Source organism: Rhizobium sp. J15, assembly GCF_002531825.1.
Taxonomy (GTDB): Bacteria; Pseudomonadota; Alphaproteobacteria; order Rhizobiales; family Rhizobiaceae; genus Rhizobium.
Window position 1 is genome coordinate 51,499 of record NZ_NWSX01000015.1, and the last position, 54,788, is coordinate 106,286.

At 59.7% G+C, this 54,788-nt stretch carries 62 protein-coding genes and 1 tRNA gene (2 of these 63 only partly in view); 42 read left to right on the forward strand and 21 right to left on the reverse strand.

Going from position 1 to position 54,788, the window contains the following annotated elements; translation table 11 throughout:
• The 7 genes from CO670_RS15425 to CO670_RS32550 all read left to right on the forward strand — a co-directional run.
• A protein-coding gene (locus CO670_RS15425) for an MT-A70 family methyltransferase (RefSeq protein WP_097591034.1) crosses the window boundary here: on the forward strand, positions 1-281 show its end. Its footprint begins 286 nt before the window's first position; 281 of the gene's 567 nt are visible here — the last part of the coding sequence; its start codon lies beyond the left edge, outside the window; its stop codon occupies positions 279-281.
• Complete coding sequence (locus CO670_RS32545; protein ID WP_141502299.1) at positions 278-613, forward strand: hypothetical protein; 336 nt, start codon at positions 278-280, stop codon at positions 611-613. The genes CO670_RS15425 and CO670_RS32545 overlap by 4 nt, the downstream gene beginning before the upstream one ends.
• Positions 614-626: 13 nt before the next feature.
• Positions 627-986 carry a hypothetical protein gene (locus CO670_RS15430; RefSeq protein ID WP_245425839.1) on the forward strand — a complete coding sequence of 120 codons (360 nt, stop codon included), beginning with the start codon at positions 627-629 and terminating at the stop codon, positions 984-986.
• A 200-nt stretch (positions 987-1,186) separates the two neighbouring features.
• Complete coding sequence (locus tag CO670_RS15440) at positions 1,187-1,411, forward strand: response regulator transcription factor (RefSeq protein WP_097591036.1); 225 nt, start codon at positions 1,187-1,189, stop codon at positions 1,409-1,411.
• Positions 1,408-1,620, forward strand: a complete 213-nt coding sequence (locus tag CO670_RS15445) for a LuxR C-terminal-related transcriptional regulator (protein WP_097591037.1) — start codon at positions 1,408-1,410, stop codon at positions 1,618-1,620. The genes CO670_RS15440 and CO670_RS15445 overlap by 4 nt, the downstream gene beginning before the upstream one ends.
• Positions 1,621-1,635: 15 nt before the next feature.
• On the forward strand, positions 1,636-2,193 hold the full coding sequence (locus CO670_RS15450; RefSeq protein WP_097591038.1) for a transcription termination/antitermination NusG family protein: 558 nt from the start codon (positions 1,636-1,638) through the stop codon (positions 2,191-2,193).
• A 10-nt stretch (positions 2,194-2,203) separates the two neighbouring features.
• The gene (locus CO670_RS32550; protein ID WP_141502301.1) at positions 2,204-2,386 is read left to right on the forward strand and encodes a hypothetical protein; all 183 of its coding nucleotides are present in this window, start codon (positions 2,204-2,206) and stop codon (positions 2,384-2,386) included.
• A gap of 237 nt (positions 2,387-2,623) precedes the next feature.
• Here CO670_RS32550 and CO670_RS15455 read toward each other — a convergent pair whose 3' ends face one another.
• A complete protein-coding gene (locus tag CO670_RS15455; RefSeq protein ID WP_097591039.1) occupies positions 2,624-2,881 on the reverse strand; it encodes a BrnA antitoxin family protein in 258 nt (85 codons plus the stop codon).
• 64 nt (positions 2,882-2,945) lie between these two features.
• Between CO670_RS15455 and CO670_RS15460 the strand changes: the two genes are divergently transcribed.
• The 19 genes from CO670_RS15460 to CO670_RS15550 all read left to right on the forward strand — a co-directional run bounded on the left by CO670_RS15460 (position 2,946) and on the right by CO670_RS15550 (position 21,161).
• On the forward strand, positions 2,946-3,086 hold the full coding sequence (locus CO670_RS15460) for a DUF3309 domain-containing protein (RefSeq protein ID WP_097591040.1): 141 nt from the start codon (positions 2,946-2,948) through the stop codon (positions 3,084-3,086).
• Positions 3,087-3,331: 245 nt separating this feature from the next.
• Positions 3,332-3,619 (forward strand): hypothetical protein, encoded by a 288-nt coding sequence (locus CO670_RS15465; protein ID WP_097591041.1) that lies wholly within the window; start codon positions 3,332-3,334, stop codon positions 3,617-3,619.
• Positions 3,600-4,958 (forward strand): hypothetical protein, encoded by a 1,359-nt coding sequence (locus CO670_RS15470; protein WP_141502303.1) that lies wholly within the window; start codon positions 3,600-3,602, stop codon positions 4,956-4,958. Before CO670_RS15465 ends, CO670_RS15470 begins: the two co-directional genes overlap by 20 nt.
• A 372-nt stretch (positions 4,959-5,330) precedes the next feature.
• Positions 5,331-7,058, forward strand: coding sequence for a hypothetical protein (locus tag CO670_RS15475; RefSeq protein WP_141502305.1), 1,728 nt, complete (start codon positions 5,331-5,333; stop codon positions 7,056-7,058).
• Positions 7,055-7,288 (forward strand): hypothetical protein, encoded by a 234-nt coding sequence (locus CO670_RS15480; RefSeq protein ID WP_097591044.1) that lies wholly within the window; start codon positions 7,055-7,057, stop codon positions 7,286-7,288. The genes CO670_RS15475 and CO670_RS15480 overlap by 4 nt, the downstream gene beginning before the upstream one ends.
• Positions 7,289-7,298: 10 nt before the next feature.
• Entirely contained in the window at positions 7,299-7,538 is a 240-nt protein-coding gene (locus CO670_RS15485) for a hypothetical protein (protein WP_097591045.1), read from the forward strand.
• A gap of 202 nt (positions 7,539-7,740) precedes the next feature.
• The gene (locus tag CO670_RS15490; RefSeq protein ID WP_097591046.1) at positions 7,741-8,097 is read left to right on the forward strand and encodes a hypothetical protein; all 357 of its coding nucleotides are present in this window, start codon (positions 7,741-7,743) and stop codon (positions 8,095-8,097) included.
• 24 nt (positions 8,098-8,121) lie between these two features.
• Complete coding sequence (locus CO670_RS15495) at positions 8,122-9,228, forward strand: hypothetical protein (protein ID WP_097591047.1); 1,107 nt, start codon at positions 8,122-8,124, stop codon at positions 9,226-9,228.
• Positions 9,229-9,257: 29 nt separating this feature from the next.
• Positions 9,258-10,265, forward strand: a complete 1,008-nt coding sequence (locus CO670_RS15500; RefSeq protein WP_097591048.1) for a phage major capsid protein — start codon at positions 9,258-9,260, stop codon at positions 10,263-10,265.
• 12 nt (positions 10,266-10,277) lie between these two features.
• The gene (locus tag CO670_RS15505; protein WP_097591049.1) at positions 10,278-10,769 is read left to right on the forward strand and encodes a hypothetical protein; all 492 of its coding nucleotides are present in this window, start codon (positions 10,278-10,280) and stop codon (positions 10,767-10,769) included.
• A gap of 67 nt (positions 10,770-10,836) precedes the next feature.
• On the forward strand, positions 10,837-11,592 hold the full coding sequence (locus tag CO670_RS15510) for a hypothetical protein (RefSeq protein WP_097591050.1): 756 nt from the start codon (positions 10,837-10,839) through the stop codon (positions 11,590-11,592).
• Positions 11,593-12,288, forward strand: coding sequence for a hypothetical protein (locus tag CO670_RS15515; RefSeq protein WP_097591051.1), 696 nt, complete (start codon positions 11,593-11,595; stop codon positions 12,286-12,288).
• Positions 12,285-13,862 (forward strand): hypothetical protein, encoded by a 1,578-nt coding sequence (locus CO670_RS15520; protein WP_097591052.1) that lies wholly within the window; start codon positions 12,285-12,287, stop codon positions 13,860-13,862. The genes CO670_RS15515 and CO670_RS15520 overlap by 4 nt, the downstream gene beginning before the upstream one ends.
• Positions 13,859-14,335 (forward strand): N-acetyltransferase, encoded by a 477-nt coding sequence (locus CO670_RS15525; RefSeq protein WP_245425840.1) that lies wholly within the window; start codon positions 13,859-13,861, stop codon positions 14,333-14,335. Before CO670_RS15520 ends, CO670_RS15525 begins: the two co-directional genes overlap by 4 nt.
• 370 nt (positions 14,336-14,705) lie before the next feature.
• Complete coding sequence (locus tag CO670_RS33245; RefSeq protein ID WP_210202686.1) at positions 14,706-15,356, forward strand: tail fiber domain-containing protein; 651 nt, start codon at positions 14,706-14,708, stop codon at positions 15,354-15,356.
• A 69-nt stretch (positions 15,357-15,425) separates the two neighbouring features.
• Positions 15,426-16,025 carry an HNH endonuclease gene (locus CO670_RS15535; RefSeq protein WP_097591054.1) on the forward strand — a complete coding sequence of 200 codons (600 nt, stop codon included), beginning with the start codon at positions 15,426-15,428 and terminating at the stop codon, positions 16,023-16,025.
• A 7-nt stretch (positions 16,026-16,032) separates the two neighbouring features.
• Complete coding sequence (locus CO670_RS32965; RefSeq protein WP_176538945.1) at positions 16,033-17,880, forward strand: hypothetical protein; 1,848 nt, start codon at positions 16,033-16,035, stop codon at positions 17,878-17,880.
• A complete protein-coding gene (locus CO670_RS15545; protein ID WP_141502307.1) occupies positions 17,868-19,766 on the forward strand; it encodes a hypothetical protein in 1,899 nt (632 codons plus the stop codon). Before CO670_RS32965 ends, CO670_RS15545 begins: the two co-directional genes overlap by 13 nt.
• A 162-nt stretch (positions 19,767-19,928) precedes the next feature.
• Positions 19,929-21,161, forward strand: a complete 1,233-nt coding sequence (locus CO670_RS15550; protein ID WP_141502309.1) for a hypothetical protein — start codon at positions 19,929-19,931, stop codon at positions 21,159-21,161.
• Positions 21,162-21,163: 2 nt separating this feature from the next.
• Here the strand turns inward: CO670_RS15550 and CO670_RS15555 are convergent, their stop codons facing one another.
• Entirely contained in the window at positions 21,164-21,364 is a 201-nt protein-coding gene (locus tag CO670_RS15555; RefSeq protein WP_097591057.1) for a hypothetical protein, read from the reverse strand.
• 49 nt (positions 21,365-21,413) lie between these two features.
• On the opposite strand from CO670_RS15555, the gene CO670_RS15560 reads away from it, so the two are divergent.
• The 4 genes from CO670_RS15560 (at position 21,414) to CO670_RS15575 (ending at position 25,969) form a co-directional block, all read left to right on the forward strand.
• A complete protein-coding gene (locus CO670_RS15560; protein WP_097591058.1) occupies positions 21,414-22,337 on the forward strand; it encodes a hypothetical protein in 924 nt (307 codons plus the stop codon).
• Positions 22,338-22,363: 26 nt separating this feature from the next.
• Entirely contained in the window at positions 22,364-23,056 is a 693-nt protein-coding gene (locus CO670_RS15565) for a lysozyme (protein WP_097591059.1), read from the forward strand.
• Entirely contained in the window at positions 23,056-23,346 is a 291-nt protein-coding gene (locus CO670_RS32970; RefSeq protein WP_176538946.1) for a hypothetical protein, read from the forward strand. The genes CO670_RS15565 and CO670_RS32970 overlap by 1 nt, the downstream gene beginning before the upstream one ends.
• 100 nt (positions 23,347-23,446) lie before the next feature.
• Entirely contained in the window at positions 23,447-25,969 is a 2,523-nt protein-coding gene (locus tag CO670_RS15575; RefSeq protein WP_097591061.1) for an FAD-dependent oxidoreductase, read from the forward strand.
• Here the strand turns inward: CO670_RS15575 and CO670_RS15580 are convergent.
• Complete coding sequence (locus CO670_RS15580) at positions 25,957-26,547, reverse strand: hypothetical protein (protein WP_141502311.1); 591 nt, start codon at positions 26,545-26,547, stop codon at positions 25,957-25,959. The genes CO670_RS15575 and CO670_RS15580 overlap by 13 nt on opposite strands.
• 235 nt (positions 26,548-26,782) lie before the next feature.
• Here CO670_RS15580 and CO670_RS15585 point away from each other — a divergent pair, with 235 nt between their 5' ends.
• Positions 26,783-27,415, forward strand: a complete 633-nt coding sequence (locus CO670_RS15585; protein ID WP_245425841.1) for a hypothetical protein — start codon at positions 26,783-26,785, stop codon at positions 27,413-27,415.
• A gap of 845 nt (positions 27,416-28,260) precedes the next feature.
• Here CO670_RS15585 and CO670_RS15590 read toward each other — a convergent pair.
• Entirely contained in the window at positions 28,261-28,641 is a 381-nt protein-coding gene (locus tag CO670_RS15590; protein WP_097591063.1) for a hypothetical protein, read from the reverse strand.
• Positions 28,638-28,940 carry a hypothetical protein gene (locus CO670_RS15595; protein ID WP_097591064.1) on the reverse strand — a complete coding sequence of 101 codons (303 nt, stop codon included), beginning with the start codon at positions 28,938-28,940 and terminating at the stop codon, positions 28,638-28,640. The genes CO670_RS15590 and CO670_RS15595 overlap by 4 nt, the downstream gene beginning before the upstream one ends.
• Before the next feature lie 119 nt (positions 28,941-29,059).
• On the opposite strand from CO670_RS15595, the gene CO670_RS15600 reads away from it, so the two are divergent.
• A tRNA-Leu gene (locus tag CO670_RS15600) sits at positions 29,060-29,144 on the forward strand.
• A 387-nt stretch (positions 29,145-29,531) separates the two neighbouring features.
• Here CO670_RS15600 and CO670_RS15605 read toward each other — a convergent pair.
• Positions 29,532-29,906, reverse strand: coding sequence for a VanZ family protein (locus tag CO670_RS15605; RefSeq protein WP_097591065.1), 375 nt, complete (start codon positions 29,904-29,906; stop codon positions 29,532-29,534).
• Between the two features lie 206 nt (positions 29,907-30,112).
• On the opposite strand from CO670_RS15605, the gene ilvA reads away from it, so the two are divergent.
• The 4 genes from ilvA to CO670_RS15625 all read left to right on the forward strand — a co-directional run bounded on the left by ilvA (position 30,113) and on the right by CO670_RS15625 (position 34,615).
• Complete coding sequence (ilvA, locus tag CO670_RS15610; protein WP_097591066.1) at positions 30,113-31,363, forward strand: threonine ammonia-lyase; 1,251 nt, start codon at positions 30,113-30,115, stop codon at positions 31,361-31,363.
• 37 nt (positions 31,364-31,400) lie between these two features.
• Complete coding sequence (locus CO670_RS15615) at positions 31,401-31,727, forward strand: HlyU family transcriptional regulator (RefSeq protein WP_097591067.1); 327 nt, start codon at positions 31,401-31,403, stop codon at positions 31,725-31,727.
• A 252-nt stretch (positions 31,728-31,979) separates the two neighbouring features.
• Positions 31,980-33,251, forward strand: coding sequence for a GGDEF domain-containing protein (locus CO670_RS15620; RefSeq protein ID WP_176538947.1), 1,272 nt, complete (start codon positions 31,980-31,982; stop codon positions 33,249-33,251).
• 173 nt (positions 33,252-33,424) lie between these two features.
• On the forward strand, positions 33,425-34,615 hold the full coding sequence (locus CO670_RS15625) for an MFS transporter (RefSeq protein WP_097591069.1): 1,191 nt from the start codon (positions 33,425-33,427) through the stop codon (positions 34,613-34,615).
• A 41-nt stretch (positions 34,616-34,656) separates the two neighbouring features.
• On the opposite strand, the gene CO670_RS15630 is transcribed toward CO670_RS15625, so the two are convergent.
• Positions 34,657-35,433, reverse strand: coding sequence for a glucose 1-dehydrogenase (locus CO670_RS15630; RefSeq protein ID WP_097591070.1), 777 nt, complete (start codon positions 35,431-35,433; stop codon positions 34,657-34,659).
• 106 nt (positions 35,434-35,539) lie between these two features.
• On the opposite strand from CO670_RS15630, the gene CO670_RS15635 reads away from it, so the two are divergent.
• A complete protein-coding gene (locus CO670_RS15635; protein ID WP_097591071.1) occupies positions 35,540-36,115 on the forward strand; it encodes a TetR/AcrR family transcriptional regulator in 576 nt (191 codons plus the stop codon).
• A gap of 47 nt (positions 36,116-36,162) precedes the next feature.
• Here the strand turns inward: CO670_RS15635 and CO670_RS15640 are convergent, their stop codons facing one another.
• A complete protein-coding gene (locus tag CO670_RS15640) occupies positions 36,163-36,777 on the reverse strand; it encodes an FMN-dependent NADH-azoreductase (protein WP_097591072.1) in 615 nt (204 codons plus the stop codon).
• A gap of 140 nt (positions 36,778-36,917) precedes the next feature.
• On the opposite strand from CO670_RS15640, the gene CO670_RS15645 reads away from it, so the two are divergent.
• Positions 36,918-37,886: a LysR family transcriptional regulator gene (locus tag CO670_RS15645; protein WP_097591073.1), complete on the forward strand. Its 969-nt coding sequence runs from the start codon at positions 36,918-36,920 to the stop codon at positions 37,884-37,886.
• A gap of 39 nt (positions 37,887-37,925) precedes the next feature.
• On the opposite strand, the gene CO670_RS15650 is transcribed toward CO670_RS15645, so the two are convergent.
• The gene (locus tag CO670_RS15650) at positions 37,926-39,914 is read right to left on the reverse strand and encodes a bifunctional 2',3'-cyclic-nucleotide 2'-phosphodiesterase/3'-nucleotidase (RefSeq protein WP_097591074.1); all 1,989 of its coding nucleotides are present in this window, start codon (positions 39,912-39,914) and stop codon (positions 37,926-37,928) included.
• Positions 39,915-40,091: 177 nt separating this feature from the next.
• Here CO670_RS15650 and CO670_RS15655 point away from each other — a divergent pair, with 177 nt between their 5' ends.
• Positions 40,092-40,829 (forward strand): hypothetical protein, encoded by a 738-nt coding sequence (locus CO670_RS15655; protein ID WP_097591075.1) that lies wholly within the window; start codon positions 40,092-40,094, stop codon positions 40,827-40,829.
• Here the strand turns inward: CO670_RS15655 and CO670_RS15660 are convergent.
• The 3 genes from CO670_RS15660 to CO670_RS15670 all read right to left on the reverse strand — a co-directional run bounded on the left by CO670_RS15660 (position 40,799) and on the right by CO670_RS15670 (position 42,708).
• Positions 40,799-41,203, reverse strand: coding sequence for a PilZ domain-containing protein (locus tag CO670_RS15660; RefSeq protein WP_097591076.1), 405 nt, complete (start codon positions 41,201-41,203; stop codon positions 40,799-40,801). The genes CO670_RS15655 and CO670_RS15660 overlap by 31 nt on opposite strands.
• An 86-nt stretch (positions 41,204-41,289) precedes the next feature.
• The gene (locus tag CO670_RS15665) at positions 41,290-42,174 is read right to left on the reverse strand and encodes a DMT family transporter (RefSeq protein WP_097591077.1); all 885 of its coding nucleotides are present in this window, start codon (positions 42,172-42,174) and stop codon (positions 41,290-41,292) included.
• 72 nt (positions 42,175-42,246) lie between these two features.
• A complete protein-coding gene (locus CO670_RS15670; protein ID WP_097591078.1) occupies positions 42,247-42,708 on the reverse strand; it encodes an Lrp/AsnC family transcriptional regulator in 462 nt (153 codons plus the stop codon).
• Between the two features lie 156 nt (positions 42,709-42,864).
• Between CO670_RS15670 and ald the strand changes: the two genes are divergently transcribed.
• The gene (gene ald / locus CO670_RS15675; RefSeq protein WP_097591079.1) at positions 42,865-43,983 is read left to right on the forward strand and encodes an alanine dehydrogenase; all 1,119 of its coding nucleotides are present in this window, start codon (positions 42,865-42,867) and stop codon (positions 43,981-43,983) included.
• Positions 43,984-43,999: 16 nt separating this feature from the next.
• Here the strand turns inward: ald and CO670_RS15680 are convergent, their stop codons facing one another.
• From CO670_RS15680 to CO670_RS15700, 5 genes are all read right to left on the reverse strand, one after another.
• Positions 44,000-44,503 carry a DUF1203 domain-containing protein gene (locus CO670_RS15680; RefSeq protein WP_097591080.1) on the reverse strand — a complete coding sequence of 168 codons (504 nt, stop codon included), beginning with the start codon at positions 44,501-44,503 and terminating at the stop codon, positions 44,000-44,002.
• A 227-nt stretch (positions 44,504-44,730) separates the two neighbouring features.
• Positions 44,731-45,291 (reverse strand): GNAT family N-acetyltransferase, encoded by a 561-nt coding sequence (locus CO670_RS15685; RefSeq protein ID WP_088675247.1) that lies wholly within the window; start codon positions 45,289-45,291, stop codon positions 44,731-44,733.
• A gap of 5 nt (positions 45,292-45,296) precedes the next feature.
• Positions 45,297-46,166, reverse strand: coding sequence for a 3-mercaptopyruvate sulfurtransferase (gene sseA, locus CO670_RS15690; protein WP_097591081.1), 870 nt, complete (start codon positions 46,164-46,166; stop codon positions 45,297-45,299).
• Positions 46,167-46,184: 18 nt separating this feature from the next.
• Positions 46,185-46,922 carry an alanyl-tRNA editing protein gene (locus CO670_RS15695; protein WP_097591082.1) on the reverse strand — a complete coding sequence of 246 codons (738 nt, stop codon included), beginning with the start codon at positions 46,920-46,922 and terminating at the stop codon, positions 46,185-46,187.
• 5 nt (positions 46,923-46,927) lie between these two features.
• Complete coding sequence (locus tag CO670_RS15700; RefSeq protein WP_097591083.1) at positions 46,928-47,965, reverse strand: cysteine synthase A; 1,038 nt, start codon at positions 47,963-47,965, stop codon at positions 46,928-46,930.
• Positions 47,966-48,188: 223 nt separating this feature from the next.
• Here CO670_RS15700 and CO670_RS15705 point away from each other — a divergent pair, with 223 nt between their 5' ends.
• Positions 48,189-48,848, forward strand: a complete 660-nt coding sequence (locus CO670_RS15705) for a ChrR family anti-sigma-E factor (RefSeq protein WP_176538948.1) — start codon at positions 48,189-48,191, stop codon at positions 48,846-48,848.
• Between the two features lie 99 nt (positions 48,849-48,947).
• Positions 48,948-49,781 carry an SDR family NAD(P)-dependent oxidoreductase gene (locus tag CO670_RS15710; RefSeq protein ID WP_097591084.1) on the forward strand — a complete coding sequence of 278 codons (834 nt, stop codon included), beginning with the start codon at positions 48,948-48,950 and terminating at the stop codon, positions 49,779-49,781.
• A 104-nt stretch (positions 49,782-49,885) separates the two neighbouring features.
• Here the strand turns inward: CO670_RS15710 and CO670_RS15715 are convergent, their stop codons facing one another.
• From CO670_RS15715 to CO670_RS15730, 4 genes are all read right to left on the reverse strand, one after another.
• Positions 49,886-51,145 carry a cyclopropane-fatty-acyl-phospholipid synthase family protein gene (locus CO670_RS15715; protein WP_097591085.1) on the reverse strand — a complete coding sequence of 420 codons (1,260 nt, stop codon included), beginning with the start codon at positions 51,143-51,145 and terminating at the stop codon, positions 49,886-49,888.
• Positions 51,146-51,240: 95 nt separating this feature from the next.
• A complete protein-coding gene (locus CO670_RS15720; protein ID WP_097591086.1) occupies positions 51,241-52,092 on the reverse strand; it encodes a DUF1365 domain-containing protein in 852 nt (283 codons plus the stop codon).
• Positions 52,089-53,426, reverse strand: a complete 1,338-nt coding sequence (locus tag CO670_RS15725; RefSeq protein ID WP_097591087.1) for an FAD-dependent oxidoreductase — start codon at positions 53,424-53,426, stop codon at positions 52,089-52,091. The genes CO670_RS15720 and CO670_RS15725 overlap by 4 nt, the downstream gene beginning before the upstream one ends.
• Positions 53,423-54,788, reverse strand: the 3' portion of a protein-coding gene (locus tag CO670_RS15730) for a deoxyribodipyrimidine photo-lyase (RefSeq protein WP_097591088.1). It continues 86 nt past the right edge of the window; 1,366 of the gene's 1,452 nt are visible here — the last part of the coding sequence; the start codon falls outside the window, past its right edge; the stop codon is at positions 53,423-53,425. The genes CO670_RS15725 and CO670_RS15730 overlap by 4 nt, the downstream gene beginning before the upstream one ends.

The window sequence follows — 54,788 nt, forward strand, 5'->3', positions numbered from 1 at the left end:
CGCCGGCCGGCAAAGTTCGCATGGGGACCGGCTACCGAGTCCGCACGACTGGCGAGGCGGTTGTCGTCGCCACCCTCGGCAATCCTAAGCAGGCGGCGATTCCTCAAACCATCTTCGACGGAGTGGCCCGCGAGCATAGCCGCAAGCCGGATGAATTCTACGACATGTGCAATCGGATCATGCCGCACGCCCGCCGCGCTGACGTATTCGCGCGCCAGAGCCGGGAAGGCTGGCATTCGTTCGGGAATGAATCGACCAAATTTGATGAGGTGGCAGCATGACGACTTTCGCAGAGTTTTACAAACTTTATCCCCGGAAAAAAAAGCCCCTCGATGCTGAGAAAGCATGGGGTCAGATGCTCAAGAAGGGCTTTACGCCAGATGAGATCATGCAGGGGCTTCGTCGAAACCTCCCCGATCTTCAGAGGCGAGAAGCTCAGTTCATCCCGTATCCTGCTTCATGGCTGAGAGCAGGGGAATGGGCGAACGAGCCGGACCCAATCACGCAACGCAACCCTGCCAGAAGGACGACATGGGATGCCGCAAGAGACATTAACGCCCGCCTCGATCATCTCAATGCTTCTTTCGGGCTTCCCCAGCTCGCAAAGCACTGACGTGGACGGCCAGATGCTCGCCTATCTAATTGCCGTCGAGAGCTATTCAATGCAGGCCGTCATGGCCGCGGCGAAGGCGTTCTTGGCCGGCAGGGTGAAGCGAGAGAACAAGACGTTCGCACCATCGGCGCCAGAATTCGCCGACGAGTGCAGGGTGCAGCAGGCACACATAGAGGCCGCGCTTCGTCCACGCATCGAGCCACCGGCCCAGAAGGAAGACGACTCCCCAAGGGTCGATCCTCGCAAGCTTCAACTGCTCAGGAAGGCCCTCAACGGCAGCCTGAGCGCCAAGCGTAAACTGGCGCGCATGTTCCCGGATAACCCGATCATCGTGAGCGCGGCGCAAGACAGCAACAAGGAGGCGGCCGAATGAGCAAGTTCCCACTGACGAGGTTCGCCCTCGCAAGGGTCTTCGCCAATCTCGCGATATGCGCGCTCCCGGCGTCGGAGAGATATTGCCTCGATGTTGGCTTTGGCTTTGCCGATCTCCTCAAAATCAGAGCGAACACTATCAAGATCAAGGGTCAGAATTGGCGTCACGCAGATGCGCCATTCAGTGAGGGCGAGTAAACCATGAACATGCAAACCACCATCCGGCAGTGCCCTCTCGACACGACAGACAAGGAAATCATCAAGATGCTAGCAGAGGGGCGAAGCCGCAAGGACATCGCCTTTCAGCGCCATGTGAGCGAATCCGCGATCTGTCAGCGCATCCAGTCGGCAAGCAAGATGCTCCGCATCCCCCGAAAGGATGCGGCTCTTGTCGCCGTCGCTTTTCGTAACGGGTGGTTATCATGAGCTTCGTCCCAGGAGACCATATCACGCCGCGCGAGAAGGAAATCATCCACTGGATGGCTGAAGGCAAGACGGCCTCAGAGATCGGCATCATTCTCAGCATTTCGGAGCACACGGTTAGCCGACACGTATGGAGTGCCCGTCTCAAGCTCAATGCAGTGAACAGCATACAGCTCGCGGCCAAGGCGGTCCGCGAAGGCATCATTCAGTAAGAAGCGAGGAACAGCATGAAGGCGGCAAACGATTGGTATGCAATTCGCACGGTTCCAGGAGCGCAAAAGCCAAAGCGCGAATACACCGTGGAGAAGACGGATAGCAAGCGAGGGAAGGGGTATCGCATTATCCCGAGTCTGGACCCGAACATGTCGGCGATAGAGCGCGCGCTCAAGGATAACAAGTTCTCGTTCTATATGCCGGCGGAGAAGAGGCTCGTCCGTGATCGTCGTCACACCGACCTGTGGAAGGTCCGCCGGTTCGCGCTCATCGTCGGCTATGTCTTCATCCACCGGCCGCACGACATTGACCTGCTGAAGCAGACCGCCGGCGTTCAGGACATCGTCAAGACATCTGATGGCGAGCCCATGCCGATCGACCTTCTCGACATTCTGGCGTTGCGGGCAGCTGAGGCAGAGGCAGAGGTGGAATTTGACCGCCAATCCCGCAACGCCCGCCAGAAGGTGCGACGGAGGGCAAAGCAGGACCCCCGGCTTCAGAAGCTAGTCGCCAAGCTGGACATCACCGGTAACTTCACGGTGCCTCATGACTTCGATTTCGAAGCTGCGTAATGGGGGCAGTATGCGCGAAGACAAGGAAGGCCCGACCTATCTAGATTTTATCACGCCCGATGAGGTGTTTGACCGCGGCCCGGATGCAGTTAAAGCATGGCAGGAAAAATACATGAACAGAATTGTGGGTAATTTTGTGCGCCCATCAAACCCCTTGAAAGTCAAGGCGATTATGGTATCTTCTGCAAAGTGATTTGGTGCGGCGGGGATGCGTCCCGGCACTCGGCGGGGCTCTTCACATTCCGCACCAATGGCGAAATGCGCTTTAAGTTTTCGGGTTGCCGTCGATCTCTGGGCCTCAGTCTGGATGACGGCTTTTACTCTCTGAGGTGACGCGGTCAAATGGCCGGAATCTAAGGGCGGTGCACTGAAAAGCCTTTAGCTGGTTCACGCTCCAGTCAAGCCGCCAGGACAGGAATTGTGGAGGTCGCTATAGGCCGGCGGCCTTCCGAAGCGCTTCGTTCATTCTCGTCTGCCAGCCTTCGCCGGTAGATCGAAAATACTCAATCACCTGAGGATCAAGGCGAAGCGTCAGTAATTGTTTTGCATTCGGGTCAGGTTTCCGGCCCCGCTTCCCGAGCAAAGCTTCAGCGCCAGACTTCCTTATGTGGTCGGAAATCCTCTGCTGCTGGCGGAGCAGGTCGTCCTCTGGATTTGCAACCCGCTTGATTTGGTGGAACAGGGCCATTTGATCGCCTTTCTAATTTGTGTAACTACGGCAATATAAACCCGTAACTACAGGAATTCAAGCGATGCTCGGGACGGTTCTGCTCATCCTCCTGATTTTTGCCTTCGCCGCCGCCTTCCACTTCTCCGCAGGCCCTCGCATATCAGGCGGCATTGGGGTGCTGCTCGTCGTCGTGCTGATACTCGCAGTGCTCAGGAAAATTTGACCACCGAACTTTACAGCCTCTCAGACAGGCGGCAAGCCCATGGTAATAAACGCGAAGGCCCAGAAGGGCGAATACACAACGGCATATTTCAATTCATGCCCTCTGTGCGAGAGCCGCGGAAGTCGAAAGCTCCTGACGGTTAAGTTGGGGGGCCGCTTCCCAACAGAATGTAATGAATGTGGTGCCAAGTTTGGTGCGTACCTCATGCCGTCATTGCCGCTTGAAACAAATTCAAGGTTTCAAGGATGAGCAATGGGCACGGCGGAAAGCGTGAAGGCGCAGGGCGTAAAGCTGGCGCTGCAACACGCATGAACGAAGAGGCGAGAGCAAAGGCCGCAGAGGGCGGACTGATGCCGCTCGACTATATGCTGTCTGTGCTTCGAGACGAAGAGCAACCGGCTGCAGCGCGCATGGACGCAGCCAAGGCCGCCGCTCCGTATGTCCACGCGAAGCTGGCCAGTGTCGAGCACAGCGGCAAGGACGGCGGTCCGATGGTTCTGGAGATTGTCCGCTTTGCGGATTCGTCTACCTAATGGCTGGCAGCCTCGACAATACCAGCGCCCGCTATGGGATTATCTGGAGCGAGGTGGCGACAGGGCAATCGAGATAGCGCACCGACGCTGGGGCAAGGACGATCTCGTTCTTCACAGGACGGCGATCGCGGCTCATGAGCGCGTTGCCAGTTATTGGCATTGTCTGCCGGAATACGAACAAGCCCGAAAGGCGATTTGGGCAGCGGTCAATCCCCACACTGGCAAGCGCCGTATCGATGAGGCGTTCCCAGAGGAATTGAGGGCAAGCAAGGATGAGCAGCAGATGTTCATCCGCTTCAAGAACGGTTCCACATGGCAGGTTATCGGCTCCGATCGCTATAACAGCCTCGTCGGCGCCGGCATCGCTGGTGTGACCTTCTCGGAATGGGCGCTCTGCAATCCTTCATCATGGGGCTACATCCGACCGATGATCGAGGAAAACGGCGGGTGGGCGACCTTCATCACCACGCCGCGCGGTCGCAACCATGCGAAAGCCATGTATGACATGGCCAAGGGCAATCCGAGGTGGTTTGCCGAACTCTCCAGCATCGCCACGACGGGCGCGCTGACACAAGAGCAACTGGATGAAAGCCTTGCTGAATATTGTGCCCTATATGGCGAAGACATCGGTACGGCTCAATTCGAGCAGGAATATCTCTGCTCATTCAATGCCGCTATTCTCGGCGCTTTCTATGCGAGAGAAATGGCGGCCGTTCGAAGCCAAGGGCGTATCAAGGACATTCTGCCCGTTCCCGGCGTGCCGGTACATACGGCATGGGATATCGGAGTAAGGGACGACACCTCAATCTGGTGGTTCCAGGTCTACAACGGGAAAGTCTGGATCCTTGATTGCTACACGGCATCCGGTGTTGGCGTCGACCATTACGCCGAGGTCTGCCATTCAAAGCCATATGTGCGCGGGATCGACTTCGTTCCTCACGACGCGAAGGTCAAGGAATGGGGAACAGGCAAGACCCGCATCGAGACGATGAAACAATACGGGCTCAAGCCGCAATTGGTGCCGATGGCGACGAAGATGGACGGCATCAACGCCGCTCGCAAGACGCTGCCCATCTGTGTGTTCCATACCCGCTGTGAAGACGTAGGGATTTCCGCTCTTGAGCAATACCGCCGCGAGTGGGACGACGACAAGAAGACATTCAAGCCGACCGAGGTTCACGACTGGACGAGCCATTTGGCAGACGCCTTCCGCTATCTCGCCATGGCCTGGCGGAATGTCCCCGTGAAGGAACCGGAAAAGAAGCCGCCACAGCCGCAAGGCTCTGTCGTCCTCGCAGGACCGCCGCCGCCGCGCAGCACAACGAGAATCAGGGTTTAACGCATGGACGCAGCAAACGACCTTGCAACGGACAACCAGCCGGTTGATCCGTATGCAGACATGCGCAATGCCCGACCTTGGCTCGACGAGATCCAGGACGCCGAGAAGTGCTTCCAGGAATACCAGGACAAGTGCGACAACATCGATAAGGCATATGCCGACCTGAAGTCTCTTTCCGGCGCCAACGCCGAGCGGCAGATGCAGATCTTCTGGGCCAACCTGGAAGTGCTCAAGCCGTCGATCTATGCGCGTGCTCCTGTTCCTGTCGTCGGCTCCCGCTTCAAGGACCGCAAGGCGCTCAATCGTCACGCCAGCGAGATCCTAGAGCGCTCGCTGCTTACGTCCTTCGATACGCAGGACATCGACGAGACGATGAAGGCGATCCGCGACGACTTGGCGACAAACGCCCGCGGCGTCATGTGGCTCCGCTTCGAAGAAGGTGAGAATGGCGAGCGTCAAGCGTCAGCCTACGATCACGTTGATCGTAAGGATTTCGTACACGACCCAGCCCGCAAATGGAAAGAAGTCGGTTGGGTTGCCCGCCGCTCATGGCTGACCATGGAGCGAATGCGTATGCGCTTCGAGCAGACCAGCGGCGATGCCTACATGAAGGCGTCCTATTCCGAGCGCAAGGGCAAGGACGAGAACTACGCAGGCGAGAAGAAGGCTTGCGTCTGGGAGTTGTGGCACAAGGAAAAGAACGTCGTCGTCTGGGCCACACCTGGTGTTGATGTGGTTCTCGATATCCGCGAGCCATATCTGCAGCTTGATAGGTTCTTCCCATGCCCGCGACCGGCATATGGCACGGTCGAGCGCGGCACGCTGAAGCCCGTTCCTGATTTCGTCTACTACAAGGACCAGATCGAGGAAATCAACGAGCTCACGGCCCGTATCTCGGCATTGTCAGAGTCGCTGCGCATGAAGGGCTTCTATTCTGCCGGCGGCGAAGATGTAGCCGACGCGATCGAGACGGCGATCAAGCAGAACGACAACCAGGCAATTCTTATCCCGGTCCCGAACGTCGCAGCCTTCGGTGGTGGCGGGTCGTTCAAGGACTCCATCATCTGGATGCCGGTCGATCAGGTGGCCGCGGTCATTGCCCAGCTTATCCAGCTTCGCAAGCAGTTGATCGATGATGTGTATCAGATCACCGGCCTCTCGGACATTATGCGTGGCGCTACCGATCCGAACGAAACGCTTGGCGCTCAGGAGCTCAAGAGCCAGTACGGCAATGTCCGAATTCGCGACCGCCAGGAGGAGATGATCCGCATTGCACGGGATGCAGCGCGCATTTCAGGCGAGATCATGGCCGAAAACTTCTCGATGCAGACGCTGATGGAGATGTCGCAGTACGAGGATATCCCGACGCAGGCCGCCGTTCAGCAGCAGATCATGGGGATTCGCCAGCAGATCGCGCAGGCCGCGTCCAATCCTCAGATGGTGGCGCAGGCCCAGCAGAACCCAGATATGGCCCAGAAGATGCTGCAGCAAAGCCAGCAGAAGACGCAGGAGTTGCAGCAGTCCATCACGTGGGAACAGGTCATGGCCTTCCTTCGTGATCAGCGCATGCGCCCGTTCGCGCTCGATATCGAGACGGATTCCACCATCCAGCCAGACGAGAATGCCGCCAAGCAGCGCGTTACGGAGTTCCTGACCGCAATGGCGCCGCTCATCCAGCAGTTGGGCGCCATGGTCGCGGCAGACCCGGCATCTGCCAACTTCGCAGGCGAGGTTCTGAAGTTCGCCGCATCCCCGTTCAGGGCAGGGCGCGCGCTCGAAGCGGCGATTGACGAGCTCGTCGACCAGATGAAGCAGAAGGCATCGCAGCCGAAGTCAGACCCGGCGGCAGAGCAGATGCAGGCCGAGACGCAGATGAAGATGCAGGAGTTGCAGCTCAAGAATAATGAGATGCAGCTTAAGGCGCAGGAAAGCCAGGCATCCATGCAGATCGAGCTCCAGCAGGCGCGCGCCGAACTGGAGAAGACGAATGCCGAGATCAAGAAGGTTTACGCCGAGATAGAGCGTATCAACAAGCAGGCCGAGGCAGCCGTTGTGACGGCGCAGGCGAAGGCAAGCCAGCCGGAAAGGGCGATGCAATGAACATTCTTCCTCCCCTCGCGCAAATGGTGCCATTCAAGCGACTGATCCCGATTACGGCTAGTGCGAATGCCTTTGCAGCAACACGCGGCATATTCATTGAGACAGCGGGCAGCTTCACAATCCTCATGGAAGAGGACGACACGCCGCGCACGATGACTCTGGCTGTCGGCGAGCACCCGTTCTGCATCACCAAATGCACGGCCGGAACTGGCCTTTGGGCCGGGTACTGAGGAGATCCCAATGACAAAGAAGACCGTCAAGGCAGCAAAGAAGACCGTCAAGGCAGCAAAGAAGCCGTACAACGCCGCTGGCTATAACAGGGCTGGCATTGAATCGATCGTGAAGGACGAGGAATACAAGCGTCTCGGCACCGCAGGATATCCGTGGGGCGACAAGCTCAAGGCCAAGATGGTCGAAGACTGCAATGGCCTGAAGACCGGCGCCGATATCGTCGCCAAGATTGCGGAGATGGCCCCGTGAATACAGCTCTCAATGGCTGGGGCAGAGCGAGAGGCCAGTATCGTGGCAGCAGGCACATGCCTGCGGATGCCAATAGCAGTGCATGGGTAATAACTGAATTCCTATGCGACGAGCGTGACCTGTGGAAACAGAACGAAGTCGCAGCCCTGTATCGAGAGGTAGAGGAATTTATCGCCTCCATCGATCGTAGGGAGCGCCAGCAATGAAGGTGACTGGCGGCCTCCGCTTCAAGTTCTGCCCCGACTGCGGCGAGATGCATGATGTGCATGACTGGCCAGGCAACCACCGCCGGCCGTTCGAAGCGCTTTCGGCGCCCAGCGTCATGACCGATGAGATGGCGCCGACCCAGAGCATGGTGGACGGCCAATACTACACCAGCAAGCGGAAGATCCGCGACACCTATCTGCCCTCCGGGAACAAAGAGGGCAAACGCTATGCTGAAGTCGGCAACGATTCCAGCGTGCTTGATCCAAAGCCCTTCAAGAAGCCAAAACCAGACCGTCAGGCTATCAAGGCAGCAGTTGGTAAGGCGTTCAGCCGAGCCGGCCTCGGCGCATAACACGAGCTCTCAGAAAGCAAAACCATGACCGATGAAGCAACAATGACCGTTGCGGCAGACGCCGCGCCGATGCCCGCAGACACCCAGACGCAGGTTGAGACCTCCCAGCCGTCCGGCAGCGAAAGCCGCACTGATCCGACGCCGCGCTCGGCGATCGACAAGGCATTTGCAGCCATTGAGGCCCGCGACCGGGGCGACAAGCCGACCGCAGACGCCGAGGTTGACCAAGCAGGCACGCGCGAGCGCAACCCGGATGGCACGTTCAAGGCGAAGGTGGATGACGCAACGGCCAAGCCGGTCGTCGACACCAAGCAGCCGGTCAAGACTGACACCCCCGCAGACCCGACGAAGACCACCACCAATTTCAACGATGCGCCGTCCCGGTTCTCCGCAGACGCGAAAGCGCAATGGGCAACGGCACCTGAAGCCGTCCGCGCTGAAGCCACCAGGGCAATCAAGGAGCTCGAAGGCGGCATCGAGCAATACCGCCAGTCCTTTGAACCCTATCGCGAATTCGACAAGAATTTGAAGGCGAATGGGCAGACGTTCAAGGAGGTCTTCGACCATTACACCGGCATCGAGGCGATGCTTGCCAAAGATCCGCTCGGCGGCCTTGAACGCATCTGCCAGAACATGGGACTCTCGCTGCGCCAAGTAGCCTCCCATGTCATGGGCCAGCCCGCCGACCAACAGGCCACGCAGCAGGAAGGCGTTATTCGCGAGCTGCGCACGCAGATTTCCAATCTCGAAAAGCAGATCGGCGGCGTATCCACGACCATCCAGTCGGAACGCGAACAGAAGACGCTCGACCAGATCGCAGCATTTGCGGCTGATCCCGCGCATGCTCGCTTTGACGAGCTCGCCAACGATATCGCCTTTTTCATCCAGAACGGAAGGGCGAAGAATTTGCAGGAAGCTTACAGTTTGGCGGAACGGCTCAACCCCGCGCCGCAGGCTGAGATTCCCGCACCCGCCGCTTCGGCGGCACAAACTGCTGACCCGGCTCAAACCCGGAAGGGTCAGCTTTCTACGACAGGTGCTCCAAGTTCAGGCTCAAACCCTGCCAACCGCAAGCCGCCTGCATCAGCCCGTGATGCCATCGATCGCGCATTTGCGAATGTCGGCATCTGATTTAACGAACCTCACAGGAGCAAAGAGCAATGGCTCTCACTTCCAACGAACGCTTGCAGGAAGCGTTTTCGCTGGCGCTTGAGGATCGATCCCAGGGTTACGCAGACCTTGTGTCGAACTCCAACGCCATCCTGTACCTGATGCGCAAGCGTGGTCAGTTCAAGACCTTCTCTGGTCCGACCATCCGCGAGCGCCTGCTGTACAACGAGTCTGGTACCTACACCCGTTATTCGGGCTATCAGTACCTCAACCCGTCCCCGGCTGAGCTCTTCAACGATGCGGAATTCACGGCGAAGCTCGCCGCAGTTTCCGTCACGCTGTCGGGCGAAGATATCCTGAAGAACTCGGGCACCAACCAGCTCAAGGATATCATGGAAGAGCATATCTCGGCGGCCGAGGTCGAACTGACCGACCGCTTCGTCGAAGACGTGCATTCCGATGGTACTGCATCGAACCAGATCGGCGGCATGCAGCTCATGATCCCGACCACTGTCAACTCGGGCACCTATGGCGGCATCGACCGCAGCGCGAATGCGATCTGGCGCACATCGTCCTATGACGCCAACTCGGCATTCACTGGCATCACCCAGGTCACATCGACCACGGTCAAGACGATCTTCGATAACATCATGATCGCCCGCAGCCGCGGCACGAAGGGGCCGAACGTGATCCTGTCCTCGGCGGAACATTACATCGCGTATACCGCCGCCACGGTCAACATCCAGCGCATCAACGACGAAAACGAGCTCGGCAAGCTCGGCTTCACCAACCTCAAGTACTACGGCGCCGGCAAGTCCATCGACGTTGTTCTTGAAGGCGGTATCGGCTCGGCAATGCCGTCCAATGTGTCGTACTTCATCGACACGGCGGCGATGCGCTTCCGCTATCACCCGGATCGTAACTTCGTGAAGTTCGGCGGCAAGCAAACGCCGATCAACCAGGATGCGATTGTTCAGCACATCGGTTTCTACGGGAACCTGACGATGAACAACCCGCTCCACATGGCGAAGCTCTACGACTCCAACACGGCAGCCTAAGGAGCAACGATCATGGCTTTCACCATCGCAGAGAATACCCTGATTGGGCAGGCGTTCGCCGATACCTCTACCACTCAGAAGCATGCGAACGGTCTTATCGTCCAGGCGAAAGACCCGACCTATGGCGTGGGCGAGTTCATCTACCTCAAGGGCGCCGCCAACACGGCGATCGGCTCTTGGGTCACCTACAACGCAGACGACTACTCCACGACGCTCTTGGCGGCCAACGCCATCGGCCCCGTGGCGGTTTCCATGTCCGCCAACGTTGCCAGCCAGTGGGGTTGGTATCAGATCAGCGGCAAGGCAATCGGTCTCTGCCTCGCAGGCTTCGTCGATGACGCCAACGTCTACGCCACGGCCACGGCCGGCTCGGTTGATGACGCGGTCGTTGCCGGCGACCGCGTGAAGAATGCCAAGGGTGCGTCGGCCATCGGCACGCCTTCCGGCAGCTTCGCAGAGTTCGAGATCCATCGTCCTTGGATGGACGACGGCCTCGCAGCCTAATGAAACAGAGGGGCGGCCCAAAGCCGCCCCTTTCATTCTCCCACAGCCTCTCAGACAGGAAAACCAAATGCCCGATCATGATTTCAGCCACTTGCACGTGGAATTCTTTTCCGAAGCCATTCACAACGTCAGGAAAAGCGCCGAAGAAAACCGCCCGGTCTATGAAGACGTGGAAATGGTCCGCATCCGCGCTGCCGGCGACAAGCTGACGGCCTACGTGGCGCGCGCCAATGACCCGTCAAGCGTTCGCGAGGCGGAAACTGGCCGTGCGATCCCCTACAAGGAACTGCATGCCGGCCCCTACGAAGCCTTCCAGCGCGGCCAGACCTATGCCGGCGCCGGAACTCCGCTTTCCGAAGTCCCGTTCCTCACCAAGGCCAAGGTTCGCGAGCTCCAGCTTGCCAACGTCCACACGGCGGAAGCCTTTGCCGCTCTCGACGGCACCAATCTGCAGAAGCTTGGCATGGGCGCCCGCGAGTTGCGCGACCAGGTGCGCGCTTGGGTCGAGAAGATCAGCAAGAATTCCGACGTGGCGAAGCTTGCCGGCGAAAACGAAGCCCTCAAGGCGAAGATGGACGAGATGCAGGCACAGATCGCCATGCTGATGAGCGGCGGCAACCAGTCGCCCGGTGCATCGCAGCCTCCGAAGTCGGACGACCCCGACGTAAACGCTTCGCCGTTCTTCGACTGGGACGACGAGACGATCCGTCTCTGGATCGTCGAACAGGGCGGAGATGCGCCGCACCACAGAAGCGGCCACGAAACGCTCGTCCGCAAGGCGGATGAACTGAACGCAGCTCTCTCCAAGGGGAAGGCCGCCTAAATGTCGCTACTCACAGTTTGCCAGGGCGTCTGCAAGGTTGTTGGGCTCGATGAGCCTGACGCGATTGCCTCGTCGACAGATCGCGAATATGTCGAGATGTTCGCCCTCGCAAACGAGATGGCAACCCGGATTGCGCGCGGCTACAACTGGCAACTGCTGGCGCGCATTCACACGTTAACCGGTGATGGGTCTACTGAAGATTTCGATCACCCCGACGATTACGACCGGATGCTGGTCAAATCGCAGGTATGGTCCTCGTCTCTAGAGACGGCGCTTTCGCCGATCGGCAGCCTCGACCGCTGGCTTGAGCTCGATATTCAGGCCTTCGACTTCGTGGTCAATGCCTGGATCATCTATGGCGGGCAGATGCACATCAAGCCCGCCATAGCATCGGCCGTTACGGCGAAATTCTTCTACCAATCGAACCTGATCGTTGCGCCGTCCGCCGGCAGCAACAAGGTAGAATTTACCGCTGACACCGATAATTTCCGGCTTGACGAGCAATTGCTGAAATTAGGCATGATCTGGCAGTTCAAGGCCAATAAGGGTCTTTCCTATGCCGAGGACATGGTGAACTACGAAAACCTTCTGGCGCGTCTCTGCGCTCGAGACCGCGGCTCGCGCATGCTTCGTATCGGCCCTGGTCGCCTGCCGCGCGATGTCAAAGTCGCCTATCCGCAGAGCATCGATCCATGAGGGTGGCCGTTCCTGCCCAATCGAGGGCGAAATCCGACAATTACACCATGTCGCCGCCGATCCGTGGATGGGTGGCGACTGAGCTCATCAACGCTAAGCCCGGCGGGGCGCTCGTTCTCGAGAACTGGGTTCCGACGCAGACCGGCATCAGGACACGCGGCGGCTCCCTGAAGTACGCCACGATCAGCACCGACCCAGTTCGGCGCCTATGGTCGTTCAAGAGCGGTCAGGTTGAGGAATTTTTCGCTTCCGATGATGAAAATATCTTCAATATCACGACCATTGCGGACGCATCGGTCATCCCCACGCCTGATGTGACCGGGCAGACGAGTGGCTACTACTCCACAGCGCAGATTGGCACGGCCGGAGGCAACTTTCTCTACGCCGTCAACGGGACGGACAGCGCGCGTCTTTACGACGGGTCTACGTGGACTGCAGTGACCGGCGTGTCCACTCCGGCCATAACAGGGGTCACGACCGCAGATCTTTCTTTCGTGTGGCTCTATGCCAGCCGTCTGTATTTCGTCGAGAAAAACACCATGTCGGCATGGTACCTTCCCACTGATAGCGTCGGTGGCGCGGCAACGGAATTTTCGTTGGCGGGCGTCTTCCAAGAAGGCGGGGCGCTTCTGTTTGGCGGCAAATGGTCGCTGGATTCTGGGGATGGCCTTGACGACAAAATCGTCTTCGTATCGACTGAAGGCGAGGTTGCCGTCTATCAGGGCCTTTATCCTGGCGATGCCAGTTGGGAGAAGGTCGGGGTCTACAAAATCACCCCTCCGATGGGTGCGAATGCCACCATGTCGGCTGGCGGTGACCTTCTGATCGGCGTTGAAGACGGCATCGTTCCTATTTCAGAAGCCGTAAACAAGGACGCCGCCGCCCTTTCTCTTGCCGCCGTCACGCGCAATATCGAGCCGGAATGGAAGGCAGAGGTAGACCGCCGCCGCACCCTGCCTTGGGAAATCGTCAAATGGCCCACGAACGGGCTTATGGTCGTCTCTCTGCCGACCGATGACGATGCGATTTCGCCCTTATGCTATGTCTCGAATATTCAAACCGGGGCTTGGTGCTACTTTACCGGATGGGATGCGCGCTGCATCGGCCTTTACGCTGACAACGGCTATTTCGGTACGAGTGACGGCAAGGTCATGCGCATGGAAGATGGGGGCTCTGATGACGGAAACCCATATACCTGCGTCTATGTCGGCCTTCCTGACCACATGAAGAGCATTGGGCAGCGGAAGGTTGTCCATTCCGCCCGCGCGACATTCCAATCTAACGTTCCATTTAGGCCGAAGATCTCCGTTTCGTCGAACTATCGCGTTCAACTGCCTTCGGCGCCATCATCCGTCGATGATCTCACATCCGACCTATGGGATGTTGGGTTGTGGGATATTGCGAAATGGGATGCCGGCATAGCAACGGATGTAACGACGAAATGGGTGTCTGTTGGGAAATCCGGCTTCTCGATCATGCCTCAGGTCCAGATTACGTGCGGGATATCGATTCGGCCTGTGACCGAGCTCATTGCCTTTGATCTGGTCTTCGAGCGTGGCGGGTTTCAGGTTTGAACCGCGTCACCTGGGGGATCGCCAAGGATGGCCACGAGACGGATCTTCTTTCTCGTTGGGTTGCGGACAAGATATGGCCTGGCAAGGGGCGCGACTTCGGCAATTGCCGAGGGATGGCTGTGATAGACGGCGAAACTCTGATCGGCGGCCTGATCTGGCATAATTTCGATGAAGATGCAGGCGTTGTCGAACTGTCTGCCGCATCGATATCGAAACGATGGCTCACCCGCGAAACGCTTGATGTCATGTTCGGCGTGCCATTCAGGGAATGGGGCTGTCAGGCGGTCGTTTTCAGGGTCTCGCCCGACGATAGGCCAATGCACCGTATGCTGACAGCTTATGGCGGGGAATTGTTCGTTCTTCCGCGGCTGCGAGGCCGGGACATAGATGAGCATGTCTTCATCGTGACGGACGATGCATGGACTTCAAACAAGTTTAACGTGAAGGCCGGGATGCCGGCGGGGAAGGTGTGACATCGGCAAGCCGAAACAACCAAAAGCGCCAGACCCTAAGGAAACATCCGCTGCATCGACCTCGACCAATGTTGGCACTGCTATTGCCAATGCGTGGCTTGGTAACGTCAACGAAAACACGCCTGATGGGTCAACCAGCGTCAACCAGACGGGAAGCAAGTCGTGGTTCGACCCCTACACCGGCAAGACATATGAAGTCCCAACCTTCACGCGCACCACGACACTCTCCCCGGCGCAGCAGGCCATCAAGGATCAGCAGGACCAAGCCTCTCTAGGCCTCGCCACGCTTGGCAACAACCAGACGCAGTTCCTGCAGGACTATCTTTCGAAGCCCTTCGACGGTTCGAACGAGGCGACGGAATCGCGTCTGTTGGAGCTCGGACGCAAGCGCCTTGATCCTCTCCTTGCAGACCAAGACGAGCGCCTACAGGCCACGCTCGCGAACAAGGGCATCAAGGAAGGCTCCGATGCCTATTACAAGGCGATCAACCAGCAAGACCAGTCGCGGAACGATGCGTATAATCAGCTAATCCTCGGCGGCCATCAGCAGGCATTCTCCGAAGCCCAGGCAGAGCGAAACCAGCCAATCAATGAAATCACGGCGCTCCTGTCTGGGGGCCAGGTGACGCAGCCCAACTTCATGGGTGCGAATATGCCGACGATCCCGACGACGGATGTTGGCGGGCTGATCAACGAGAACTTCAATCAGAAAATGAACATCTACAACTCGAAGATGGCACAGTCGCAGAACATTCTCGGCGGTCTCTTCGGCCTTGGCGCGGCCGGCATTTATGCGTCCGACAAGCGCGTCAAGAAGGATATCGAGCCGGTTGGCGAGCTCAAGGGCCATAAGATCTACGAGTACCGCTACAAGGACGAGGCGCCAGACGCTCCGAAGAGCATCGGCGTCATGGCCCAGGAAGCCGAGAAGAAAATGCCTGACGCTGTTGTTGAAATTGGCGGCGTAAAGCACGTGAATTATGGAAAATTGTTTGGCCTTGGGGATCAAAAGGCCGCATAATAAACGGGCCGATTTGGTGCTGGAAACACCGCGTCGGCCCTAACCAGCCCAACCTTACAGGAGGTCACGATGGCTAAAGCTTTCAAAGCATGTTCCGTTGATGCGTGCAAGGGAAACGCTCATTACTCAGCAAAGGGAGCTCGCTCTCTCTGCTGCGCCCATCACAAACGGCTCATCAAATACGGTGATCCGCTGTCTGGGCACGCTAGGAATGGCGAGCCGAAGGCATGGCTTGAGACTGCACTTAAACTTGACATATCAGCATGTATTGAGTGGCCGTTTGGTCGTGGTGGCGCTGGATACGGTATGATTAAATCCGGCGGGAAAATGGTTACTGTCCACACCATAGCCTGCACCTCCAAACATGGAGAACGACCATCCTCTAAGTTTGAGGCTGCGCACTCATGCGGCAACAGAGCTTGCTGCAACCCAAACCATCTGCGGTGGGCGACATCAAAAGAAAACAATGCCGACAAAATCATGCACGGTACGCTGCTTCGCGGCGAGAATGTGCATACATCAAAGCTCAATGAACGTGACGTTCGAGAAATAAAACGAGTTTTAGCCCTAGGGATTCCAAAGACTAAAATAGCGGGAGATTACGGCGTATCGGCTGCAACTATTATTGCGATAGCCGATGGCCGGAATTGGCGGCACGTGAGGGGTTAGGAAAAGAATGGCTGTTTCTCAATTCATCTTTGGCGGCGAGACCGGCGAAACTCCCGAAAGCCTGAAGCGCAAGCGCGACATTGCCGCGGCGATGCTTGGCCGCTCCTCGACGCCGAAGAACGTGGGCGAGGGGCTGAATGCCATCGGCAACGCCATCGTCTACCGCGCCATGATGAACGGCGTTGAAAAGGGCGAGGCAGCCGGCAGGAAGTCGGCAGATGATGCATTCGCACCGATCGCCAACCTCCTCGGAGGGGGCTCGTCCACGCCGTCGCCCATCCCGATGACAGGCGCCGCCAGCGAGGTCACGCCGGGGAACCCGGCCTATCGTGACGCCATCGCCGGTATCGAGAGCGCGGGAAGCGGCGATTATTCCGCTGTTGGCCCGACGCATCCGAAGATGGGGCGCGCGCTCGGTCGCTATCAGGTCATGGAGTCGAATATAGGTCCGTGGTCTCAGGAAGCACTTGGCCGAACAGTCACGCCTGAAGAGTTTCTTGCAGACCCTAAGCTTCAGGATGCCATTTTCGATAAGAAATTTGGCAGCTATGTCTCACAGTTTGGCCCCGAAGGCGCTGCGCAAGCGTGGTTTGCCGGCCCTGGCGGCGTTGGAAAGCTCGATCGAAAAGACTCGCTCGGCACCAGCGTTGCTGACTACACCAAGAAGTTTTCCAATGCTATCGGTTCAAACGGTCAGCAAGTAGCGAGCCTTGATCCTGCAGCCGGAATGCAGCCCCCCGCCATCCCGGCGCCGGCCGCACAAGCGCAGATGCAGGGACCGCAGCCGCCAGCGCCTCCATTGCCGTCTCCTACGACAGTCGCGAGCCCTCCGCCGGTTGGCGCGCAAGCCTCAGCAGCACAGGTGGCGCAGGCTATGAGCTCGCAGCAGCCCGCCATGGACCTCGGGGCTGTGACGAAGGCGCTCAACAATCCGTTCTTGTCACCAGGGCAGCGTGCCGTTGCGCAGTCTATCCTTCAGCAGGAGATGGACCGCCGGAACGCTCAATATGAGATGCAACTCAAACAGAGCGACCCCGCCTATCAGCAAGGCTTGCAGAAGGGCGCGATCGAGCTCGAAAACCTGCGGAATCCGAAAATCTCGCCGGCAGACCAGGCGAACATCGACCTCAACCGCGAAAAGTTCGATTTTGAGCGCAACAAGCCGACCGAAGTTGGTGGGCGCCTTATCGGCAATGACGGGAAAGTCGTCTACGAGCCGCCACGCGATCTGATGAAAATCGGCGCGAAGGAAACGGTGCTCGACCCGAACACGAGGGAAGTCATTTACCAGCCGGCGCCCGGTCAGGCGGTCGATTTCAACGACGTTTCCAGCCTTCGTAAGGAAATCCAGCAGCTCCCCTCCTACAAGAACCTATCCCAGGCGCTGCCGATATACCGCTCAATGGCGGAGACGGCCGGCCGGAACAGCAAGGCATCCGACCTCAATCTTGTCTACGGCCTTGGCAAGATCATGGACCCGACATCGGTAGTTCGCGAGGGCGAGATGGTGATGGTCAAGAACACGGCCTCTCTTCCGGACTGGCTGCAAGGCGCCATCGCCTCGCTGAACGGCGGCGCAGCCCTGACGCCCGAGACCCGACAGGCGATCATGACGGAAGCCTTCGGACGTGTGAATGGCTATGATCAGGCCTTCAAGCAAGACACGACGCAATATTCCGGGATCGTTGAGCGTAATAAATTCAATCCCGCCGATGTTATACCGGATTTCGGGACATATGAGCCTTGGAAATCGGCAGCTATACCCTCTGGCGATATCCCGCCGGCTCCTGATGGAGTCGACGCCGAAGATTGGAAATTCCTCACGCCCGAGCAGAGGCGCCTATGGCAGAAATGACGATCGAGCAGCAGCAGGCGTTGGCACTGGCGCAGGCTCGCAGGAAGCGCGCCGAAGCCGGAGCCAGCCCCCGGCAGTCGACAGGCATGGACATGCTCAAGTCTGCTGGTTCTGGTCTCGTACAGGGCGCAGTTGATCTAATCGGCCTCCCTGGTACGATTTCGAACGCGTTTGACAACAGTTTCAGCGCGATCACTGGAGTTCCGAAGCCGCCGCCGAACCTGTTGAGCGGGGAGGAGATGCGCAAAGGCCTCTCCTATCTTACCGATGGCGCGACCGAGTATAAGCCCGAGACGACGGCGGGAGAATACAGCCAGACAGCGGCTTCATTCATTCCTGGCGCGGTAGCTCTTGGTGGATCAGGTAGCGTTGCCGGGAATGCCGTCAAGCTCGGAGTTGTCCCAGGCGTTGCGAGCGAGGGCGCGGGGCAGCTTGCCGAAAAATACGCTCCTTCTCTGGAGCCGTATGCACGTTTTGCAGGGGCTCTCGCTGGCGGAATGATCCCAGCCGGCCTTCGCTCTATAATCCCCTCAGCCGATGAAGCGGCGCTTGCGGAAATCGCCAAGGCCGCGAAGTCCGACAATTTTTCGCCGGATGCAATGCGTGCGCGCCTTCAGGAACTTGGCGCGGAAGGGATGGTTGCTGATTTAGGGCCGAATTTCCAAGGGCAGACTGGAGCGCTGGCCAATATTCCCGGCCCAAACAACCAGACGATCCGAACGGCGCTCAATGAGCGAAATGCCGGGGCTAACGCGCGTCTTGGTCAGGCGATCGACGATCTTGGCCCGAATGTGACCCCTTCTCGAATCGAGGAAGGAATTGGTGCATCCCAGAGGACAGTTGCCCGCGAATATGGTCCGGTCATGGCGAACGCTCGGGCCGTCAATTCTGAAGTTTTGGCAAATCGCCTTGAGGCGGCTATCGCCAATACGCGAGGGCCTGAGCAGCAGGCTATTCAGCGTGTCCGTGGGTACCTTGATATTCCCGGCACGAATGTCCTTGACCCGAACCCGCAGGCGATATTCGCCACGCGCCAAGCAATAGACGGCATTTTGAAAGGTGAGCAGAACCCGCAGGTCATCCGGCAATTGACGATGGCTCGCCAAGAGGTCGATGACCTCCTTGCCCAAGCGGCCCCCGGCATCAAGGATGTTGACGCTCAATACGCCGAGCTCGCTCGCCAAGGGGAAGCGTTGGGAGAAGGCCAGCGAGCTCTTGACAGCGGGCGTACAGCGCCGAGGCCGGATGAGCTTGCGGACCGATTGACGGAAGGTGCAATTCCGCAGGGTACAGCAGTAGGCCCTTCAGCCGTTCCTTTTCGCATTTCGCAGGGCGCTCGCGCTGAGATCGACCGCATCGTCGGTACCAACAAAAACGATATTGCGGCTATGGACCGCCTCATTAGAGGCGAGGGGGACTGGAACCGCGCGAAGCTGGAATCCATTTTTGGTCCGTCTAAGGCTGAACAGCTTCTGCGCGTCCTCGGCAACGAAAAGTCTTTTGCGGATACCCGGAACTTTGCCATTGGGAACAGCCTGACGGCCAACCGCCTCCAATATCAAAAGGCATACGGCGGCGCGGATTCCCGCATGACGATACCCGAATATTACGGGGCGGGTGGCGTCCTTGGTGCGGCCCGCGGGGCTGCTGTCAAGCTTGGCGAAAAGCTGCTGTCTGGCGTTACCGGCGCCCGCTCTGAAGCCAGGAACTCCAGGCTTGCAGAGATGCTCACTGGTCGCGAGGAAGTCGTTGACGCTTTGATTCAAGCGCAGCTTCGCGGAAACCGTCTAGCTGGCCCCGCGAAGTCAGCTCTTGTCCAAGCACTACTCGATCAAAGAAGGCGCCTAGAAGGCCAGTCAGGTACCACGCAACCATCCCGCCAATGACGGATATGGCCATGCCATCGACGCCCCAATTGTAGTGAATGTTGGCGATTACAAATCCGAAGGCGACGACCGCCTGGAAGACTTTCCACTTCATTAAATACCTCTCATAAGCCGCCGGCTATTTCATAGCACGGCTCGGCCCTCCATGGAATAGGAGCTCTCATGCCCCGTAACGGTTCAGGTGTCGCATCGCAGCCGGCAAACACGCGCGGCGGCCCCTCTGGCACGTCAATCTCCTCGTCTAAATACAACACCGTCACAGACGATATTTATCAGCTCCTCAATGACCCAATGCCCATCACGTCTGGGGGCACGAACGCCAACACCATTGCTGGCGCGCGTACGAACCTTGAGCTCGACAAGAAGGTCGTTTATGTCGAGAAGAGCGCCGATTATACGGCCGTCGCAGCGGACAATAACGCGGTGCATCGCTATACAGCCGCAGCGACTGTGACCATCGATCCGGCTGCGACACTCGCGACGAATTGGCACCACACCATCATTGCCGACGCGAATGTCAGGATCGATCCCGATGGCGCGGAACTGATCAACGGAGCATCGTTCCTGTCCTTGGTGAGCGGCCAGGCGGCCTATGTCATCTGCAGCGGGACGGCATTCCATGCCATTGTCGTCAACCGATATGCCCCCGCGGTTCCAGGCCAAATCTACGGCCTCACGCTCTCCAACAACGTCGCCGACGCCACCAACGATATCGACATTGCGGCTGGATCGGCAGCAAGTGACGGGGCAACGCCGTACCTGATGACGCTCGGGTCCGCTTTGACGAAGCGTCTCGACGCTGGCTGGTCTGTCGGCACGAACCAAGGCGGCCTCGATACCGGTTCCGTCGCCAACGGCACGTATAATGTCTTCGAGATCCAGCGCTCGGATACGGGCGTTGTTGATGCGCTGTTCTCGCTTTCCGCTACAGCACCTACCATGCCGGCGAATTACGACAGGAAACGTATCCTCGGCAGCATTCTCAGGGAGTCCGGCGCCATCGTCGCTTTTACGCAGGTAGGCGATATTTTCAAGCGCAAGCTCCCGGTGCGAGATGTCAACGCGACAAGCGCTGGCATTTCTGCCGTGACGCGAACGCTGAGCATCCCGACCGGGCGTGTGCTGGAAGCACTATTGTCAGTGCAGGTTGCCACGTCCGGCGCGTCTGGCGAAAGCGCCTATATCAGCGAACTCACGTCGCCAGACCAAGCGGTTTCGTCTCCCTACATCACTGTAGGCCTTGGGGCTGGCGGCGCTGGTCAGGAATGGGTGAGCGGACGTTGGTTTACCAACGCCTCCGCTCAGATCAGAAGCCGCCAGAGCGTCGGCGGCGCTACGGAAACCCTGAACATCTTCACTTTGGGGTGGGTTGATACCCGAGGCCGCGAAGGCTGATTTCAGTGGAGCAACAGGAATAGCCCAAGGGCCGCAGCAAGGCCGGTGGCAACTCCTACCGGGAAATTGAATACCTGCTGCGCCATTTCCTTCTTTCGCAGCCATTTCTCAACATCCACCCGACGCCGAGGGCCATACTTGCCGCCGGCAAGATCGGCTTTCACCCGTTGCACGCCCTGCTTTTCCCAAATGCTCGGAACCATCAACCTCTCCGTTAGGTGCTGAATGCCTGTTACAATCAGAAGCCTTTGCATGGAAAATGTCAATGAGGCGATCGAATGCGCAGGCGAAGGTGGAGAAGTTGTCTTCCCAGCCGGGATTCTGGAAGTCGATGGCTTCACGAATTTATTCAACGACCAGATATGGACGTTAGACAGGAATACCCAACTCCTGCGATCAGCTACGACTGCCGGCCCAATCCTGGCCATGACCGCGCCAAAGCTAACCATCCGTGGGGGCGTATTTGACGGCAACCGGGGCGTCAACAATGTTCAGACGGTCGGTATCGCAGGCGAGGCCCAACACTCCCTCGATATCAGAGGAGCAACAATCCGCAATGTTGCTGGATGGGGCATTGCTTTCGATGACGGAAAGCTCGTTGTCGATGAGTGCTCATTCTCGAATGTCGGCTATTCGGCCATCATCTGGCTTTGCACTTCAAGGGCGCCGGATGGTTCAGTTCGGTATGGGCCAAAGATCACCAGATGCGAGATCAACCACGCGATCGGGTACGCCGGAGAGCCGGGGATCTGTCTGAAAGGCGGGCTCAACGGATCAAACAACCAGTTTCAAGGCGCCGAAGTCTCGGGCTGCCGCATTAGAATGCCTGGCACGTCGCACTATAGCAATGTCGGGGTAGAACTGACCTTCGGCCAGAGGTCGCGCGTGATCAACAACGATGTCTTGGCCGCCCGCATCGCCTATTCGTTCGGGCACATGGCGGCATCCGTCATGACCGGGAACACCTCCTCAGCGATCTGCGACTATGCTCATGAGCTTGTCGATAGCGAGACGAACACGGTGAGCGGCAACGCATCCACCGGGATTGCTGGCTCTATCGGCATGGTGAGGATCTCTGGCGCAAGCCGATATAACCGAGGCGGCGGCAACGCTGCCAGCAGTTTCCCCAGCACGGTTTCGGACGTGTCGTCTTACCCGTCGCTGAACACTTTCTGACCAATCCACAATCTGGAGACTACCCGATGACTCGTAAGCTCAACGAGGCAAGCGAACAGCTTATCAAGCAGTGGGAAGCATGCATCCTTTTCGCCTATGACGATTTCGACCCTCCGTCGAACCGACGCCGCATCAAGGCAGGCGACAAGATCAACGGCACCTTGACAATCGGATATGGCCATACCGGCCCAGATGTTCGCCCGGGGATGACGATATCGCAGGCACAGGCGGAAGACTTGTTCGATCGCGACGTTGGCAAGGCCTGCGATATCGTCGAGCGCGCCGTAAAGGTTCCTCTCAACGATAACCAGTTCGGGGCCATGACGGCCTTTGTGCACAATATCGGCCCGACGCAGTTCAACAGTTCGACGCTGCTCAAGAAGCTGAATGCCGGTGACTATGACGCCGTACCGGCCGAATTGATGAAGTGGGTGAAGTCGAAGGGCAAACGCATGCAAGGGCTTGTCAACCGACGCTCGGCCGAAGCTGGCCTATGGGCGAAGGGCTCCTACGTGCAGTCCGCCGGCTCTCCAGTGGATAAGGTGCGCGCTCCTCTCATCAACGGCAAGGTCGCGGCGACAGCAAGCGCCGTCGTTTCATCGGGTGCATTGGCCTACGTGCCGCAGACCGGCCCGCTCGCCTATGTTCTTGCTGGCGTTCTGGCAGTGGCGTGCCTAGTCGGTATCGGCCTTTATGTCTGGGATAGGGTGAAGAACTGATGCTCGCCTTCCTCAAGATCATCCCGGATTTCATCAAACTCCCGATCGCCGCGCTCCTCGGTGCGGCTATCGCCTTCTATCCGGTGCTGTGGCTCGGCCGCTCAGAAGGAAAGCAGATCGCCGCGACGGCCGCTCTCGAAACAGCCGTGAAGCGATTCGCCGAAAAAGGAAAGATCAATGGTCAAGTCTCTTCTCTTGATGCTGCCGCTCTGTGCAATGATTTCGGCCTGCCAGACAACGACAAAGCCGATTGCATGCGCCGGGTTCGAGAAGCTTCATCCGAACCTTGAGACCTCCGTCTTCATCCTGAAGAACGACCGGCCGTTCGCGAACCAAGTCTCATCCCACAACCGTTTCGGCGCCTCGCAGGGCTGCTGGGAGTAATTGCTCATGAGCCTCATGCTTGGATTATCCATCGGCATCAATAACCAGCGTGGCGGGAGTGGTGGCGGCGCATTGCCGGATTTCACGTTCCAGGCTGAAACGCTGACACTGGAAACCGCGAGGGCGGCGCAGGGCATCACCATGACGCGGCGTCAGAAGCTCGCCTTTGATCGACTCATCGTCCGCGTCAAAGGTGCTGGCGTCAGCATGACGGACGCTCTCGCTCTGTATTCGCCGGACACCCCGACAGAGATCAACAGCCGCACCAACAAGTTCCACCCGGGCACGAACGACCTCACGCTGACAGGTGCGGGAACGCCGACCTATACGGCCAATGACCGGTGGAGTGGCTGGTCGTCGACCACGAAATACAATACCGGCATTGGGCTGCAGACATTCACGCAGGGCCAATTCACGATCTTCTACTATTCCCGCACCGCAACCGGGGGCAGCTCTGGCGACTTCGGTGCCCAAACCGCTGGCGGCGATGGGATCGCAGCGAACATCCGCGATGCGTCCAACAGGTTCAACGCGCGTTTGCAGGCCGCAAACTTCGTGTCTGCATTGACGAACGTCACGCCTGGTCAAGGCATGTACAGCATTCGTCCGAACAGCCTTGATACCTTCGGCATTACACGTGATGCCCCAGCGCCTACCTATGTCGCTCCAGCCACCAATCCCACGCTTCATCTGGGAGGCATCAACGGCGGGGCCGTGTCAATCCATGACTGCGGCCTCTTCGCCATCTTCAAGGTGACGCTGACCGATGCACAGTGCCGGGAAGTCAGCGCCGCACTTCTGGACTATTATTACAAGATCCGGTTCGGGATGGTGGATACCTATGCCGCCGGCTATGCCCCAACAACGGCCGATTACGATATCATCGTCTATGGTGCGAGCTGGACGGCGGTCTGCGCCGCATATGCTGCCAAGCAGGAAGGAAAGACGGTCGCTCTCGTCCTCGATGACCTGGCAAAGACCGATTGGGATATCGGCGGCATGCCTGCCTCTGGTCTCGCCTACGTTGATTGCTATGCCTTCACGGCCTTGAAAGGCCTATACCGCGATCTGACATCGTGGGCCAACAGCGTCATCATCAACCGGGCCGATACCAATACCCAAACGGGAAATTCCATCGAAAGCTGGCAATTCGTGCAGGGCGTCCGGCGCATGCTCGACCCGACGCGCACGAATGGCACGCTCATCCTCGGACAGGATATCCCGGTCTATTTCTCGACCGGCATCCAGTCAATCACCTCAGTCGGCACCACAGATACCGCGCTGAAGACCAATGATGGGCGAACCTTCACGGCTCGGCAGTTCATTGCCGCTGACTATGACGGCGAATACATCCATAAATCGAGTGGGATTCCGACGTTTACCGGCAGTGAGGCGGCAGGGTCGGGCTCTGAGGCCAACAACGGCTACAAGGGCTCCAGCGCGCTCAGCAAGCCATACGGCTCGGATATCAGCCCCTACATCACGGAAGGCGTTCAGGCATCGGGCTTGCTGCCGGATATTCAAGGTGAAATGCCGCTTCCCGGCCTGACCGTCGATGGGGTTGATCCATCCATCGAATCCATGAACTACCGCCTCGCCATGACGACGGACCCAGCGCGCAAGGTATCCGTCACGACGATGGACCCGCACAGGAACTACAACGCCTTGCGGTACGAGACGGCGGCGCGTGCGTATGTGCTCAACCCGAGCGTCACGATCGGCAACCCGGCGAACACGCAGACCATCCTGCAGTTTGCGGTTGGAGGCACGACCGATAAGATGGACGTGAACAACGGATCTGGGGGCCTTTCCACGGACCTTCCCGGCAGCGGCTACCGATATGCTACCGCGGCAAACCGCGCCGCTCAGCTTGCCGTCATCGACGATATTCGCGACTATGAGCTTGGGTGGTTCTGGTGGCATGCCAATTCTGGGGACGCTCGAATCCCGGGCACGCTGGTGACGCAGTTCCAGTCGCTCGGTCTGGATGCCGCAACCTTCCTTGATCCCGGCCCCGGCGGCTTGCTCTATTGGCCGAACCGGCCATATCAGCGCGATCCGATCTGGCGCCTGAAAAACACCGGCTACGTCTCGACGGCTCAGGATTATTGCAAGACGGATGGCTCGGCTCTCCGCTCTGACAAGACGGTTGCCGTCACCTCCTATGACTGTGACAAGCATCCGCCGTGGAAAGTCGCTTCCGGTGGTCTGCTGTATACCCAAGGTTCAGTTCCCGGCAGCCTCGTGGCAGGTGCTGACAAGATCGCCCCCGTCCCGCTGGAGGAGATCGTTCCCGATGCGGCGGCTAAAACCAATGTCATCGTGCCTTGGGCTTCTTCCTGCACCATCCTTTGCTGGTATATGGGTCGTCTTGAGCCGACCGGCGGCCTCAAGGGCGAGGCGGCCGGGGTTATCGCGTCCATGGCGATCGACGGAGCGGTAGGCGTTCAGGCCGTTGATTATTCCACGCTTCGAACGAAGCTGCTGGCTCGGGACCAGAACCACCCAATCCTTCCTCAAGTGGCTTGAACCCAAGCCCAATTTCGTCCTTGTTGTATGCTGGCAATGGTCGTGCGCGCCACACCAAACCTCTTTGCTAGATCGCGTTGCATCTCTATGCCCTTCAGGGCAATGATCTCAAGCACATCGTCCTCGGTTAGCTTTGCCCCGCCTTGGCGCCTGCCACGATTGTGTGTGCCGTGCACCAGCCTGTCAGCTTGGTTCTCTACGCGTGTCTTCCATGACAGGTGGTTACGGTTCACGCAACCATTCTTGCCATTCCCGCAGGAGTGAGCCGCTTCATGCTTGGGTGTCGGAGGAGCGCCGTGAGCGAGTTCGCAGATGTAGCGATGGGCGCCAGTTCTATTGCCATCGGGGTAGACAACCCCGTAGCCATGCAAGTCCATCCCGAACGGCCAAATCAAGCAGTCGGTGCCGGTGTAGTGCATAGCTACATCATGAACCCATGGAATAATATCGCCCCGTGGTGGTCCACCACCAAGCGGATCTCCGTGAACACGCAAGCGCCAGTAATGCGCGGAACAGCAGTTCTTCGCCAGTAGTGGCTTGCCGCAATCTGGAATCAAGCATACACGAGAATTAGCCATTTCGACCTCCTGACAGGTTGGCTTGGTTAGGACCCGTCGCAGCGCTCGAACGCTCGGCGGGTTCGCTATTTGTACCCTCAACAGCGTAAAAACACAAATGCGAAAGGCAGAACTGCTTCCAACAGTTCTGCCTTTCTAACCACTCACGATTCATCGGGAATCGAGGGGCTGGAGCAATCTTCCCAGCCGTTGGTTTCTTTTCATTTAATGGCAGGGCATGGGGCGATACAAACTGATGGCGGATGAGATGACGAACGGAAACGATGCGCACCGTGTTTATACGGACGCCATAACAGCCCAGCTCGGCGAGCGTGTAACGAACCTCGGGCGTCGGCAGACCGACCTCGAAGCTGAGATGCGCGCCGGCTTCAAGCAGATGGAATCTGCAATGGGCGCCGTCGCCGCGGAGATGCGCAATTCTGTCGCCGCATTATCGGCCACGATTGCCGAAAGAAACAAGCCCCAATGGCAGGCCATGGGCGTCGTCCTGACCTTCTGTGCCATGCTCGGCGGCCTGGCATACTGGCCAATCAACTCGGCAACAACTGACCTCAAAAGCGCCGTGGCTGTCATCCTCGAAAAAATGGTCACTCAAAAAGAGATGGAATGGAGAACCGCCAGGGGCGCCGAAGACAGAAAGCGGACAGATGATGCCATTGCCGACCTACGCTCCTCCCAGGTTCCCAGGCAAGAGCTTGAGCGCGTCTGGACGTCTGATGACCAGCAGAAGGCCGCGCTTCAAAAGCAGATTGATGAACTCAAGCAGGCCCAATCAAATACCTATAATGCCCGCGACTTCATGCTCGACCTCAGAGAAAGACAGGACAGAATGGAGCGGCAATTGCTTATCTCTAAGCCTCCTGGCTAGGAAAATTCAACCACCCCCATTTACGGCCTATGTGGATTTCGCAAATGGCAGTCTTTGACACCCCGTAGCGCTTAGCCATCTCCCCGAGAGGCACCTTGCCCTTGAGGCTGAATATTTCCCTAACATTCTCTTCGGTCAGTTTAACCCTTCCGTGCCTCTCACCTCTGGCTATAGTGCCATGTACCCGTTTGTCTGCTTCGTTGAAAACATGCGTCTTCCAGCCGAGATGCTCAGGCGTTACGCACCCTAGATGACCATCACCGCAAGAGTGGGCGGCCTCGTGTTCTGGAGTGGGCGGTTCGCCATTTACTAGCTTACAGATATAGCGATGCGCTCGTTCTTGCTTGTTATCGACCCTCACTTGAGGGTATCCATTGCTATCACGGCCAAAAGGCCAAATAAGACATCCAGGCCCTTTAAAATTCAATGCCTCTTCATGGATGAAGCGAATAAGCTCTCCGTTCTCAGTCCTTCTCAACGCTAGGGGGTGGCCGCTAAAGCGCATCCTCTCGTAATGGAGGCGGCAATAACCTTTTGCTTTGTGGGGCTTGCTGCAGCCATCGACTGCGCATACACGGATTTCAGCCATTGACGTTTTCCTGAACGTTTGTGGTTAGAGCGCGTCGTTGGCCTGCCAGCCTTCGGCGCGTTCGTCGTTATATCATTGACGGCTATGTGAGTGAATCAATTTCCTTGACATGAGAGAGCGTCAGGACCGCCTTGAGCGGCAGATCTACGGCGTCACCCGGCAAGCCACCCCATAACCGCCTTCCACCCCTCATACCCCAGTGTAAATACAAGAATACATGCGGCTATGATGGTGTGGGGGAGGAAGCGGGAAAACATCAGTCGCCCCACTGCATTTTCGAATATGCCTTCCACTTTTCGATGAAAGCTGGCAGTAGCGGCTCGAAATTTGACGTTGGGAAGCACACCCGAGGGCTGGTGCCATAATCGCATAGATTCATCTTGCACAACATCTCCCGGAACATCTCCGCAGCTAAGTCGTCCCGCTTCTTGCTATGAGCCTTCAACTCCTCAAGAACCTCAATAGCCATTTCGTCAAAAGCGGAATCGTAAGAGCCGTAGATCGGGAAGATATCCCAAGGGTCGAATTCCTCGATATCCCGCATATCATCGCGCGATGGCATAGGTTTTTGCAGAAGCGCGGCAACCTTTTCAGCAGCTTCGCGGTCAGCCTTTTGGCACCAAAGCTCCTCGCTCATTCCCCCTCCTCACGCTCTTTGATAGCTGCGTCGATCGCGGCTTCCCATCCTGCGCCCATCATTGGTGCGGCCCCTCCATCATAGCGCTCTTCGAACATGGCCTCGAACATCGCCTCCATCATGTGGAGGCTTGGATCGCGTATGGCCTCGATAACTTCCTTGGCTTTCTCCCGAGCCGCCACCAGTCTGCCTATGCGCTGCACCTGCTCAAAGCCATCCTTGCGTCTGTAGGCGTCTTCATAGCGCTCGAAGCCTTCCGGGTCGATCACCTTGGCGATTCGCTCCACCCTGCTCTCCATTCACCTTCCTCCTTCACAATAGCACGGAACATCTTTAGAACCAGATTTGCAAAACGCGACGGAAAAGCTGTAAAACATCCTCTTGACGAATCCGCATAAGTCGTTGATCTGGAATGCAAGCGGGCGTGGCGAAACTGGTAGACGCAAGGGACTTAAAATCCCTCGGCCTTGGCTATACGGGTTCGATCCCCGTCGCCCGCACCACCTTCATACTCCGGTTTGAATATCCTGCTATTGAATATGCACATATATTGTGCATAAAGGTGAGTTGTCGCTTGACAAACGCATTTTCGGTGCAAGCATTGCGCCGCGACGGTTGAGTAAGTGTTGTCTTGTGGGAGTAAGACGATGGTTTACGATTGGAATGGGACTAGGGCCCGGCGCATCCGGATCTTCAAAACCAGTGCCGCGCTTGTTCTAGGAACTGCGATGGCCGCGATACTGCTGTTTTTCTGGGCGGTTCAATTGCGCGGTTTCTAGAGCGTCCTTAGCGCGTCCCGAGAGGACGCGCTAAGGACGCTCTATCGATTTTGAATCAGCACATCGTCCCGAATGGATTTTGGGATGATGTGCGGCCTGTTCCCGACAATATCACCGTTCGGCCAGTGGAAGCGCGCTTGGCGACCTCGCGTCGCGCCATCTGTTGATCACCCAGCCGGCCACAAGCCCGATCGCCGCGCCCATGGCCTTGATGCCGGCGTCGTGCAGGCGCGCATGACGGGTCGGCACGAGATATTGCAGATATTCGATGGCGACCGCGCCTGTGATCACCAGCACGGCAACGGTCTTCCATTGTTTCGGATAGGCGAGCGCAAAGGCCAGGCCGAGCAGCACATAGGCGCTTGCGCGGTCGGTATTGACCGTCGTGACGGTCTCCGGCCTCAGCCCGATCGGTGAAACTGTCACGACGAGGATGAAAGCGAGCAGCAGCCAGGCCAGCGGCTTTGCGAATCTGAATATCGTCATGCGCGCTATAATAATGGCCGCCGCTTTCATTGACAGTTAAAATCAGTCCATGTGCCGCCGATTTGGCGATTGGCTTAAGAAAGCCTTCTGACGGCGCAATATGGAGCCGGCTCGTGAGCGAACCGGGAGCCGCCAAAACGGGCTTTCATTTTCCGGTCGGCTCGTGCGATAGCGGCAGTGGATAAATCTGAGAATGGACCACGCCCGTGACGAGACCTGATGTCGAAAGCGCCGAACAGGCAATGCGCAGCCTTTTTCCGGCAACGCCGCTGCAGCTCAACGATCATCTCTCGGCCCGCTACGGCGCCGATATCTGGCTGAAGCGCGAGGATCTGTCGCCCGTGCGCTCCTATAAGATCCGCGGCGCTTTCAATTTCTTCCGCAAGGCGATCGGGCAGGGGGCTGCCGGCAAGACCTTCGTCTGCGCCTCGGCCGGCAACCACGCCCAGGGTTTCGCTTATGTCTGCCGCCATTTCGGCGTGCCGGGCGTCGTCTTCATGCCGGTAACGACGCCGCAGCAGAAGATCGACAAAACCCGCATGTTCGGCGCCGAATTCATCACCATCCGGCTGATCGGCGACTTTTTCGACCAGTGCTACCAGGCGGCGCGCGAGCACGTGGAAGCGGTCGGCGGCGTCATGGTGCCGCCCTTCGACCACGTCGATATCATCGAAGGCCAAGCGACGGTCGCAGCCGAAATTATGCAGCAGCTGCCGGAGGGAACCGTGCCCGACATGGTTGTCCTGCCGGTCGGCGGCGGTGGGCTTGCCGCAGGCATCACAGGTTATCTCGGCGGCACCGTGCCGAAATCGGCATTCGTCTTCGCCGAGCCCGCCGGCGCGCCGAGCCTGAAACGCAGCATTGAGGCGGGTGAGGTGACGACGCTTGCCAAGGTCGACAATTTCGTCGATGGCGCTGCCGTCGCCCGCATCGGCGATCTGAACTTTGCCGCCCTGCGCGATTTTCCGACCGAACAGGTGCGGCTGATGCCGGAGAACGCCATCTGCGTCACCATTCAGGAGATGCTGAACGTCGAGGGCGTCGTGCTGGAGCCGGCCGGCGCCCTGTCGCTGACGGCGATCGCCGCGATGGATGGTCAAGCGCTCCGCGGCAAGACCATTGTCGCCGTCGTCTCCGGCGGCAATTTCGATTTCGAGCGCCTGCCTGACGTAAAGGAAAGGGCCATGCGTTACGCGGGGCTGAAGAAATACTTCATCCTGCGGCTCGCCCAGCGCCCCGGCGCGCTTCGGGATTTCCTCAATCTGCTCGGTCCGGACGACGATATCGCGCGCTTCGAATATCTGAAGAAATCGGCGCGCAATTTCGGCTCGATCCTGATCGGCATCGAAACCAAGGCGCCCGACAATTTCGCCCGGCTGATCGCAAATTTCGAAGCAGCCGGCATGGGTTACGAGGATATCACCGACAACGAGATCCTCGCCAACCTGATCATTTGACTTGGCGGAAACGATGCCGTCGTGCTAAAGGCGGAACATGGCTTCGTTCATTTCAAATATCATTTCGATGTTCTCCGGCGGCGGCAAACCGGCGGCGCAGGCGGCAGGACCTTCCGGCGAGCCGCAGCTCTATGCCGATTGCACGATCTATGCCGAACCGCGCAAGGAAGGCAGCCAGTATCGCCTCGCCGGGCGCATCGAAAAGAAGGTCGGCGACGAGGTGTTCGTGCGCAATTTCATCCGCGCCGATCTGTTTTCCTCGTCCGACGATGCGATCGAATGCACAGTGCGCAAGGCGCAGCAGATCATCGATCAGCACGGTTCGTCGCTTTTTGGCGACGGCGAGAAGGTTCGCCAGGTCTGATATCGGGGCTCCGATGAGGATCGGCCGCTGGACTGGAAACTTCTTTGCTTTTCAATCCTCTGAGCCGAGTGCTCATCCGAACCGCGTAATCTTGCACACGCAATCTTAAAGGATTGCGGTGAAAGATATCGCCCGCAGGATATGCAGGGCTGCCCTCGTGTTTCACTTTTTCGGACGATCGACCACAGGATCCGCCGCCGCGATTGCCGCGCCGGCAGGGAGACGCGGTCATCGACCGGAAGCCGGGGTGTCGTGATGGCGATGTTCAACCTCGCTCTCTTCGTCGTCGAAGCGGTCGCCTATTTCGTGCTGATGGTGACGCTTCTGCATTTCCGCCACCGGCTCGGCCTCGGAGTCTTCCTGACGGCTCTCGGCGTCATGCATTTCATGGAAACCTATCTGGCGGCGGTCTTCTACGTCTCGCTGCCGTTCGGAGACGTGTCGCCCGGCTCATCCATCTTCTTCTCCGGCAAGCTGATGATGATCCTGATGCTCTACCTCAGGGAGGATGCCGCGACGGTGCGCCAGCCGATCTACGGCCTGTTCCTCGGCAACCTCTTGACCGTCGGCATCGCCTGGGTTCTGCAGCTGCATCAGCCGCTGCAGCTGTCGGCCGGGCATGCGCCCGATGTCGATTTCCTCAAGGAGATGGGCTGGCTGATGGTCTGGGGAACGGCGCTGCTCTATATTGACTCGCTCGGCATCATCCTGCTCTACGAAAAGCTCGGCGATTTTTTCCGCCGGCGCGTCGTCCTGCGTTTCATGATCTCGGGCTTTGCGCTGCTGACCTTCGACCAGATCGGCTTCTTCGCCGCGCTGCATTATTTCCTGGACGTGCCGATTGCCGTCTTCTGGGGCGGCTGGAAAGCCAAGATGCTTGCGGTCTGCCTCTATGCGGCGATGTTTGCGATCTACGAATATCATATCCGCCGCGTTGCCGCCGATGCCTCCGCTCGCTCCATCAGCGACGTGTTCGGCGACCTGACCTTCCGCGAGCGCTACAACGATCTGCTGGAACGCACCGGCCGCGATATGCTCACCGGCGTCTATGATCGCACCCGCATGGAGCTGGAAGCGCCGCTGATGGTGCATGAGGCATTGAGGCAGGGGCTGTTTGCCACCGTCCTCATCATCGACGCCGATCACTTCAAGGATGTCAATGACGGCTACGGCCATCTTCAGGGCGACGAGGTGTTGAAGTCGATCGCCGTGCGGCTCGGTACGACACTGCGCTCCAGCGACCGCATCTTCCGCTTCGGCGGCGAGGAATTCGTCGCCGTCTGCCCCGGCACGGACCATGAGGAAGGGCTGTTGCTCGCCGAGCGCCTGCGCTGGATGATCGCGACCAGCGTCAAGACACCGGATGAGAAACCGGTGACGGTCAGTATCGGCGTAGCGACGGCCGACGAGGACGGCGCCAGCTTCACCACCGTGCTCTCGGCAGCCGACGGGCGGCTCTACGCAGCCAAGAAGAGCGGCCGCAACTGCGTCGTCGGCCGTTCCGGCGTGGTGAAGCTCGGTTGACCCGATCAGCGCAGCCGATCGGCCGCCGGTGTTCGTGATGTTGCGTGAACCGAAACACTTCGTGCTAGTACCGTTTATTTTCAATAGCTTATAAGAACGATAAAAACGGCTTGTTGGCGTAATGCAAACATGATCTCCATTGGCTCGACATTTCGCATGCGAGGGGTGGAGACATGAGCGATACGGTTGCACGAACGAAGGTTGATGGCGGCGAATTTGCCGTCTTGTGTGTCGGAGGATTTCTTCTTTCGATCACCTATGGCGTCACCTTTCTGATCCCCATGCTGGTGGGCCAACGCGGCGGCAACGAAGCGCTCGCCGGCCTGATCATCTCGGCCGCGACCGTCAGCACCGTCATTATCGTCATCTTCTCCGGCCACATCGCCGATGCCATCGGCTCGGCGCGGGCGGTCGCGATTTCCGGGCTGTTTCTGGCTGCATCGGGGCTGGGATTCGCCACGGTTTCCGCAGCCGGGCTAAGCTTGATGACGGTCGGCTTCGTCCTCGGCATCGGTTGGGGCACGTTTTATGCGCTCGGACCCATCCTGGTCGCCGCCATCACCGAATCGGAGCACCGGATCAGGTTCTTCGCCCTGCTTTCGGGATCGATGATGTCGGGCATCGGCGCCGGACCGATCATCGGCCGCATTGTCACCGGCTGGTCCCTGCCGATCGAGACGGCCTTTGCTTTTGCGTTCTTGGCCAGTCTCGCCGGCGGCGCGCTTTATTTCCTGCTGCATGTCAGGCTGACCGCTGCCGGCAAGATCCTGCCGCATGTCAACAAGATCTCCTTTGCCACAGCCCGTCAGGTGATCGGTTCGCGGGCGATCTATTCCATCGCCATGGTCGGCGTCGGCGGCGCGATCTTCGGCGGATTGTCCAGCTTTCAGACCAGCTACGCTAAGGCGTACGGCTTCGATTATTCGCTGTTCTTCATCGGTTTCATGTCTGCCGCCATCCTGAGCCGGCTGTTCGCGGCGGGATATGTGGTCAAGAAGGATCCATTCTATTCGCTTCTCGTGCTCACAAGCCTTACGCTGGCATCCATCCTGCTGTTCCTGCTGGTGACATCAAGTCAGCTGGTCTATCTCGGAGCCGCGGCGATGCTGGGCGTGGGATATGGGCTGACCTATTCCGTCATCAACGGGCTCGCCGCAAATGAGGCACCCACAGGCCTCATGCCGCAATCGCTTCTTTTGTTCTCCCTGTCCTATTTCATCGGCGTCTTCGGCTTTCCGCTGATCGCCGGCAACCTGATCGTTTCCTCCGGCATCCAGGCCATGCTCCACGTCCTGCTGCTGCTTGCCGTTGTCAATGTGGCAATCGTCGTCTTTCGTGTTGTCTGCCGCACAAGGAATGGCTGACCGAGGGCCGGGCAAATTCGACTTGCCCGGCCTTCGCTGGTTTATGCGGCGCGGAAGATCTTGGCGCCCGAAGGCGCGCTCGTCATGCCGCCATCGACCGTGATCTCGATACCGGTGACATTGGACGCGTCATCCGAGGCGAGATAGAGCGCCGCCTTGGCAATCTCGTCAGCTTCGCTCATGCGGCCAAGCGGGCTCAGGCCGCCGAGGCGGGCCTCGAGCGCCGACATCGCGTCTTCGGTCTGCGCCATCGGCGACCAGATCGGCGTCTTCGTGCCGCCTGGTGTCACCTGATTGACGCGGATGCCGCGCGGCGCGAGTTCGGAGGCCATATTGCGGGTCATTGCCCGAACCGCGGCCTTGGTCGCCGCATAGGCCGACCAGCCGGGAGCGCCGAGCACGGCATGCACCGAGCCGTTGAGGATGATGGAAGCTCCGTCATTGAGATGCGGCAGGGCCGCTTGCACGGTAAAGAAGACTGCCGTCAGATTGGTGCTGACGATCCGGTTGAACTGCTCCGGCGATGTGTCACCGAGCGGTGTCGCGCCGCCGATCCCGGCATTGGCGAAGACGATGTCGAATTTGCCGACCTTCGCGGCGGCTTCCGCAAAAGCCTTTTCGGTGGCAGCGGCATCGGTGACATCGACCTTCAGCGCCAGCACGCCGGCCCCAAGCGCCTTTTCGGCGGCCGCAAGCGTTTCCGGGTTGCGGCCAGTGATCACCACCCTGGCGCCCTCGTCGATGAAGACTTTCGCTGTCGCAAGACCGATACCGCTGTTGCCGCCGGTGATGAGCGCAACCTTGTTTCTTAGACGCATGATTCATGCTCCTCTTGGAAATGGCAACGATCTGGATTATGATCGTTATCTATAAGGATTATGAGTGTAATCCATATGAGTCAAGAGGCAATATCGGAGAATTGCGATGGGTCGCTCGCAGCTTGAAAAACAGAAGACGCACGAAAAGATCGTCGAGACCGCGTCGAAACGGCTGCGCGAGGAGGGGCTCGAAGGCATCGGCGTCGCCGATCTGATGAAGGAGGCCGGACTGACCGTCGGCGGCTTCTATAAGCACTTCGCCTCCCGTGACGATCTCGTTGCCGAGGCGATCCAGTCCGCCTTCGATTCATGGGGGCGCAAGCTGGAGGCCGAAGGTGTCGATCCGGCGAAAATGACGGCTGCCGATATCGCCGATCGCTATGTCAGCGCCTATCACCGCGACAATCCCGGCGAGGGCTGCCCCTTTGCGGCGCTGACGTCCGATATAGCGCGCAGCGGCGAGAAGGCACGCGGCATTGCGACCGAGCGGCTGGAACGAAATTTCGAGGCTTTGGCCAGCAAGGCTGCGGGGGCGAATGAAAGGGAAAGGCGGCGAAAGGCGATCTTGGCTTTTGCGATGATGGCAGGCGGCGTCGGCCTTGCCAGGATTTCTTCGGATGAAGGCCTTTCGGCCGAAATCCTGGCGACCATCCGGGAGTTTGTCGCCGGTATCGACAAATGACGAACGGCCGGCAAATGCCGACCGTTCGATGCGATGGCAGGAGCCGATCAGGCGGCGAGAGCGATTTCCTCGACGCGCGACTTGGCGGCGCCGATGGCCTTTTCCGCGGCTTCCGGACCGAAGGCCAGGCCTTCGACATAGATGGTTTCGATATCGGTGATGCCGAGGAAGCCGAAAACCGACTTCAGATAGGGCACGGCATGGTTCAGGGGAGCAGCCGGACCCTGCGAATAGACGCCGCCCGAAGCAAGCACGACATAGACCTTCTTGCCGGTGACGAGGCCGACCGGGCCGCTTTCGGTGTACTTGAAGGTCAGGCCGGCGCGGGCGACATTGTCGATCCAGGTCTTCAGCGACGAGTAGATGCTGAAGTTGATGAGGCCGGTGCTGATGACGATCGTGTCGGCGGCCAGCAGTTCGTTGACGAGTTCGTCAGAGGTCTGAACGGCAGCGGTTTCCTCGGCGGTGCGGGCTTCGGCCGGCTTGCGGATCGCGCCGGTGAAGAGATCGTCGATATGCGGCAGCGGATTGGCGGCGAGGTCACGGCGAACGACAACGCTGCCCGGCTTCTGGTTCTTCAGCTTTTCGGCGAGGTCGACGGCGATCGGGGTCGAGAGCGAATCGGCACGCGGGCTGGACGTCAGAAGAAGGATGGACGACATGGTGCATTTCCTTTCGAATTGAAGTGGACGGCCCGTTGCAGGGAGGGTGAGCCGCTGTGTCGATGAGGAAAATATGTCTGGTCTGCTATCGAAAAAACGGTGATAATGTCGATCGAAACTATCGATGGAATGGATGGGAAATGCTTCCGAACCCGACTCTGGATCAGTTGCAGGTGTTTTTGACGGTCGCCGAGACCGGCAGCTTTTCGGCCGCCTCGCGCGTGCTGAACCGCGCGCAATCGGTCGTGAGCTATACGATCGCCAATTTGGAGGCCCAGCTTGAAATGCCGCTTTTCGAGCGCTCCGGCGCGCGCCAGCCGAAGCTCACGGAGGCGGGCAAGGCGATGCTGGAGGATGCGCGCCGCATACTTGGCGACCTGCAGGTCATGCGGGCGCGCGTGAAGAGCCTGCGGGAAGGGCTCGAAGCGGAAGTTTCCGTCGCCATCAGCGTCATGGTGCCGTCGCGGGCCGTGGTCGACGTGCTCCACGAATTCCGCGAAAAATTCCCGTCCGTTTCGTTGAACCTCAATGTCGGCGAACTCGGAATGGTCATGGAGCTCGTTCTGAGCGGTAAGGCGACGATCGGCATCGGTGGTGCTGTCCTCAAGCAGGAGGATTCGATCGTTACGGAACGGATCGGTCATTCCTTCATGCTGCCCGTTGCCGCGCGTAATCATCCGCTTGCCGCGATCGACCGCCCGCTGACGCTTGGCGATGTGCGCGAGGAAGTGCAACTCGTCGTCACCGATGCGTCGGGACGGACGAAGGGGCGGGATTTCAATGTTCTGTCCTACAAGACGTGGCGTGTCAGCGATATCGCCACGAAGCACCAGCTCATCAAGGCCGGGCTGGGCTGGGGCGGTCTTCCGGCTTCCATCATTCATGACGATCTGCGTAGCGGCGCGCTCGTCCATCTCGATCTGGAGGCCTATGAACAGGGCGAATACGCCATCTATTCGATGCGCCAGCTCGCCAATCCGCCCGGCCCTGCCGCCAGCTGGATGATCGACGCCTTCCGCACGCGGCTTTCCCAGTGCCCGAACCAGGCTGATTTCCATGCCGAGATGGCGGAGTTGCGGGACATGGCCCCGCCGCTCGCGGCCGAATGATGAAGGCGCGATGCCGCGCCCTCATCCATCTCGTTTCAATTAAAGAACCAGTCTGAACTTCGAGAAGCCGTCGGCTCCTTCGCCGGCCTCCTCGATCTTGACGCTCTTGACAGCGGCGAGGAACTGCTTCGCCTTCGGGCCGCTTTCGAAAGTGACGGTCGTACCGGCAAGCGGCTTGAAGGTCCAGTTCGCGTCTGCCGATGGATTGATCGTGCCCTGCTCATGGACATAGCGGACGATGACGTCGCGATTGGTGTCCGGCGCCTGGAAAATCACCTTGTCCGCAGTAATCTCGGGGAAGCTCCCGCCGCCGCCGGCGCGATAATTGTTCGAAACGACGACGAATTTCTGCGCCGGATCGATCGGCTTGCCGTTGAAGGCCAGATTCTGGATCCGGTTGGAGTCGGGATTGATCGCCTTGCCGGATGAATCATATTTCGGCGGCTGCGACAGATCGATCTGATAGGTAACGCCGTCGATGACGTCGAAATTATAGGACGGGAAATCGGTGTTGAGCAGCGGCGCATCCTTCGAGCCGGCGGGGACGTGATTGAACATGCCGGCCGACATTTCGAGCCAGTTCTTCACCTGAGCGCCGGTGATCGCCACGGCCTGGACCGTGTTGGGATAGAGATAGAGGTCGGCGACGTTCTTGATGGCGATGTCGCCGGCCGGAACGTCGGTATAATAATCCGCGCCGCCGCGCCCGCCGGCCTTGAAGGGGGCCGCGGCCGAAAGCACCGGCAGATCCTTATACTCGGTGTCGGCGAGCATCTGCTTGATGTACCAGGTCTGCGCCTGGCTGACGACCTGGACGGAGGGATCGTCGGCGACGAGTGCGAAATAGGAATAGAGCGGCGCGGAGGTCTTGCCGACGGGGGTGCGGACATAGGCGAGCGTCGCCTCGTGCTCGGCCTTGGCGGCCTCGACCACTTCCTTCTTGTCGGCGTAATCGGCCACCACCTTCTTCTTGTCGTCGCGGTGATAGATCGGCCGTGCCTCCGAGGTGAAGTCGACGATCCTCCAGCTGTTGCCGTCCTTTTCGAGCAGCAGGTCGATGAGGCCGAGATGCGAGCCCCAGAAGCCGGCCATCACGGCGGGCTTGCCATGCAGCGTGCCCTTGACGGGGTCGGCATTGGCGATGCCGTCCCAGCTCTTCGGGCCGGGGAAGACGAGATGCTGATGGCCGGTGAAGATCGCGTCGATCCCTTCGACGGCGGCAAGATGCAGCGAAGCGTTCTCCATCTTTTCGGAGGGCGCGGCGCCGTCGATGCCGGAATGGGAGAGCGCGATGACGATATCGGCGCCGGCTTCCTTCATGGCGGGAACCCAGGCCTTGGCAGCCTCGACGATATCGCGCGTCTGCGCCTTGCCCTCGAGGTTCTTCACGTCCCACAGCATGATCTGCGGCGGCACGAAGCCGATGAAGCCGATCTTGACCGGGCTCTCCTTGCCGGCGCCGTCCTTGATCTGTTTTTCCAGGATGACGTAGGGCTTGAAGAACAGGTCGTCCTGCTTCGGATCCGAGGCGAGCTGGCCCTTGGTCAGGTTGGCGCAGACGAAGGGGAAATTCGCGCCTGAAAGCACCTTGAACATGAAGTCGAGGCCGTAGTTGAACTCGTGATTGCCGAGCGTGCCGACCGAATAGCCGAGCGTGTTCATCGCCTTGATGACGGGATGGACGTCGCCGTCCTTCATACCGTGCTGATAGGCCATATAGTCGCCCATCGGATTGCCCTGCAGCACGTCGCCATTGTCGATCAGCAGCGAGTTGGCGGCTTCCGCGCGGATATTGTCGATGATCGTCCCGGTGCGCGAAAGGCCCATCGTGTCGTTCGGCTTGTCGGCATAATAGTCATAGGGGAAGACATTGACGTGAATGTCGGTCGTTTCCATCAGCCGGAGATGCGCCTGATTGGCGCTGGCGCGCGCGCTGAAAGGGTGCAGCAGCACCAGAGCGGAAGTCGCGGCGAGACCGCCGAGCAGGGAACGGCGGCTCATGACGCCGACATCGAAAATGGAAGACATGGAAACCTCTCCTTCAAAAATCATGCATCGTCCGGCCCGTCAGAATTAGGACGATTTTGCGAGGAGTACACTTCAAAAATGACGGGACGGCAAAACAATCCGGGCGAAAGGCGGCGTGGTTTTAAAATACAATTTATGGTAAAGTCGTCGGGCTGACATCCATCGGGGGACTGGATCATGAGCCGGGTCGTCATCGCAATGGTCGGAGGTTTCGGAGGCACCGCGCCCAGTCTGGTCGACAAGGCGCAGGCGCTCTACAGCGGCGATGTGGAGAAATGGCTGACGAGCACGGCAAATCCGTGGATCTCGGTTGCCTGTGCGCTCGGCGCCATCACGGTCTTCTTCGTCATCGGCGCCGCGATCGCCCTGATCTACCGCGAGCAGCAGCTGCAGAAGGCGCTTCTTCTCGGCATCGGCGCGCCGGCTCTCATCATGGCGGCCGCGCAAGGCAGTTCGGTGAGCCCGAAGCCGATCGAAGTCAGGCCGGCCGAAGTCAGGCCGATCTCGGGCCTTTTTTCCATTACTGGTGTCGCTTATGCCCAGGACGGCAATCGCTCGCTGCCGCCGCGTGTCGAACTGAGGGTCAGTCCAGGGTGGACTGCGGGCGAATGCCAGACCTGCGATATCAAGTTCCTCGGGGGCGACGGCCAGATCATCGCCAGCGAGCCCCTGCCGGCGAGCCCGGCGCCCGGCGCCGTCAACGTGCCTCTCGGCACGGAGACGATTGTGCTATCCGGCGCAAACGCCAACAGCGCCGCCATCGACGTCAGGAATCTCGGCACCAGGCTGCCGCAGACGCAAGGCCCGGTCACTCTCGATGTCAACGTCAACCGCAGCTACTGGAACGACCTCAGCCGCTCCTTCGGCGCAAAGGCGGTGCAGCCTTACGATTTCAGCGTCGACGTCGCCAAGTGAGGCGGGCGGTCGCCGCCGATATTCGGTCTGACCAGCGGACGCACCGCCAGCACCGGCCGTAGTTCCTTATGGAAAAACCGGAAATAGGAGGAAACCTGGGCGCGCGCATTCGAATTCACGTCGAACTGGATGCCGACGCGGCCATTGTGCTTCCAGCGTATGATGCCTTCCAGCATTCCGAGGTTCTCCGCCTCGATCCGCACCTTGCTGCCGGAGGCGGCGTGAACCGGTCCCTTCGTCTCCAGAGCGGCGCCTGTTGCCGAGAGGTTGAGGATACGGATATCCACCTGGCTGTTCAGATATCTCATGTTGCCGAAGACACGGCAGTTCTTGCGGTCGGCCTTCCGGGCCGTAATTTTCAGGTTGCGCGTCATACTGTCTCCCTTGGACATCGCGATGGGAGCATAGCGCCGGAAAATTGAAATGGTTTTAGGGGCTTAGCTAAAATTGCAGTGAAACGTCATTTGGCGGCGGCGGCCGTCCTGCGCCCCACCACGTGCTCGCGCCAGATCGTGAAGATGCCGGCGGCAACGACGATGACCGAGCCGATGATCGTGTTGAGACTGAGCGTTTCGTCATAGATCGTCACACCGATGATCGAGGCGTAGACCAGTGACAGATAGGTCAGCGGCTGGACGGCGGCGGCATCGAGCAGATCGTAGGCGCGGATCAGGAAATAATGGCTGGAAATGCTGGTCATGCAGACGAGCGCCATCCAACCCCAGTCTCCCGGCGACATCCAGGTCCAATAGAACGGGCCGATGATGGTCATGGTGATGCCGCCGATGACGCCGGTATAGAAGAAGCTGGTCATCGACGAGTCGTCGCGGCTGACGAGACGGGTGGCGATGACATAGAAGGCGAAGTTGAAGCAGGAAATGATGGCCAGAAGCAGTTTCACATCGAAAAACTCACCTTCCGGCTTCAGGATCAGCAGCACCCCGAAAAGTCCGGCGCCGATCGCCATCCACCGCCGCCAACCGACCCGCTCGCCGAGGATCGGCATCGACAGCAGCGCGATCAGGATCGGGGTGGCGGAAAAGATCGCCTGTGAACGGGCAAGGCCGATCACGGCAAAACAGGTGATGGCCAGAACCACCTGGACGGCGAGAAGCACGCCGCGCACTACCTGTAGGGCAGGGCGTTTGGTGCGGGCAGTCGCTTTGAGACCACCGCGCATCTTCGAAGCGAGGATGATCGTGAACAGCGCGAAGGCCCAGTAACGGATCATCGTCACGAAGATCGGCGGGTAGGCAGACGCCAGATGTTTGGAGATGGCGTCCTGAAGAGAGAAAATGGTGATCGCCAGAAGAGCGAAAATATAACCGTTGGTCTTCGATGTCATAACATGCCGTTGAGCGGGAAACGCCCGCGCGCACCGAAAGTCTGGGCAGGCTTTCGGCAAATATGCAAGGCCTCAAAGCCCGACATTCGGCCTGTCGATGATTTCTCTGAGCGCGAAGCTCGAATTGATCTTGACCACGTGGGGAAGGGCCGACAGCCAGTCCCGGTGGATGCGCTCGTAGTCCTCGAGATCGCGTGCGGCGACCCTGAGGATATAGTCATATTCGCCCGACATCAGATAGCAGACGAGCACGTTCGGGCAGAGCTTCACCGCCGCCTCGAATTCCGCCAGCGTCTTGGCAAACTGGCCGGAGAGCGAGATATGCACGATGGCGATCATCTTGTAGTCGAGCGCCTTGTGCGAGAGCCGCGCATGGTAGCCATCGATGACGCCGCTTTTTTCGAGAATGTCGAGCCGGCGCGAACAGGCCGAAGGCGACAGCCCGATCCTTTCCGCAAGCTCGGCATTGGTGATGCGCGCATCGGCCTGAAGCACCTTGAGAATCGCAAGATCGATGGTGTCGAGATCAGCCATTCGTAGAACTTTCGAAAAATGGCGAGGAAGACGCAATAATCTCCGAAAAATGATGTTTTCGCAAATCGTCTTTGCAAGGACATTTCGCGGTCTTGGTGGTTGGATTCATCCTCAGAGGAGATCCGCAATCGCGGAGACAAAAGGAGAGGAACGCGCATGCGTGTCGGTTGCCCGAAGGAAATCAAGAATCATGAATATCGCGTCGGCCTGACGCCGGCTTCCGTGCGCGAATATGTGGCCCATGGCCATGAGGTCTGGGTGGAGACCAAGGCGGGCGCCGGCATCGGCGCTGATGACGCCGCCTATGCTGCGGCCGGCGCGAAGATCGCCGCCTCCGCCAAGGATATTTTCGAAAAGTGCGACATGATCGTGAAGGTCAAGGAGCCGCAGCCCTCCGAGTGGGCGCAGCTTCGCGACGGCCAGCTTCTCTATACTTATCTGCATCTGGCGCCCGATCCCGATCAGACCAAGGGCCTGCTTGCTTCCGGCGTTACCGCGATCGCTTACGAGACGGTGACCGACGAGCGCGGCGGCCTGCCGCTGCTGGCGCCGATGTCCGAGGTGGCGGGACGCCTGTCGATCCAGGCGGGCGCGACCGCCCTGCAGAAGGCGAATGGCGGCCTCGGCGTCCTGCTCGGCGGCGTGCCCGGCGTGCTGCCGGCCAAGGTGGCGATCATCGGCGGCGGCGTCGTCGGCCTGCACGCCGCGCGGATGGCCGCCGGCCTCGGCGCCGATGTCAGCATCCTCGACAAGTCGCTGCCGCGCCTACGCCAGCTCGACGATATTTTCGCGGGCCGCATCCACACCCGCTATTCCAGCATCCAGGCGCTGGAGGAGGAGGTCTTTTCTGCCGATCTCGTCATCGGCGCCGTGCTGATCCCCGGTGCTGCGGCTCCGAAGCTCGTCACGCGCGAAATGCTCTCCGGCATGAAGAAGGGCTCCGTCATCGTCGACGTCGCCATCGACCAGGGCGGTTGCTTCGAGACCTCGCATGCGACGACCCATTCCGATCCGACATACGAAGTCGATGGCGTGGTGCATTATTGCGTCGCCAACATGCCGGGCGCCGTGCCCGTCACCTCGGCGCACGCGCTGAACAATGCGACACTCGTCCACGGCCTGGCGCTTGCCGATCGCGGCCTGCGCGCCATCGCCGAAGACAAGCATCTGAGGAACGGCCTTAATGTGCACAAGGGCCGCATCACCAGCAAGCCGGTCGCCGAAGCGCTCGGCTACGAGGCCTTCGCGCCCGAGAGCGTACTGAACGTAGCGTAAGCTTCCTGACTCAAGGTCAGGCGCCGGTCTCCGCAAGGACCGGCGCCTGTTCCTTGTCGATCCGGCATTGGAAGCAGTTGTTGCGCGCCGAGCGCACATGCACATAGGCGATGTCGGGCCGCGCGAGCAATGTCTCGGCATAGGCCGGAATGTCGGCGGTTTCGGTCACAGCGCCGGTGCCGTAGACGATACGGTCATTGGCGCTGTAGCCGCGAACGATGAAGTCGGGGCTCATCGTCAACATCGGCGGCTGGATCTCTTCGGCGGCGTAGCGCCGGCACGGCTGTTTGTGGAGGAAAATCGGCCCGGTTTCGGCATAGGGCTGTAGCTCCGGAAACGGCCGGTACGCGAAAACCAGCAGTTCCTCGCCCTCATCGATATTCCGCAGGCAATGGCGGCAGGGGTTGCCGTCACCGTCGGAAACCATCGTCTCGGGCAAATTCCCATAGGCGTCGCGGCCGCCGTTCCAGAGGGCTCCAGCATCGGCAGTCGGCATGGCGGCAAAACGAATGGCGGTCATGGCAAATCTCCTTGGCGGTCGCCATGAAAATGCACCTGGGTCATCGCCCAAGCCACCCGTTTCTTGCGCGCTGCTGCTTGTCGCCGGCTCCTCAACGTTTGGTGGGAAATTCTACCTCTCCTTCCTCATTCCTGTGACAGGCACAGGAATGAGGGGCGGCGGGGTAGGCGCTTTCCCCGCATAGCCTGCTATACCTTAGCAAGCAGACGCGCGCGGGGAGCAAATCATCAGCTTTTCCGGGCAAGCTCCAGAAGCTCTTTGTCGCTGAGCGGCCGAACGATACCGGTGCCCGTGGAGACCGGCGAGAAGCCGTACATCTGGTAGAGCTGCAGCGCGCGCGGGTGGTCGAGATTGTTGGTCGTGGTGGTGACCCGCTTCGGATTGAGCGCCCAGATGGCGTAGAGCGCCTGCAGCAGGAACCATTTGCCGATGCCGAGGCCGAGTGCATGTTCGATCAGGCCGAAATGGCTGAGCTCGATCGTATCCTCGTCTTCGCAGAAATATTCGTAGAAGCCGGCCGGCGCACCGTTCACATAGAGAACGCTGATATTGTTGCGCTTGTCGTTCAGCGTTCCGGCAAGCTGCTCGTCGCTCATGCGCAGCCGGTCGACCCATTGCCAGCGCGCACCCACCTGACGGTAGAGGTAGCGATAAAAGGGCAAGGGTATCTCAGGCGCGCGCATGATCGCCGTCTGGATGTTGACGGGCACAGGCATGCTCGCCTTCGGCGCCGCCGTCATTTCGAGCCGGGTGATATGGGCTTTGAGCGAAGCGGGTGTTTTCCCCATGGCGATCAGGCTTTGACCGGTGTCGGCGGACCGGTGACGATGGGCGTATCCTCACGGCTGCCCCATTCGCTCCATGAACCGTCGTAAAGCTTGTTGTCGTGATGGCCGAGCGATTCCAGCGCCAGCGTGATGATCGCCGCCGTGATGCCCGATCCGCAGGAGGTGACGACCGGCTTCGAAAGATCGATGCCGGCATCCTCGATCGTCTGCCGGAGTTCGGGCAGTGATTTGAACCGGCCCTGGTTGGCGAAAACGCCGGAGGGCAGGCTGCGGGCACCGGGCATATGGCCGGAGCGCATGCCGGCACGCGGTTCCGGTTCGGTGGCGGCGAAGCGGCCGGCGCTGCGGGCATCGGCGATCTGCATCGCGCCGCTGGAGACGATGTCGCGCATCGTATCGAGCGTCACCACCCGGCTTTCGTCGAAGTTGGGCGTGAAGGTCGCCGGCGCATGGCTGGGCGCCGCGGTTTCCAGCGGCCGACCCTCGGCCTTCCAGCCATCCAGGCCGCCGTCCAGCACGAAGACGTTCTTCGCGCCCATGACCCGGAACAACCACCAGACGCGCGGCGAGGCGAACATGCCGATGCCGTCATAGACGACGATGCGATCCTTCTCGCTGATGCCGAGCTTGCCGACCTCCGCGGCGAAATAATCGGGTGAGGGGATCGTGTGCGGCAGCGACGTCGAATGGTCAGCGATCTTGTCCTGATCGAAGCGGATGGCGCCGGGAATGTGCCCGGCCGCATATTCCGCGTCGGCGTCGCGCTTCTGGGCGGGCAGATAGAAGGCGGCGTCCAGTACGCGTAGATCCGGCTTGCCGAGTTCGGCCTGCAGCCAGTCGGCAGAGACGACGAAACGGCTTGTGGTCTCACTCATTGTGATCTCCCTTGATGATCAGGCTTCGTCGCCGGGCGTGCCGAAGCGAATGCGGAAGCGCCGGTTCTCCTTGCCCTTCTTCTCGATCTTGGCGATGTGAATCTGGCCGACTTCCTGTGTCTCGGAGACATGTGTGCCGCCGCACGGCTGGCTGTCAATCGAGGAGTTCTCGCCGATGCAGACGAGGCTGACGCGCCCGAGCCCCATTGGCGGGCGCACATTCTTCGATTTGACGATCTCAGGGTTGGCCACAAGCTCTTCGTCGGTGATCCACTGCAGGTAGACGGGATGGTTCTGGCCGACCAGTTCCATCAGCCTTGCCGTCACCTCGTCCTTGTCGATCGTCTCGCTCATGTCGAAATCGACCCGGCTTTCCTCCTCGCCGACGGCGGCTCCCGTGATCGGATAGGAGCAGACGACGGAAAGCAGGTGGCAGGCCGTGTGCATGCGCATCAGCCGGTAGCGGCGCGGCCAGTCGACATGCAGCACCAGCGTCTCGCCGATTTCCGGCCGCGGCTCGCCGTCGTGCGGCACGTGGATGATGATGTCCTTGCTGGCCCCGTGCTTGGTCTGGCCAAGCGCGATCTTGCTGCCGTCGGCGCGTTCGAGTTCACCGGTATCGCCAGGCTGGCCGCCCGATGTCGCATAGAAGCAGGTCTGGTCGAGTTCGATGCCCCCATCCTCGTGAATGGCGGTGACGACCGCCTCGCATGTCGAGAGATAGAAATCGTCACGGTAGAGGGCATTGACGGGCATGTGTCTCACACGGGCTCGTAGGGAACGTCGATCTCGGACGACTTGGCCATCCAGCCCGGAACGGGCAGACCCTTCGACTTCAGGAAATCCGGGTTGAAGAGCTTCGACTGATAGCGGTTGCCGTAGTCGCAGAGGATCGTCACCACCGTATGGCCGGGGCCGAGATCCCTGGCGAGATTGACCGCGCCGGCAATGTTGATCGCCGTCGATCCGCCGAGGCACAGGCCCTCGTTCTCGACGAGGTCGAAAAGATAGGGAAGCGCTTCGGCGTCGGAAATCCGATAGGAGAAATCGGGCGTAAAGCCTTCGAGATTGGCGGTGATGCGGCCCTGGCCGATGCCTTCGGTGATCGAGGATCCCTCGGATTTCAGCGTGCCGTTCTGATAGAATTCAAAGAGGGCCGCGCCATCGGGGTCGGCAATGCCGATCTTGACATCAGGCTTGAAGGCCTTGAGGCCGGCTGCGACGCCCGCCAGCGTGCCGCCCGAGCCGACCGAGCAGATGAAGCCGTCGATCTTGCCGTCGGTGTCCCGCCAGATTTCCGGTGCGGTCGTCTCGACATGCGCCTGGCGGTTGGCGACGTTGTCGAACTGGTTTGCCCAGATCGCCCCGTTCGGCTCGGTCTTCGCCATTTGCTCGGCGAGCCGTCCCGACACCTTCACGTAGTTGTTTGGGTTCCTGTAAGGAACTGCGGGCACTTCGACGAGTTCGGCGCCGAGCAGTTTCAGCGCGTCCTTCTTTTCCTGGCTCTGCGTTTCCGGGATGACGATGACGGTGCGATAGCCGAGCGCCTTGGCGACCAGTGTCAGCCCGATGCCGGTATTGCCGGCCGTGCCTTCGACGATGACGCCGCCGGGCCGAAGCAGGCCTTTCCGCTCCGCGTCGCGGATGATGTAGAGCGCGGCGCGATCCTTCACCGACTGGCCGGGGTTGAGGAACTCCGCCTTGCCGAGAATGGTGCAGCCGGTCGCCGCCGACGCCCCCTTGAGTTTGATCAGGGGCGTATTGCCGATGGCTTCGAGGACGGAGGGATGGAAGGTCATAGAATCTGCCTCTTTCGAACTCTTACTTTAGGAACGGTCTTTTCCCTTCACAAGGCTGTGTTGGCAAGAAATGCTATTCCATGCCTTCCGCGCACACGATAAAATTTCGCTTTCCTTCCCCGAAATGACGCGCGGCCGGCGATCAAGCCGCGTCCGGGTGATCCGAAGATTGACTTTCCCCGTACGGATGATGGAAAAGCGAAGCGGAGCGCGACAACGAGGCGTGACCGAAACCGACATGGTTCACGAACATATCGACACGATCGATGCATTGATGGCGCGTTATGTCGCCGGCTCTCTGCCGGAACCGGCCCGCGTGCTGGTGCGCTCTCATCTCGAAATGAAGCCGGACAATCGCAGCCTGGTGAAAAGTCTCGAGCTGCTTGCCGGGGAAGCCCTGGAAATTGCGCCCGAAGCTTCGATCGACGATCGCGACCGGCGGCTTGCGGCAATTTTCGCCTCTGCTTACGCCGTCGCTGAGCCGCCGGCCGGCGCGCGGCCGGAGCATGCATTGTTCCCACGCGCAATGCGCGACTTTGTCGGCTTTGAAGTCGAGGATGTGCCCTGGCGCAGGCGTCTCCCGGGCTTGAAGGAATATTCGCTCGACATGGATGGCTGCGAGGTCAGCCTGATGTGGATCCGTCCCGGACGCGCCTTGCCGGCCCACACCCACAAAGGCATGGAGCTGATCCTCGTTCTCGATGGGGCCTTCCAGGATGAACGCGGCCGTTTTGGCCCCGGCGACATCTCCATTGCCGACGAGACGGTCGACCACCGCCCGGTCGCCGAAAAGGACAGGCCCTGCATCGCTTTTGCCGTGTCCGACGGCCCGGTCACGCTCACAGGATCCTTCCGTCAGATGATCGGCGACCTGATCGGCTGAAAAGCAGCCACAATGGTGTGATAAAGCCATAAATCCGGAGGGCAGAAGAACTTCCGGGTCTGGTTTCGCGTTGATGAGGCAGAGCAGGAGGAGCATGTCATGCGTGATTTCATTGCCCGTCCCGAACATGGAATCGTCTGGATCTCAGGCGCGAGTTCGGGGATCGGTCGCGCACTGGCGCTGAAGCTCGCCTCGGAGGGATACAAGGTCGCCGTCACCGCGAGAAGCCATGAAAAACTGGTCGAATTGCAGACCGAGGCCAGCGGCCTTTCCGGCAGCATCATCGTTCTCGACGGTGACGTCACCGATGCCGAGGACATGGAGCATGTCATGGCCTCGATCGAATACGAGCACGGGACGCTCGCCATGGCGATCCTCAATGCCGGTGTCTACCTGCCGGTCCATGCGGAGGAGCTGAACCGCGCCGATTTTGAAAAGAGTTTCGCCGTCAATCTTTCCGGCGTCGTCAACTGTCTGCTGCCTGCCATCCGCCATATGAAAGCGAAGGGGCAGGGGCAGATCGCCATCGTCTCCTCGGTCACCGGCTATGGCGGCCTGCCGACGAGCGCCGCCTACGGCGCCACCAAGGCGGCGCTGATCAACATGGCGGAAAGTCTGAAATTCGATCTCGACAAGATGGGCATCCGCATCCAGCTCGTCAGCCCGGGTTTCGTCGATACGCCGGCGACGAGAAAGAACGCTTTTCCGATGCCGGCCCTGATATCGGCCGAAGACGCCGCCCGGCAGATCGCCGACGGATTGAAGTCGCGGGCCTTCGAGATCACCTTCCCGAAGCGCTTCACCATTCTGTTTAAGCTGATGCGGTTGCTCCCCTATGGCGCTTATTTCGCTCTGGTCAACCGCATGACCGGCTGGCGGGAGCGGCCCTCGGCGGCCGGTCGCCATCCGGTGACGCCGCATCCGGTGAAATGATTAAAGCATGTCGCGCAAAAGTGGGCCGCGGTTTTGCGACAACGACATGCGCAAAAACAAAGACCTAAAGCGCAAGGAGCGAATCTGAAAGATCGCGACGCGCTTTAGCGGCGTGAGAACACCACATGGCGTACATCGATATTGCGGGCGCGGAAACCGGCCTCGCAATAGAACAGATAGAATTCCCAGAGCCGCTTGAAACGCTCGTCGAAGCCCATCGGGCGGATGCGTTCCCAGACCGACCAGAAGCGCTCGCGCCATTCGGCAAGCGTCCGGGCATAATCGAGCCCGAAACCGAAGTCCCTGACCAGTGACAGGTCGACCTTGCCGGCGAGTTCGGCGAGATGGTTGCGCGTCGGCAGCATGCCGCCGGGAAAGACATATTTCTGGATGAAGTCGGGATTGCTGCGATACTGGTCGAAGGCTTCGGGCCTGATCGTGATGATCTGCAGGCCGGCCTTGCCGCCCGGTTTCAGGCATTGCCGGAGCTTGGAGAAGTAGGATGGCCAGTATTTCTCGCCGACCGCTTCGAACATCTCGATCGAGACGATCCGGTCGTAGAGCCCGGCCTCGTCGCGGTAGTCCTGAAAGCGGAATTCGACGCGATCGTCGAGGCCGGCGTTCTGGATGCGCTCCCTGGCAAAGGCGAGTTGCTCCCGGCTGATCGTCAGGCCGGTCACCTTGCAGTGCAGTTCGCTCGCGGCGAATTCGGCAAAACCGCCCCAGCCGCAGCCGATCTCCAGCACGTGATCCCCGGGCCGGATGCCGGTCGCCTCGGCAAGCGCGCGGTACTTGGCGTTCTGGGCCGATTGCAGGTCGTTGGCGCCGGTCGAGTAGAGCGCCGAGGAATAGGTCATGCTCGGATCGAGCCATTGCCTGTAGAAATCGTTGCCGAGATCGTAGTGAGCGGAGATGTTGCGCTTCGAGCCCGTCTTGGTATTGGCGTTCATCCAGTGGCGGACGCGCTCGACGAGGCGACTGACGCCGCGTTTGCCATGCGCATAGCTGTGCGCGGCCTCGCCGTTGACGAGGAAGAGTTCGAGGAATGCCGCGATATCGGGGCTGTCCCAATCGCCGTCCATATAGGTTTCGGCAACGCCGATCGTCCCGCTCGTCAGCGCCCGATAGGCAAGGTTCCAGTTGTTGAGGCTGAGCGCCGCCTTCGGTCCCGCCTTCTTGCCCTCGACCAGCAGCCTGCGGCCATCCGGCAGGGTGACGGCAAGTGAACCGTATTGCATGCTGAGAAGCCCGCGCAGCGCCAGCTTCGCCTTGAACGGCAGACCTTTCACGAGGCGGGATATGTTTTCGGCCGTCAGCGTCACCGCGTCACGGGCCAGCAGATTCCAGTCCTGCGTCTTGCTCATCTTCCTCCTCCCGCATTTTTTTGCCGGTTAGGGACGACGATCCATCCGTGACGATGTTCTCGGGCGGCCTCCGGCCATTGTAGAGAAAGCTAATGTCATTCCGCCGCCTCCGCAAGCGGCCGGCGAGGGTGGACGCTGACGGCAGGCGGAGGCGCGGGGCGCCTGATATAGCGCATGCCTTTCAACCACAGTTTCAGCGCCTCCCAGTGGATACCCGCCACGATCTTGAAAGTGAGGAAGGGGATGCGCGCCGTCAGCGCCAGAAGCGAGGCATTGGTCAAGGGAAGCTGCCGTCCGGAAAATGTCGCCGAGAGGAGCGGGCCTTCGCTGTCGGTTTCGAGGATGCGCCAGCGGATTTCCGCGCCGGGCGGCAGCATGCGGAAATGGTAGCGTGCAGCCATGCCGATGAAAGGCGAGACGTGAAAGAGCTTGTCGCAGCTCTGGCGAAGTCCACCTTCCCAAATCTCGTCATGGCCAACCGGACAGACGTAGCTGTGCCTCTCGCCAAAGGTGTTGCGCACCTCGTAAATCATCGCGACGAGCCTGCCATCGGCAGCATAGGCGTGGTAGACGGAGAGCGGGTTGAAGACATAACCGATGATGCGGGGGTAGCAGACGAGCAATATCCTTGCCGCCCGATCGAGGCCTGCCGCGGCCAGCAGCCGGTCGGCATAGGCGCGCAGCGTTACGCTCTCGTCATCGGCATGGTCTTTCTCATGAAACGAGACGAGATTGCGCCGGTTGACGGAAAACAAGGCCGACAGACGGCCGGCCTCGTCCAGCCGGTCGAGATCGACAAGCAGAGAGAACACCCGGTAGCGGAAGCGATGGCCGAAGGGCTTCATCCGTTGATGTACGATGTCGCCGGCATAGAGCGCCGCCGCGGCATCCGGCGGTGGGCCGTTGCCGGTGACGCTGACGCCTTGCCTTTTGCCTCGTCCGCTCATGCCGCCACCTCCGGCTGAGGTTCGCGGGTGAGCGGCCGTGCGGCCCGCCAAGGGATGATTGCGCCTAGGGCCTCGGCTGCCGCAAGGCCGGACACGAGCCCGTCCTCATGGAATCCATATCCCGTCCAGGCGCCGGCGAAGTAGCAGTTATTCTGCCCCTGAATGGCGGCGAGCGTCCGTTGCGCCGCCATGGCTTCGGCCGAGAATTGCGGGTGCTCATAGGTGAATTCCGCAAACACCTTGCCGGCATCCGGCTCGCGGTTCGGATTGAGCGTCACGAACAGCGGAAACTTGTGGTCGATGCCTTGCAGCCGGTTCATCCAGTAGGTCACGGCGACGCCTGCCTTTCCATCCTCACGGCTGGAGCGCAGATAGTTCCAGGAGGCCCAGACCCTGCGTCGCCGCGGCATCAGCGCCTCATCGCGGTGAAGGACGACGCGGTTCGGCTGGTAGGGGATCGCGGCAAGCAGCTTCCTTTCCTGATCTGTGGCGTCGGTGAGCAGTCGTGCCGTCTGATCGCTGTGGCAAGCGAAGATCACCTTGTCGAACAGATGTTCCTGGCCGCTTTCGTCGACGAGCTTGACGCCGTCTTCTGAGCGTATCGCCCCGCGCATGCCGCAGGAAAGCTTCACCCGCTCGCCAAGCGGCTGGAGCAGCCGGTCGAGATAGGTTCGGCTGCCGCCTGTCACCGTGCGCCACTGTTGCTGCCGGCGATAGATCAGGCGGTGATTGTCGAAGAAATTGACGAAGTGCTCGGCTGGAAACTGCAGCATGCGGGCCGACGGCGTCGACCAGATCGCCGCAGCCATCGGCACGAGATAATTATTGGTGAAGCCGGGCGAGAAACCGCGCCAGTCGAGATAGTCGCCGAGCGAGCGTGAGGCGAGATGGCCGGCGGCCCGATCTTCGAGGCACATGCGGTTGAAGCGCAGGATCTCGCGGATCATCCATAGGAAAGACGGCCGCAGCAGATTGCGCTTCTGCGCGAAGATGGAGAACAGCCCGCCGCCGCTCCATTCCAGTTTGCCCCGGTCGAGCGAGAGCGAAAAGCTCATGTCGCTCGCATGCGTGGCGATGCCGAGTTCGGCAAAGAGCGCCGTCAGATTGGGATAGTTCGCCTCGTTATAGACGATGAAGCCGGTATCGACGGCAATCCGGGATCCGTCATAATCCACGTCGACCGTCGCCGTGTGCCCGCCCGCCCGCGCCTGGCTCTCGTAGAGCGTCACGTCGTGCATGGGATTGAGCGCCCAGGCGGCAGAGGCTCCCGAGATGCCGGAGCCGATCACCGCGATCTTCAGCCGGTGCGGAGCGGGACGAAAATGCGCGTTCATGCGGCGTCCCTCGTCGCTTTATAGGCCGCGAGCGCCCGGTTGCGGGCATGGGCGTGATCGACGATCGGTTTTGGATAGGTTTTGCCCAGGATGACGCCGGCCGCGTCGAGCACGCTCTTCGGCGCCTCGCATGGCCGATGAATGTGTTTTGCGCCGAGCCCCCGAAGCTCCGGCACATAAGACCTGACATAATCGCCGTCGGGATCGAATTTCTCGCCCTGCAGCACCGGGTTGAAGATGCGGAAGAACGGCGAGGCGTCCGCTCCCGACCCGGCCACCCATTGCCAGCTCGCCGCATTGTTGGCCGGATCGGCATCGACCAGCGTATCCCGGAACCAGGCTTCGCCCCGGCGCCAGTCGATCATCAGGTCCTTGATCAGGAAGGAGGCGACGATCATGCGGACGCGATTGTGCATCCAGCCGTGGCGCCAGAGCTGGCGCATGCCGGCATCGACGATGGGATAGCCGGTCATGCCGCGTCGCCAGGCTTCGAAATCCGCGTCATCGTTGCGCCATTCGAAGCCGTCGAAGCGATCGTTCCAATTGGCGGAAGCAAGGCGCGGGAAATGGAAGAGCAGGTGATAGGAGAATTCGCGCCAGGCAATCTCCTTGCGGAAATGCACGATGTCGGCCGTTGGCACTCGTTTCGACAGGCCGCGCGTCGCATCCCAAATGCGGGCAGGGGAGATCTCGCCGAGCGCCAGATGCGGCGACAGCATGGATGTCGCCTGCTTGGCGGGAAAGTCGCGGTTTTCCTTGTAACCGTCGAGCGCCTCCTCGATGAAGGCGGTAAGCCTCTCCTGCGCACCCTGTTCGCCCGGCGTCCAGAGATCGGCAAAATCCCTTGCCCAGTTCGGCTTCCCCGGGAGCAGCTTCCAGTGCTCCAGACTTTCCGATGCCGGAAGCCCTGTTGCCAGCCGCAGTTTGGACGGCGCGTTCAGCGGCGGCTCCGGTTCGCCGGCGCTCTCCAGCGCGCGCCAGAACGGCGTATAGACGCGATAGGGCGTATCGCTGCCGGTCCTCAGCCTGGACGGTTCATGGAGAAGCTGGCCGCCGAAGCTTCTCGCCTCGATCGCCTGCTTTTCCAGCTTGTCCTTGACCTGGATGTCGCTGGCCACTCCGGGCGGATCATAGCGCCGGTTCCAGAAGACGGCTTCCGCGCCGGTATCCTTGACAATGGCGCGCAACACCTCGAGCGGCTGGCCGCTTACCAGCAGCAACCGTCCGTGCCGCTTGCGCAGCGATTTATCGAGCGCCTCGATCGAATGGTGCAGCCACCATGCCTGCGCTGCCCCGAGCGGTGCGGCGCCTGTCGCCTCCGGCTCCCTTATATAAAGCGGAATGATCGGCCGCCCGGAGATG

Coding starts and splice junctions, on each gene's coding strand:
- CO670_RS32545 (WP_141502299.1), top strand. CDS start 278: ATGACGACTTTCGCAGAGTTTTACAAACTTTATCCCCGGAAAAAAAAG.
- CO670_RS15430 (WP_245425839.1), top strand. CDS start 627: ATGCTCGCCTATCTAATTGCCGTCGAGAGCTATTCAATGCAGGCCGTC.
- CO670_RS15440 (WP_097591036.1), top strand. CDS start 1,187: ATGAACATGCAAACCACCATCCGGCAGTGCCCTCTCGACACGACAGAC.
- CO670_RS15445 (WP_097591037.1), top strand. CDS start 1,408: ATGAGCTTCGTCCCAGGAGACCATATCACGCCGCGCGAGAAGGAAATC.
- CO670_RS15450 (WP_097591038.1), top strand. CDS start 1,636: ATGAAGGCGGCAAACGATTGGTATGCAATTCGCACGGTTCCAGGAGCG.
- CO670_RS32550 (WP_141502301.1), top strand. CDS start 2,204: ATGCGCGAAGACAAGGAAGGCCCGACCTATCTAGATTTTATCACGCCC.
- CO670_RS15455 (WP_097591039.1), bottom strand. CDS start 2,881: ATGGCCCTGTTCCACCAAATCAAGCGGGTTGCAAATCCAGAGGACGAC.
- CO670_RS15460 (WP_097591040.1), top strand. CDS start 2,946: ATGCTCGGGACGGTTCTGCTCATCCTCCTGATTTTTGCCTTCGCCGCC.
- CO670_RS15465 (WP_097591041.1), top strand. CDS start 3,332: ATGAGCAATGGGCACGGCGGAAAGCGTGAAGGCGCAGGGCGTAAAGCT.
- CO670_RS15475 (WP_141502305.1), top strand. CDS start 5,331: ATGAAGGCGATCCGCGACGACTTGGCGACAAACGCCCGCGGCGTCATG.
- CO670_RS15480 (WP_097591044.1), top strand. CDS start 7,055: ATGAACATTCTTCCTCCCCTCGCGCAAATGGTGCCATTCAAGCGACTG.
- CO670_RS15485 (WP_097591045.1), top strand. CDS start 7,299: ATGACAAAGAAGACCGTCAAGGCAGCAAAGAAGACCGTCAAGGCAGCA.
- CO670_RS15490 (WP_097591046.1), top strand. CDS start 7,741: ATGAAGGTGACTGGCGGCCTCCGCTTCAAGTTCTGCCCCGACTGCGGC.
- CO670_RS15495 (WP_097591047.1), top strand. CDS start 8,122: ATGACCGATGAAGCAACAATGACCGTTGCGGCAGACGCCGCGCCGATG.
- CO670_RS15500 (WP_097591048.1), top strand. CDS start 9,258: ATGGCTCTCACTTCCAACGAACGCTTGCAGGAAGCGTTTTCGCTGGCG.
- CO670_RS15505 (WP_097591049.1), top strand. CDS start 10,278: ATGGCTTTCACCATCGCAGAGAATACCCTGATTGGGCAGGCGTTCGCC.
- CO670_RS15510 (WP_097591050.1), top strand. CDS start 10,837: ATGCCCGATCATGATTTCAGCCACTTGCACGTGGAATTCTTTTCCGAA.
- CO670_RS15515 (WP_097591051.1), top strand. CDS start 11,593: ATGTCGCTACTCACAGTTTGCCAGGGCGTCTGCAAGGTTGTTGGGCTC.
- CO670_RS15520 (WP_097591052.1), top strand. CDS start 12,285: ATGAGGGTGGCCGTTCCTGCCCAATCGAGGGCGAAATCCGACAATTAC.
- CO670_RS15535 (WP_097591054.1), top strand. CDS start 15,426: ATGGCTAAAGCTTTCAAAGCATGTTCCGTTGATGCGTGCAAGGGAAAC.
- CO670_RS32965 (WP_176538945.1), top strand. CDS start 16,033: ATGGCTGTTTCTCAATTCATCTTTGGCGGCGAGACCGGCGAAACTCCC.
- CO670_RS15545 (WP_141502307.1), top strand. CDS start 17,868: ATGGCAGAAATGACGATCGAGCAGCAGCAGGCGTTGGCACTGGCGCAG.
- CO670_RS15550 (WP_141502309.1), top strand. CDS start 19,929: ATGCCCCGTAACGGTTCAGGTGTCGCATCGCAGCCGGCAAACACGCGC.
- CO670_RS15555 (WP_097591057.1), bottom strand. CDS start 21,364: ATGGTTCCGAGCATTTGGGAAAAGCAGGGCGTGCAACGGGTGAAAGCC.
- CO670_RS15560 (WP_097591058.1), top strand. CDS start 21,414: ATGGAAAATGTCAATGAGGCGATCGAATGCGCAGGCGAAGGTGGAGAA.
- CO670_RS15565 (WP_097591059.1), top strand. CDS start 22,364: ATGACTCGTAAGCTCAACGAGGCAAGCGAACAGCTTATCAAGCAGTGG.
- CO670_RS32970 (WP_176538946.1), top strand. CDS start 23,056: ATGCTCGCCTTCCTCAAGATCATCCCGGATTTCATCAAACTCCCGATC.
- CO670_RS15575 (WP_097591061.1), top strand. CDS start 23,447: ATGAGCCTCATGCTTGGATTATCCATCGGCATCAATAACCAGCGTGGC.
- CO670_RS15580 (WP_141502311.1), bottom strand. CDS start 26,547: ATGGCTAATTCTCGTGTATGCTTGATTCCAGATTGCGGCAAGCCACTA.
- CO670_RS15585 (WP_245425841.1), top strand. CDS start 26,783: ATGGCGGATGAGATGACGAACGGAAACGATGCGCACCGTGTTTATACG.
- CO670_RS15590 (WP_097591063.1), bottom strand. CDS start 28,641: ATGAGCGAGGAGCTTTGGTGCCAAAAGGCTGACCGCGAAGCTGCTGAA.
- CO670_RS15595 (WP_097591064.1), bottom strand. CDS start 28,940: ATGGAGAGCAGGGTGGAGCGAATCGCCAAGGTGATCGACCCGGAAGGC.
- CO670_RS15605 (WP_097591065.1), bottom strand. CDS start 29,906: ATGACGATATTCAGATTCGCAAAGCCGCTGGCCTGGCTGCTGCTCGCT.
- CO670_RS15615 (WP_097591067.1), top strand. CDS start 31,401: ATGGCTTCGTTCATTTCAAATATCATTTCGATGTTCTCCGGCGGCGGC.
- CO670_RS15625 (WP_097591069.1), top strand. CDS start 33,425: ATGAGCGATACGGTTGCACGAACGAAGGTTGATGGCGGCGAATTTGCC.
- CO670_RS15630 (WP_097591070.1), bottom strand. CDS start 35,433: ATGCGTCTAAGAAACAAGGTTGCGCTCATCACCGGCGGCAACAGCGGT.
- CO670_RS15635 (WP_097591071.1), top strand. CDS start 35,540: ATGGGTCGCTCGCAGCTTGAAAAACAGAAGACGCACGAAAAGATCGTC.
- CO670_RS15640 (WP_097591072.1), bottom strand. CDS start 36,777: ATGTCGTCCATCCTTCTTCTGACGTCCAGCCCGCGTGCCGATTCGCTC.
- CO670_RS15645 (WP_097591073.1), top strand. CDS start 36,918: ATGCTTCCGAACCCGACTCTGGATCAGTTGCAGGTGTTTTTGACGGTC.
- CO670_RS15650 (WP_097591074.1), bottom strand. CDS start 39,914: ATGTCTTCCATTTTCGATGTCGGCGTCATGAGCCGCCGTTCCCTGCTC.
- CO670_RS15655 (WP_097591075.1), top strand. CDS start 40,092: ATGAGCCGGGTCGTCATCGCAATGGTCGGAGGTTTCGGAGGCACCGCG.
- CO670_RS15660 (WP_097591076.1), bottom strand. CDS start 41,203: ATGACGCGCAACCTGAAAATTACGGCCCGGAAGGCCGACCGCAAGAAC.
- CO670_RS15665 (WP_097591077.1), bottom strand. CDS start 42,174: ATGACATCGAAGACCAACGGTTATATTTTCGCTCTTCTGGCGATCACC.
- CO670_RS15670 (WP_097591078.1), bottom strand. CDS start 42,708: ATGGCTGATCTCGACACCATCGATCTTGCGATTCTCAAGGTGCTTCAG.
- ald (WP_097591079.1), top strand. CDS start 42,865: ATGCGTGTCGGTTGCCCGAAGGAAATCAAGAATCATGAATATCGCGTC.
- CO670_RS15680 (WP_097591080.1), bottom strand. CDS start 44,503: ATGACCGCCATTCGTTTTGCCGCCATGCCGACTGCCGATGCTGGAGCC.
- CO670_RS15685 (WP_088675247.1), bottom strand. CDS start 45,291: ATGGGGAAAACACCCGCTTCGCTCAAAGCCCATATCACCCGGCTCGAA.
- sseA (WP_097591081.1), bottom strand. CDS start 46,166: ATGAGTGAGACCACAAGCCGTTTCGTCGTCTCTGCCGACTGGCTGCAG.
- CO670_RS15695 (WP_097591082.1), bottom strand. CDS start 46,922: ATGCCCGTCAATGCCCTCTACCGTGACGATTTCTATCTCTCGACATGC.
- CO670_RS15700 (WP_097591083.1), bottom strand. CDS start 47,965: ATGACCTTCCATCCCTCCGTCCTCGAAGCCATCGGCAATACGCCCCTG.
- CO670_RS15710 (WP_097591084.1), top strand. CDS start 48,948: ATGCGTGATTTCATTGCCCGTCCCGAACATGGAATCGTCTGGATCTCA.
- CO670_RS15715 (WP_097591085.1), bottom strand. CDS start 51,145: ATGAGCAAGACGCAGGACTGGAATCTGCTGGCCCGTGACGCGGTGACG.
- CO670_RS15720 (WP_097591086.1), bottom strand. CDS start 52,092: ATGAGCGGACGAGGCAAAAGGCAAGGCGTCAGCGTCACCGGCAACGGC.
- CO670_RS15725 (WP_097591087.1), bottom strand. CDS start 53,426: ATGAACGCGCATTTTCGTCCCGCTCCGCACCGGCTGAAGATCGCGGTG.